53 protein-coding genes (1 of these 53 running past the window's edge) are annotated in these 55,556 nt (G+C 62.9%); 30 read left to right on the top strand and 23 right to left on the bottom strand.

The genetic code is table 11. The features are described from left to right. Positions 1-55: 55 nt before the first annotated feature. From HNQ71_RS16280 to HNQ71_RS16260, 5 genes are read left to right on the top strand one after another with little or no spacing between them, the layout of a single operon-like run. Positions 56-1,246, top strand: coding sequence for a beta-ketoacyl-ACP synthase (locus tag HNQ71_RS16280; RefSeq protein ID WP_184873581.1), 1,191 nt, complete (start codon positions 56-58; stop codon positions 1,244-1,246). Positions 1,247-1,300: 54 nt separating this feature from the next. Then, positions 1,301-2,572 (top strand): beta-ketoacyl-ACP synthase, encoded by a 1,272-nt coding sequence (locus HNQ71_RS16275; RefSeq protein ID WP_184873580.1) that lies wholly within the window; start codon positions 1,301-1,303, stop codon positions 2,570-2,572. A gap of 36 nt (positions 2,573-2,608) precedes the next feature. After that, complete coding sequence (locus HNQ71_RS16270; RefSeq protein ID WP_184873579.1) at positions 2,609-3,637, top strand: zinc-binding dehydrogenase; 1,029 nt, start codon at positions 2,609-2,611, stop codon at positions 3,635-3,637. A gap of 12 nt (positions 3,638-3,649) precedes the next feature. Next, positions 3,650-4,636 carry a lipid A biosynthesis lauroyl acyltransferase gene (locus HNQ71_RS16265; RefSeq protein ID WP_184874370.1) on the top strand — a complete coding sequence of 329 codons (987 nt, stop codon included), beginning with the start codon at positions 3,650-3,652 and terminating at the stop codon, positions 4,634-4,636. Positions 4,637-4,646: 10 nt separating this feature from the next. Then, entirely contained in the window at positions 4,647-5,579 is a 933-nt protein-coding gene (locus HNQ71_RS16260) for a class I SAM-dependent methyltransferase (RefSeq protein ID WP_246461596.1), read from the top strand. On the opposite strand, the gene HNQ71_RS16255 is transcribed toward HNQ71_RS16260, so the two are convergent. From HNQ71_RS16255 to HNQ71_RS16245, 3 genes are all read right to left on the bottom strand, one after another. Next, a complete protein-coding gene (locus HNQ71_RS16255) occupies positions 5,558-6,778 on the bottom strand; it encodes an NAD(P)-binding domain-containing protein (RefSeq protein ID WP_184873578.1) in 1,221 nt (406 codons plus the stop codon). The genes HNQ71_RS16260 and HNQ71_RS16255 overlap by 22 nt on opposite strands. A gap of 214 nt (positions 6,779-6,992) precedes the next feature. After that, entirely contained in the window at positions 6,993-7,952 is a 960-nt protein-coding gene (locus HNQ71_RS16250; RefSeq protein WP_246461594.1) for a carboxylate--amine ligase, read from the bottom strand. 596 nt (positions 7,953-8,548) lie between these two features. Beyond that, positions 8,549-8,977 (bottom strand): L,D-transpeptidase, encoded by a 429-nt coding sequence (locus HNQ71_RS16245; RefSeq protein ID WP_184873576.1) that lies wholly within the window; start codon positions 8,975-8,977, stop codon positions 8,549-8,551. Positions 8,978-9,197: 220 nt separating this feature from the next. Here HNQ71_RS16245 and HNQ71_RS16240 point away from each other — a divergent pair, with 220 nt between their 5' ends. From HNQ71_RS16240 to HNQ71_RS16220, 5 genes are all read left to right on the top strand, one after another. Continuing rightward, positions 9,198-10,478 (top strand): acetylornithine deacetylase/succinyl-diaminopimelate desuccinylase family protein, encoded by a 1,281-nt coding sequence (locus HNQ71_RS16240; RefSeq protein ID WP_184873575.1) that lies wholly within the window; start codon positions 9,198-9,200, stop codon positions 10,476-10,478. Between the two features lie 158 nt (positions 10,479-10,636). Next, on the top strand, positions 10,637-12,115 hold the full coding sequence (locus HNQ71_RS16235; protein WP_184873574.1) for an ABC transporter substrate-binding protein: 1,479 nt from the start codon (positions 10,637-10,639) through the stop codon (positions 12,113-12,115). Positions 12,116-12,362: 247 nt separating this feature from the next. Beyond that, positions 12,363-13,310, top strand: coding sequence for an ABC transporter permease (locus tag HNQ71_RS16230; RefSeq protein ID WP_184873573.1), 948 nt, complete (start codon positions 12,363-12,365; stop codon positions 13,308-13,310). Continuing rightward, positions 13,307-14,176: an ABC transporter permease gene (locus HNQ71_RS16225; RefSeq protein WP_184873572.1), complete on the top strand. Its 870-nt coding sequence runs from the start codon at positions 13,307-13,309 to the stop codon at positions 14,174-14,176. Before HNQ71_RS16230 ends, HNQ71_RS16225 begins: the two co-directional genes overlap by 4 nt. Next, positions 14,173-15,795 (top strand): ABC transporter ATP-binding protein, encoded by a 1,623-nt coding sequence (locus HNQ71_RS16220; protein WP_184873571.1) that lies wholly within the window; start codon positions 14,173-14,175, stop codon positions 15,793-15,795. Before HNQ71_RS16225 ends, HNQ71_RS16220 begins: the two co-directional genes overlap by 4 nt. Positions 15,796-15,811: 16 nt before the next feature. Here the strand turns inward: HNQ71_RS16220 and HNQ71_RS16215 are convergent, their stop codons facing one another. After that, positions 15,812-16,243, bottom strand: a complete 432-nt coding sequence (locus HNQ71_RS16215; protein ID WP_184873570.1) for a TerB family tellurite resistance protein — start codon at positions 16,241-16,243, stop codon at positions 15,812-15,814. A gap of 151 nt (positions 16,244-16,394) precedes the next feature. Between HNQ71_RS16215 and HNQ71_RS16210 the strand changes: the two genes are divergently transcribed. The 4 genes from HNQ71_RS16210 (at position 16,395) to HNQ71_RS16195 (ending at position 18,875) form a co-directional block, all read left to right on the top strand. Then, entirely contained in the window at positions 16,395-17,180 is a 786-nt protein-coding gene (locus HNQ71_RS16210; protein ID WP_184873569.1) for a TSUP family transporter, read from the top strand. Between the two features lie 53 nt (positions 17,181-17,233). Continuing rightward, on the top strand, positions 17,234-17,404 hold the full coding sequence (locus HNQ71_RS16205) for a hypothetical protein (protein WP_095088023.1): 171 nt from the start codon (positions 17,234-17,236) through the stop codon (positions 17,402-17,404). A 103-nt stretch (positions 17,405-17,507) separates the two neighbouring features. Beyond that, positions 17,508-18,335 (top strand): helix-turn-helix domain-containing protein, encoded by an 828-nt coding sequence (locus tag HNQ71_RS16200; RefSeq protein WP_184873568.1) that lies wholly within the window; start codon positions 17,508-17,510, stop codon positions 18,333-18,335. Between the two features lie 120 nt (positions 18,336-18,455). Continuing rightward, positions 18,456-18,875, top strand: a complete 420-nt coding sequence (locus HNQ71_RS16195) for a VOC family protein (RefSeq protein ID WP_184873567.1) — start codon at positions 18,456-18,458, stop codon at positions 18,873-18,875. A 7-nt stretch (positions 18,876-18,882) separates the two neighbouring features. Here the strand turns inward: HNQ71_RS16195 and HNQ71_RS16190 are convergent, their stop codons facing one another. Together HNQ71_RS16190 and HNQ71_RS16185 are read right to left on the bottom strand one after the other, a co-directional pair. Continuing rightward, positions 18,883-20,358, bottom strand: a complete 1,476-nt coding sequence (locus HNQ71_RS16190; protein ID WP_184873566.1) for a cobyric acid synthase — start codon at positions 20,356-20,358, stop codon at positions 18,883-18,885. Further along, complete coding sequence (locus HNQ71_RS16185) at positions 20,358-20,972, bottom strand: dimethylsulfonioproprionate lyase family protein (protein WP_184873565.1); 615 nt, start codon at positions 20,970-20,972, stop codon at positions 20,358-20,360. Before HNQ71_RS16185 ends, HNQ71_RS16190 begins: the two co-directional genes overlap by 1 nt. 144 nt (positions 20,973-21,116) lie before the next feature. On the opposite strand from HNQ71_RS16185, the gene HNQ71_RS16180 reads away from it, so the two are divergent. Both HNQ71_RS16180 and mmsB read left to right on the top strand, forming a co-directional pair. Further along, on the top strand, positions 21,117-22,283 hold the full coding sequence (locus HNQ71_RS16180) for an isobutyryl-CoA dehydrogenase (RefSeq protein WP_184873564.1): 1,167 nt from the start codon (positions 21,117-21,119) through the stop codon (positions 22,281-22,283). 26 nt (positions 22,284-22,309) lie between these two features. Further along, a complete protein-coding gene (gene mmsB, locus HNQ71_RS16175) occupies positions 22,310-23,194 on the top strand; it encodes a 3-hydroxyisobutyrate dehydrogenase (RefSeq protein WP_184873563.1) in 885 nt (294 codons plus the stop codon). 279 nt (positions 23,195-23,473) lie between these two features. On the opposite strand, the gene HNQ71_RS16170 is transcribed toward mmsB, so the two are convergent. From HNQ71_RS16170 to HNQ71_RS16155, 4 genes are all read right to left on the bottom strand, one after another. Next, positions 23,474-24,118, bottom strand: a complete 645-nt coding sequence (locus HNQ71_RS16170) for a cytochrome c oxidase assembly factor Coa1 family protein (protein ID WP_184873562.1) — start codon at positions 24,116-24,118, stop codon at positions 23,474-23,476. An 88-nt stretch (positions 24,119-24,206) separates the two neighbouring features. Continuing rightward, positions 24,207-24,572 carry a hypothetical protein gene (locus HNQ71_RS16165; RefSeq protein WP_184873561.1) on the bottom strand — a complete coding sequence of 122 codons (366 nt, stop codon included), beginning with the start codon at positions 24,570-24,572 and terminating at the stop codon, positions 24,207-24,209. A 136-nt stretch (positions 24,573-24,708) separates the two neighbouring features. Then, a complete protein-coding gene (locus HNQ71_RS16160) occupies positions 24,709-26,088 on the bottom strand; it encodes an aspartate aminotransferase family protein (protein ID WP_184873560.1) in 1,380 nt (459 codons plus the stop codon). 350 nt (positions 26,089-26,438) lie between these two features. Beyond that, complete coding sequence (locus HNQ71_RS16155) at positions 26,439-28,514, bottom strand: prolyl oligopeptidase family serine peptidase (RefSeq protein WP_184873559.1); 2,076 nt, start codon at positions 28,512-28,514, stop codon at positions 26,439-26,441. A gap of 150 nt (positions 28,515-28,664) precedes the next feature. Here HNQ71_RS16155 and HNQ71_RS16150 point away from each other — a divergent pair, with 150 nt between their 5' ends. After that, positions 28,665-29,234: a hypothetical protein gene (locus tag HNQ71_RS16150; protein ID WP_184873558.1), complete on the top strand. Its 570-nt coding sequence runs from the start codon at positions 28,665-28,667 to the stop codon at positions 29,232-29,234. On the opposite strand, the gene HNQ71_RS16145 is transcribed toward HNQ71_RS16150, so the two are convergent. The 3 genes from HNQ71_RS16145 to HNQ71_RS16135 form a co-directional block, all read right to left on the bottom strand. Then, the gene (locus HNQ71_RS16145; protein WP_184873557.1) at positions 29,226-30,389 is read right to left on the bottom strand and encodes an MFS transporter; all 1,164 of its coding nucleotides are present in this window, start codon (positions 30,387-30,389) and stop codon (positions 29,226-29,228) included. The genes HNQ71_RS16150 and HNQ71_RS16145 overlap by 9 nt on opposite strands. Then, complete coding sequence (locus HNQ71_RS16140; RefSeq protein WP_184873556.1) at positions 30,386-31,567, bottom strand: MFS transporter; 1,182 nt, start codon at positions 31,565-31,567, stop codon at positions 30,386-30,388. The genes HNQ71_RS16145 and HNQ71_RS16140 overlap by 4 nt, the downstream gene beginning before the upstream one ends. 169 nt (positions 31,568-31,736) lie before the next feature. Further along, complete coding sequence (locus HNQ71_RS16135; RefSeq protein ID WP_184873555.1) at positions 31,737-33,644, bottom strand: phospholipase D-like domain-containing protein; 1,908 nt, start codon at positions 33,642-33,644, stop codon at positions 31,737-31,739. A gap of 252 nt (positions 33,645-33,896) precedes the next feature. Between HNQ71_RS16135 and HNQ71_RS16130 the strand changes: the two genes are divergently transcribed. From HNQ71_RS16130 to HNQ71_RS16120, 3 genes are all read left to right on the top strand, one after another. Then, entirely contained in the window at positions 33,897-35,474 is a 1,578-nt protein-coding gene (locus HNQ71_RS16130) for a trimethylamine methyltransferase family protein (RefSeq protein WP_184873554.1), read from the top strand. A gap of 93 nt (positions 35,475-35,567) precedes the next feature. Then, positions 35,568-38,138, top strand: a complete 2,571-nt coding sequence (locus tag HNQ71_RS16125) for a GcvT family protein (protein WP_184873553.1) — start codon at positions 35,568-35,570, stop codon at positions 38,136-38,138. Between the two features lie 4 nt (positions 38,139-38,142). After that, positions 38,143-39,498, top strand: coding sequence for a M24 family metallopeptidase (locus HNQ71_RS16120; RefSeq protein ID WP_184873552.1), 1,356 nt, complete (start codon positions 38,143-38,145; stop codon positions 39,496-39,498). Here the strand turns inward: HNQ71_RS16120 and HNQ71_RS16115 are convergent. Both HNQ71_RS16115 and HNQ71_RS16110 read right to left on the bottom strand, forming a co-directional pair. Beyond that, on the bottom strand, positions 39,463-40,290 hold the full coding sequence (locus HNQ71_RS16115; RefSeq protein ID WP_184873551.1) for a phosphate/phosphite/phosphonate ABC transporter substrate-binding protein: 828 nt from the start codon (positions 40,288-40,290) through the stop codon (positions 39,463-39,465). The two genes, HNQ71_RS16120 and HNQ71_RS16115, sit on opposite strands and share 36 nt — an antisense overlap. Before the next feature lie 82 nt (positions 40,291-40,372). Next, complete coding sequence (locus HNQ71_RS16110; RefSeq protein WP_184873550.1) at positions 40,373-41,383, bottom strand: fatty acid desaturase; 1,011 nt, start codon at positions 41,381-41,383, stop codon at positions 40,373-40,375. Between the two features lie 229 nt (positions 41,384-41,612). Between HNQ71_RS16110 and HNQ71_RS16105 the strand changes: the two genes are divergently transcribed. Next, positions 41,613-42,458 (top strand): helix-turn-helix domain-containing protein, encoded by an 846-nt coding sequence (locus tag HNQ71_RS16105; RefSeq protein WP_184873549.1) that lies wholly within the window; start codon positions 41,613-41,615, stop codon positions 42,456-42,458. 145 nt (positions 42,459-42,603) lie between these two features. Continuing rightward, on the top strand, positions 42,604-43,626 hold the full coding sequence (bmt, locus tag HNQ71_RS16100) for a betaine--homocysteine S-methyltransferase (protein WP_184874368.1): 1,023 nt from the start codon (positions 42,604-42,606) through the stop codon (positions 43,624-43,626). Between the two features lie 15 nt (positions 43,627-43,641). Here the strand turns inward: bmt and HNQ71_RS16095 are convergent, their stop codons facing one another. From HNQ71_RS16095 to HNQ71_RS16085, 3 genes are all read right to left on the bottom strand, one after another. Next, positions 43,642-43,923: a hypothetical protein gene (locus HNQ71_RS16095; protein WP_246461592.1), complete on the bottom strand. Its 282-nt coding sequence runs from the start codon at positions 43,921-43,923 to the stop codon at positions 43,642-43,644. A gap of 206 nt (positions 43,924-44,129) precedes the next feature. Continuing rightward, complete coding sequence (locus HNQ71_RS16090) at positions 44,130-46,280, bottom strand: VWA domain-containing protein (protein ID WP_184873548.1); 2,151 nt, start codon at positions 46,278-46,280, stop codon at positions 44,130-44,132. A 2-nt stretch (positions 46,281-46,282) separates the two neighbouring features. Further along, entirely contained in the window at positions 46,283-46,843 is a 561-nt protein-coding gene (locus HNQ71_RS16085) for an RNA polymerase sigma factor (RefSeq protein ID WP_184873547.1), read from the bottom strand. 154 nt (positions 46,844-46,997) lie between these two features. Between HNQ71_RS16085 and HNQ71_RS16080 the strand changes: the two genes are divergently transcribed. The 6 genes from HNQ71_RS16080 to HNQ71_RS16055 all read left to right on the top strand — a co-directional run bounded on the left by HNQ71_RS16080 (position 46,998) and on the right by HNQ71_RS16055 (position 49,347). Beyond that, complete coding sequence (locus HNQ71_RS16080; protein ID WP_184873546.1) at positions 46,998-47,321, top strand: ArsR/SmtB family transcription factor; 324 nt, start codon at positions 46,998-47,000, stop codon at positions 47,319-47,321. Then, complete coding sequence (locus HNQ71_RS16075) at positions 47,318-47,728, top strand: SRPBCC family protein (protein ID WP_184873545.1); 411 nt, start codon at positions 47,318-47,320, stop codon at positions 47,726-47,728. Before HNQ71_RS16080 ends, HNQ71_RS16075 begins: the two co-directional genes overlap by 4 nt. Positions 47,729-47,780: 52 nt before the next feature. After that, positions 47,781-47,996 (top strand): hypothetical protein, encoded by a 216-nt coding sequence (locus tag HNQ71_RS16070; protein WP_184873544.1) that lies wholly within the window; start codon positions 47,781-47,783, stop codon positions 47,994-47,996. 2 nt (positions 47,997-47,998) lie between these two features. Beyond that, positions 47,999-48,436 carry a DUF1801 domain-containing protein gene (locus tag HNQ71_RS16065; protein WP_184873543.1) on the top strand — a complete coding sequence of 146 codons (438 nt, stop codon included), beginning with the start codon at positions 47,999-48,001 and terminating at the stop codon, positions 48,434-48,436. A gap of 81 nt (positions 48,437-48,517) precedes the next feature. Further along, positions 48,518-48,910 (top strand): VOC family protein, encoded by a 393-nt coding sequence (locus HNQ71_RS16060; RefSeq protein WP_184873542.1) that lies wholly within the window; start codon positions 48,518-48,520, stop codon positions 48,908-48,910. Between the two features lie 41 nt (positions 48,911-48,951). Further along, positions 48,952-49,347, top strand: a complete 396-nt coding sequence (locus HNQ71_RS16055) for a DUF1801 domain-containing protein (RefSeq protein ID WP_184873541.1) — start codon at positions 48,952-48,954, stop codon at positions 49,345-49,347. Between the two features lie 91 nt (positions 49,348-49,438). Here the strand turns inward: HNQ71_RS16055 and HNQ71_RS16050 are convergent, their stop codons facing one another. From HNQ71_RS16050 to HNQ71_RS16035, 4 genes are all read right to left on the bottom strand, one after another. Continuing rightward, positions 49,439-50,617 carry a BaiN/RdsA family NAD(P)/FAD-dependent oxidoreductase gene (locus tag HNQ71_RS16050; RefSeq protein ID WP_184873540.1) on the bottom strand — a complete coding sequence of 393 codons (1,179 nt, stop codon included), beginning with the start codon at positions 50,615-50,617 and terminating at the stop codon, positions 49,439-49,441. Between the two features lie 101 nt (positions 50,618-50,718). Then, a complete protein-coding gene (locus HNQ71_RS16045) occupies positions 50,719-51,456 on the bottom strand; it encodes a dienelactone hydrolase family protein (protein WP_184873539.1) in 738 nt (245 codons plus the stop codon). A gap of 105 nt (positions 51,457-51,561) precedes the next feature. Then, entirely contained in the window at positions 51,562-52,251 is a 690-nt protein-coding gene (locus HNQ71_RS16040) for a 4Fe-4S dicluster domain-containing protein (RefSeq protein ID WP_184873538.1), read from the bottom strand. A gap of 89 nt (positions 52,252-52,340) precedes the next feature. Continuing rightward, the gene (locus HNQ71_RS16035; protein ID WP_184873537.1) at positions 52,341-53,915 is read right to left on the bottom strand and encodes a trimethylamine methyltransferase family protein; all 1,575 of its coding nucleotides are present in this window, start codon (positions 53,913-53,915) and stop codon (positions 52,341-52,343) included. A 275-nt stretch (positions 53,916-54,190) separates the two neighbouring features. Between HNQ71_RS16035 and HNQ71_RS16030 the strand changes: the two genes are divergently transcribed. Further along, positions 54,191-54,889 (top strand): corrinoid protein, encoded by a 699-nt coding sequence (locus tag HNQ71_RS16030; RefSeq protein ID WP_184873536.1) that lies wholly within the window; start codon positions 54,191-54,193, stop codon positions 54,887-54,889. A gap of 61 nt (positions 54,890-54,950) precedes the next feature. Here the strand turns inward: HNQ71_RS16030 and HNQ71_RS16025 are convergent, their stop codons facing one another. Next, complete coding sequence (locus HNQ71_RS16025) at positions 54,951-55,106, bottom strand: entericidin domain-containing protein (protein ID WP_111547486.1); 156 nt, start codon at positions 55,104-55,106, stop codon at positions 54,951-54,953. Positions 55,107-55,170: 64 nt separating this feature from the next. Here HNQ71_RS16025 and HNQ71_RS16020 point away from each other — a divergent pair, with 64 nt between their 5' ends. Then, positions 55,171-55,556: the 5' portion of a DUF1638 domain-containing protein gene (locus tag HNQ71_RS16020; RefSeq protein WP_184873535.1), read on the top strand. It continues 247 nt past the right edge of the window; 386 of the gene's 633 nt are visible here — the first part of the coding sequence; the start codon lies at positions 55,171-55,173; its stop codon lies beyond the right edge, outside the window.

Genomic DNA, 55,556 nt, shown 5'->3' with positions numbered 1-55,556 from the left:
GTCAGTTGAGCGCGCGATCTTGACGCGCTCTCCCGCCTGACCCACAAAGCCGCCCATGAGCAGCCCCCGCGACGTCGTCATCACTGGTATCGGCCTTGTCTCCTCGCTGGGAGAGGGTCCGGACGCCCACTGGCAAAAGCTCGCCCAGCCGGGCCTGCAGCCGGTGCTCGAGGCCGCGCGCTTCGCCCCCTACACCGTCCATCCGCTTCCGGAGATCGACTGGAACCTGCAGATCGCCAAACGCGGCGACCAGCGTCAGATGGAGACCTGGCAAAGGCTCGGCACCTATGCTGCCGGCCTGGCGCTGGACGACGCCGGCATCAAGGGCAATGACGAACTCTGCACGACCATGGACATGGTTGTGGCCGCCGGTGGCGGCGAGCGCGACGAGGCGGTCGATGCCGCCATTCTCGCCGCCTCGGAAAGCCGCAACGACCGCGACGTGCTGCTTAACGAGAAGCTCACCACCGAACTGCGGCCGACCCTGTTCCTGGCCCAGCTTTCCAATCTGCTTGCCGGCAACATCTCCATTGTTCACAAGGTGACCGGCTCCTCCAGAACCTTCATGGGCGAGGAAGGTGCGGGCGTTGCCGCCGTCGAGACGGCTGCCGCGCGCATCCGCTCCGGCCAGTCGACGCACATCCTGGTCGGCGGTGCCTTCCAGACTGAACATTCCGACATGCTGCTCGGCTACGAGCTTGCCGGCTACCTGCATCGCGGGCCGTGGAAGCCCGTGTGGCAAAGACAGGGCGCTGAGGGTGGCGGCGTGGTGTCAGGCTCCGGTGGTGCCTTCCTGGTGCTGGAGCAGCGCGAACACGCGACAAGCCGCGGGCGTAAAATCTATGCCGAGCTCGGGCCGGTCGTCTCCGGCCGCGCCAGGCGGCGGCGCGGAGAACTCGACGCCGAGATCGCCGCGCTGCTCGGCAAGGCGGCGCTGCCGAACGGCAAGCTGCTTGCCTTGTCGGGCGCGTCGGGCGCTCATGCGGCAACCACGGCTGAAAAGGCAGCGCTCGATGCCAATCCGGCGATCGCTTCGCGCGGCTTCTCGACGCTGACCGGACACATGAAGGAAGCGCAGTTTCCGTTCGCAGTGGCGCTGGCCGCACTCGCCGTCGACCGCAAGGCCGCCTACCCTGTTTTTGATGCCGCTGCCGAGAAGCCATTCGAAGGCGTTCCCGCAACCGTCCTTGCAACGGCGATCGGCTATCACCAATTCGAGGGCATGGCGCTGGTCAACGCCGCCTGAGGCGGTGACCTGCAATCCATGCTGCAACGATACTAAAAGGTCGAGGGCTCCCGGATGGCCAATCTGAACGATCACATGGGCAGGCCAATCGTCGCCGTCACCGGCATTGGCGTGGTGACCTCGCTTGGCGTCGGCAAGGCCGACAATTGGGCGGCGCTGACCTCCGGCAAGTCGGGCATCCACCCGATCACCCGCTTTCCGGTCGACCATCTGAACACCCGCATCTCCGGCACCGTCGACTTCCTGGCGTCGAGCTCTAAGGGCGCCAGCCCCCTCACCTACGAACTGGCCGAAACCGCCGCGCACGAGGCCGTGGCCGAAGCCGGTCTCAATTCCAGTGATTTCGGTGGTCCTCTGTTTCTGGCATCGCCACCGGTCGAACTCGACTGGCACGAACGCTTCTCGCTCTACAATTCCGACAAACAGGATGCCGGCGCTGAGAGGCTGCTGCGGGTGGCCCGCGGGCTGAAGGAAACAGACATTTTCGAGACCACTCAGTTCGGTTCGATCGCCGACCGTCTCGCCGACCGTTTCGGCACACGCGGCCTGCCAATCACGCTGTCGACCGCTTGTGCCTCCGGCGCCACCGCCATCCAGCTCGGTGTCGAGGCGATCCGCCGCGGCGAATGCCACCGCGCGCTGTCGATCGGCGCCGATGGTTCAGCGACAGCCGAGGCGCTGATCCGCTTCTCGCTGCTGTCGGCGCTTTCGACCCACAACGACATTCCGGAAAAGGCCTCAAAACCCTTCTCCAAGGACCGCGACGGCTTCGTGCTGGCCGAGGGCTCCGGCGCGCTCGTGCTGGAATCGCTGGAGGCCGCCCTCGCGCGCGGCGCCACCGTTCTCGGCATCCTGCGCGGCTGCGGCGAGAAGGCCGACGATTTCCATCGCACCCGCTCGAAGCCCGACGGTTCGCCGGCAATCGCTGCGGTTCGTGCCGCCCTTGCCGATGCCGGTCTGAGCAAAGACGAGATCGACTACGTCAACGCCCATGGCACCTCGACGCCGGAAAACGACAAGATGGAGCACCTGTCGCTGTCGACGGTGTTCGGCGAGCGGATCGGCTCGATGCCGGTCTCATCGAACAAATCGATGATCGGCCACACGCTGTCGGCGGCCGGGGCGGTCGAGGCGGCGTTCTCGCTGATGACGATGCGCGAAAGCGTCATTCCGCCGACCATCAACTACGACAATCCCGACCCCGCGATCGTGCTCGACGTGGTGCCGAACAAGAAGCGCAACGCCGAGGTTCGCACCGTTCTGTCGAACTCATTCGGTTTCGGCGGCCAGAACACTTGCCTTGTCATGGCGCGGGAACCGGTCTAAGCGACCTGTTTCCGCCAATCAGAACCGACAGGCTCCATGCGCGCACTGCAACTTATCGAGGACCGCCGTCTTGAAACAGTGGACCTGCCGCCTCCCCCGCCGCCGGCACTCGGCGAAGTCACGCTGCGCATCAAGGCGGTGGCGCTGAACCACATCGACGTCTGGGGCTGGCGCGGGATGGCCTTCGCCAAGCGCAAGCTGCCGCTGGTCGTCGGTGCGGAAGCCTCCGGCGAGATCGAGGCGGTCGGTCCCGGCGTTTCCAGTCTCTTGCCCGGACAGTTGGTTTCGATCTACGGCGCACGCACCTGCGGCCTTTGCCGTGCCTGCCGCGAAGGCCGCGACAATCTCTGCGAACATGTTTCGGGGGTTCACGGCTTCCATCTCGACGGCTTCGCGCAAGAGAAGATCAACCTGCCGGCACGCCTGCTGGTCCCCGCCCCGCCCGGCGTGACCGATATCGGTGCCGCGGTGGCGCCCGTAACCTTCGGCACCGTCGAGCACATGCTGTTCGACAATGCCCGGCTGCAGCCAGGCGAGACCATCCTTGTCCATGCCGGTGGCTCCGGCATCGGCTCGGCGGCCATCCAACTGGCGAAGCGGATGGGCTGCACGATCATCACCACGGTCGGCTCGAACGACAAGATCGACAGGGCCAGGGCGCTCGGCGCCGACCATGTCATCAACTATCGCGACGACCGTTTCGAAGGTGTCGTGCGCAAGCTGACCAAGAAGAAGGGCGTCGATGTCGTCTTCGAACATGTCGGCGCCGACACCTTTGCCGGCTCGATGCTGTGCCTGAAGCGCGGCGGTCGCCTGGTGACCTGCGGCTCGACCTCGGGCGTCTCGACGCAGATCAACCTGATGCAGCTGTTCCAGCAGCAGTTGAAACTGCTTGGCTCGTTCGGCTGCCGCATGGAGAACATGGCCAACGCCATGCAGAAAATGGCGGCGGGACAGGTCGCACCGGTCATCGACACCGAAGTCGGCTTCGACGATATCGATGCCGCGTTGAAGCGCATGGAAGGCCGCGACGTGTTCGGCAAGATCATCCTGCGCGTCGACTAGAGCTTGACCTCAGTGCTCAAGAAGTTTCGCCGCGATCTCAAATTTCGCTATGGCAGGCAGTTGCGCCAGTTGAACTACTGGTTGGTGGCGCGTGCGGCGATGATGATCATCTCGGTCCTGCGCCTGCTGCCGGCCGACAGCGCACTGAATTTCGCCGACCGCGTCGCGCGCCGTGTCGGCCCCCGGGTGGGACGCCATCAGGTCGCCGTCGACAATCTGCGCAAGGCCTATCCGGAAAAGAGCGAAGCCGAGATCCAGGCCATCGCCTCCGACATGTGGGGCAACATGGCCCGCCTGGCCGCCGAATACATCTTTCTCGACGCCCTGTTCGACTACGATCCCGCCGCTACCAGCCCGGGACGCGTCGAGGTCAAGGGGATAGAACACTTCGTCGAGATCGCCGCCGAAAAGCAGCCGCACATCGTCTTCACCGGCCACCTCGGCAATTTCGAATTGCTGCCGGTGGCCGCCGCCACCTTCGGCATGAACATCACGGCGCTGTTTCGCCCGCCAAACAACCCCTACCTTGCCGACTACATCCTCTCGACGCGCCGCTCGACCATGGGGTCGCTGCTGCCATCGATGGCCGGCGCCTCGTTCGCGTTGGCCGGGGTCCTGGAGAATGGCGGCAACATCGGCGTCTTGGTCGACCAGAAATTCTCCAACGGCCTGGAGACGACATTCTTCGGCCGTCCCTGCCAGAGCAATCGCGTGCTGGGCACGCTTGCCCGTCACTACGACTGCGACGTCTATCCGGCGCGCTGCGTCAGGCTTCCGGGCAACCGCTTCCGGCTCGAGATCGAGGACAAGCTGACCTTGCCGCGGACCGCTGACGGCATCGTCGATGTCCGCGCCACCACCCAGCTTCTCAACGACGTTGTCGAGCGCTGGGTACGCGAAGACCCCGGCCAGTGGATGTGGTTCCACAAAAGGTGGGAGATCGGCGGCCGGCGCAGAAAGCGGCCCCCGCAGGCGGAAGCGCCAGTCGCTGGCGCCTGAGACTTGTCGATTGGCTACCGGTCCTGACATTCGTAGCTTTGTTGGTCAGGGAATCTTAAACGGCCGGGGCGCAGATATCCCAGGGATGTTCATCGGCTGGGCCCGTTGCATGGTTAGTCTCGAAACGCGTCGTGCCGACCGGGATAGGCTCGAAGACCGCTCGTTTGGCCGTTTTGGCAGGGCCTGGTCCTTTATCCGCCACCGAGGCTTGCTGGAGCCGGTCAGGCTCGTTCGTCGACACGGGATCGGTGCGAGCGTTGGCTTTGTCCTGCGAAACGTCCGCTATATCATCGCCGATGGCCTCGCGCGAAAATGGGATCGCCGGCACGATGTCGATACGGCCGGTTCGATCCAGCTCGCGGCGCTCGATGTCGTCGGCCCGCATCGCAGCAAGGGCAACGAAGCCGTATGCACCTCGCCGAAAACCTTTGACTTCATCATGAAGTCGCTGCCCCGGGATATTGAGGGCCACACATTCATCGATATCGGCTCTGGAAAATCGCGCACGCTGTTGCTGGCGTCGCGCTATCCGTTTGCAGAGATCATCGGGGTGGAGTTCGCACGCGAGCTGGTCGAAATCGCCAGGAGCAACATAGAACGCTTCAGCGATCCGTCGCAGAAATGCCGGGCGCTCAGTGTCGTCGAGGCGGACGCGGCAGCCTACGAATTTCCCGATGCGCCGCTGGTGGTTTATTTCTACAATCCTTTTTCCAAGGACGTTTTCGACATCGTTCTGAAGAATCTCGTGTCGTCGCTTGAACGGCACAGGCGGGACTGCTTCATCGTCTACGGAAGCTCAAGCCACCGCGCCATCGATTGGGCAAGGCCGGCAATCCGCGAGGCCGGCGTTTTCATCGAACTTCCCGTGCCGCCGATGCCCGGCTTTCTCGATGCGATCCGAACCATCGACTACGCGGTCTTTCAGTTTCGCGCCGCGGCGTAGCCCTTGCCTCTGGCCTTGACGAAACGGGTGACGTTGCGCGCGGCGTAAGGCGTGCCGGCGGTGAAACGCATCAGCGGACCAAAGCTGCCGACGGCGCTCGCACCGACGAAATGCAGGCCCGGGATGCTCGACTCGAACCCCGCGGAGAGCACCGGCCCCCCTTGCCGGCGCGCAATTGCGGCTAGCACGTCGGGCGCGAACAGCCCGAGCCTGGCGATATCGATCTGGTAGCCCGTTCCCAGCAGCACATGATCGAAGGTGGCGGCATCCTTCTCGAACCGCAGTTCGATGGCGTGGTCCTTGGCGGCAGCACCGACAATCCTGCTGCCGGCATTGACCTTTATCCCGTCGAAGTCGGGCTTCAACCAGCCTGACGCGCCGGCCCCAAGACTGCGCGTGTTGAGCCCGTCTCTGGCTGCCGCCGGAAACCGGTGCACAAAGCCTGGAACGTCGACCAGCCAGGACAGTGGGAAGGGCCCGACCCTGGAGGGAGACGCAAGGCGCTCCGAAGCGAAGTCGCGCAAACTCCAGCTTTTGTTTCCCGACAGCGTTCGATACCCAAGCCAATGGATGTCGCCACGGCAGACAAGTTCGACATCCGCACCGCTACGCTTCAGCAGCACCGCGGATTCGCAAGCACTCTGCCCACGCCCGACAACCGCGACCCGCTTGCCGCGGAAGGCCTCGTAGCCGGCATGTTCGCTGGCATGGCTGACCAGTTCGACGGGCATTCCATCGAAGACGCTTGGGATCATCTGCTGGTTCATCAGCCCGGTGGCAACGACGACTCGCCGCGCTTGGACGGCATCGCCATCGGCAAGGGCGAGGCGAAACCCTCCCCTCGCCGTCTCGACGCGGACAACCATTCGTGTATCCAGATCGGGAACCGTCTGGGCCTGTATCCACAGTCCATAGTCGACGAAGTTCTCCAGCAGCAGCGGTTCGCGCGGCGAGATTCCAAGGACCGCTGCGTAAGAATCGAGCGAGAGCGGACCTTTGGTATGGCCGATATAGGTCGCATGCCAGGGTGAGCGCAGCCTCATGCCTCTTGGCATATGATCGCGCCAGAAGGACATTGCGCCGCCGAGGGCAAGCGTTTCAATGCCCGCCGCCTTGAGGGCGCAAGCAACGGCCAGCCCAAACGGCCCGGCACCGATCACAGCCACCTCGCAATCGGTCCTGGGCATGGGAGCGGTCATGTCACTGGTTCCGTTTTCTCGACGCCTGACCGCGACTGAAACTCGGTCCGACACCCCGTCGTCCTAAACATTCCCAGGTTAAGAATGCGGAAATGAACCGCATCCTACTGCCTGTCCGGAAGATGACTTGACGTTGTCGGTTAATGGTTTCACCGCCTACGAAGTCATCCTACTGCCTGTCCGGAAGATGACTTGACGTTGTCGGTTAATGGTTTCACCGCCTACGAAGTATTCGCCTCGTCAGCACTCTCCACATGGTCAAGGGTACGTCGATCACGCCCGGCATCGGGTCGCTTGCCGTGAATGTCGCCCATGCCCGTACCGAACCGAACGAGCGCAAATAGGCCTGCCTTGTCAGCTGGCCGCTTGAGATCAACTTGCTGACGGCCACCATGTCCCGAACCAGATACATCCAGGATGTATTCGGCCGCGCCGAGACCGCCTCGACCTCGTGGCCCGACCTGATCGCCCAAAGCATGGCGCCGAGATCGACGCCCGCGGCAGCGGCAAGCCCAAACCATGTCCAGGGCCGCGGATTGACATCGAGTATCTTCAACGAGCCATCGCGGGGGTCGCGCTTGAATTCGACCTCCACCAGTCCGTGGTGGTCGATCGATCCAAGCAGCCGGCGCGCGGCGTCGATCAGTTGCGGCTCGTCGACGACCTCGACGAACGTGCTGGTGTAGCCGAAATCAACCGGATACTGCCGGCTGCGGCGGGCGGTAAACTCGGCCACCGGTGCGCCCCGGTTCCACAGCGCCGCGTAGGAGAACTGGCCTTCTCCTCCCCCCGGTATCATTTCCTGAACGACGACATTCTCGAAACCGATCTCTTCGGCGGCCCATTTGTAGGCTGTCAGGAACGACGCCTGGTCGTTGGCCAGAATGGCCTTTGCGCGAGCAAAACGGCTGCGCCCGCCCATGTTCGGCTTCAGGATGACTGGAAAGCGAAGCTCCGCCGCCCTTGCCTGCTCCAGCGAAGTAAACTCGTAGGTCAGCGGAATGGCGAGCGCCAGTTCGCGGGCACGGCGATAGAGAAGCGGCTTCTCACAAACCCATTTCAGTTGCTGCCACGGCGGCAGCACCACGTCGAATACGTCGGACAGCTGCTCGATGGCTTGCGACACCAGCCGAACTTCAGGGTCGCCGCCGGGGACCAGTAGAAATCCGTCCAATCCCTGGGTCTCAGCCAGCTTCCTCAGGAAGGCAACGGCGCCGTCATCCTCTGGGCCGGGCCACGTCATCTGCCGATGAGCATAACGCGAAAAGCGGGGCAAAGGCGTGTCGGCGCTTACCAACCAGACCGGCACTTTCTGCGCGCCAAGGCTCCTGGCTAGCGCCAGTGTCCCGTGCGCCCCACCAAGAATAACCACTCCGGCGGGCCGACTGGAAACACGATCGTCCATCTTTGGCTGGGAGAGCATCTGTCAATTCCGACAATCGGTGCGCAGTGGCGAGACTTCTGGTTACCGATTGACCGGCCTGCAATAAGTAAGAGACATCCAATATAGAAAACTGGTCGCCCAGGGGCCGCCACCACCGGCGGAACGTCTCATACCAATGCTTTCTAGATGGTAATGAAAAATTTGGCGCCGCTTTGGAAAGAGGCACCGGCAGTCGGCCAAGAATGAACGCGTTCCAACTTGCCACTGGCTTCGACGGCCATAGCAATCAGGAAAAGTGCCAACAAACAGTTGACCGGTTCAGCGACCGCCGACGTTGAACCGGCTAACAAAGACAACCCCGCGCTCCGGACGGGCGCCCGACGGCCCTAGTTCGTCACAACAATCCGCGTGTTGCCGAAACCCACTTCCCGCACCATCGAATAGAAGGTCGCGGCGTTGGCCGTGTGCAGCCGCACGCAGCCATGCGATGCCGGCCTCCCGAGTTGCCTGACGGCGCCGGTTCCATGGATGGCATAGCCGCCATGGAAGAAAACGGAATAAGGCATTGGCGACATATGGTATTTGCGCGAGTACCACATCCGTGCCGTGCGTTGCGGCCGATAGGTGCCGCGCGGCGTGAAATAGCCGGATCGCGCGGTGGACACGCTCCACCGATAGACCGAAAAGCCATATCTGACGGTCATTGTCTGCGACGACACGTCTATGTTTGCAACGAGGCTGGCCGCCCAGCCTTGCCCCGCACCTCCGAACAACATCGCGACAAACACGGCTGCCATAAGAACAGTCTTTTTCATGCGATCAAACCCCTTTGATTGCCCCTTACTTGCCTGCCATCACGTTGTTTTTCATCTTTTTAATGGCAGCGAACGGATAGCACACACTCCTTGACCAATTCGCCAATCCAAAGCAGCGAATTTGAACGATTTCGCGCGATAGTTGCCGCAACGACACGCCGCACGGGTCTGTTCATCGGCGGGCTTGCAAAACCGCTGATATCGCTGCTCAACTCGTCGGATGAACGAGCGACTCCTCAAGGCAATCGATGACCGGCGCGACGATGTCGTCGCGCTGACCGCCGACCTGATCCGTTTTCCGACCATCAACCCACCCGGCGAGGCCTACCGGCCATGCGCCGAATATCTCAGTGCGCGACTGAAGAAGAGTGGCTTCGAGACTGAATTCATCCGTGCCGAAGGCACGCCCGGCGACACCGATCGCTACCCGCGTGTCAATGTCGTTGCACGATTCGACGGGCGTTCGCCCGGTGCCTGCGTCCATTTCAACTCGCATATCGACGTTGTCGAAGCCGGCGACGGCTGGACCGTCGATGCCTTTGCCGGCATCGTCCGGGACGGCAAGGTCTACGGCCGCGGTGCCTGCGACATGAAGGGCGGCCTAGCCGCCTCGGTCATTGCAGCCGAAGCCTTCATGGAGGTGTTTCCCGACTTTCCAGGCGCCATCGAAATATCAGGCACCGTCGACGAGGAATCCGGCGGCTTCGGCGGTGTCGCCCATCTGGCCAAGCTCGGCTATTTCTCGAAACCCAGGGTCGACCACGTCATCATTCCCGAGCCGCTGAACAAGGACCGCATCTGCCTTGGTCATCGCGGCGTCTGGTGGGCCGAGATCGAGACCAAGGGCGAGATCGCTCACGGCTCGATGCCGTTTCTCGGCGACAATGCGGTACGCCATATGGGCGCCGTGCTGCAGGCCTTCGAGGATGAACTGTTCCCCGCGCTCGACCGCAAGATGACGCGCATGCCTGTCGTGCCCGAAGGCGCCAAGCGCTCGACCATGAACATCAACTCCATCCACGGTGGCCAGACCGAGGATTTCCGGCCCGGCCTGCCTTCGCCCAACGTGCCCGATTCCTGCCGGCTGACCATCGACCGCCGCTTCCTGCTCGAGGAGGACCTCGACACGGTCAAAGGTGAAGTGACCGGCATTCTCGACCGGCTGAAGCGCGAGCGGAAAAAATTCGACTATGAGATCCGCGACCTGATGGAAGTGCTGCCGCTGATGACGGAGCGCGACGCGCCTGTGGTCAAGGCGGTGGCGCAAGGCATCATGGCGATCTTCGACCGCGAACCGGACTATGTCATCTCGCCCGGCACCTACGACCAGAAGCACATTGCCCGCATCGGCCATATCTATGATTGCATCGCCTATGGCCCGGGCATACTCGACCTCGCCCACCGGCCGGACGAATGGGTCGGGATATCGGACATGGTCGAAGCGGCCAAGGTGATGGCGATCGGGATCAACGTGCTGCTGCGCGGCACAGCCACCGGATAGTCGCATCGCAATAAGCTTCGACCTGCCGACAGGGCTGTCACGGCAAAAACATTCCCAGCCATCCTGCCGGGCAGAACGAAACGCAATTTACTCTGTGGCCAAATCACGCTTCTATCGCCCGGGTTTGAGCACGTCTGAAACGCATGGGGAGTCGCACGATGAGATTGTGGAAAACCATTCTGGCCGCCGCGGTTCTGTCGCTGGCCACTGGCACCTCGGCGTTCGCCGCGCGAACCGACCTCGTCATCGGCATTCCACTCGAACCGCCGCATCTCGATCCGACCGCCGGTGCTGCCGCGGCCATCGACGAGGTTCTCTACGCCAATGTGTTCGAGGGCCTGACCCGCATCGGGCCGAAAGGCGAGGTGCTGCCGGATCTGGCCGAAAGCTGGACCATTTCCGATGACGGCAAGGTCTACACCTTCAAGCTGCACAGCGGCGTCAAATTCCACGACGGCACCGATTTCGACGCCAGCGACGTGAAGTTCTCGCTCGACCGCGCCCGCGCCGACAATTCGGTCAATGCGCAGAAAGGCTTGTTCGCCGCGATCGACAAGGTCGACGTGGTCGATCCGGCAACGGTAAAGGTGACGCTGAAGAACCCTCAAGGGTCCTTCCTCTACAATATGGGCTGGGGCGACGCGGTGATCGTGGCGCCTGAATCGGCCGACACCAACAAGGAGAAGCCGATCGGCACCGGCCCATTCAAATTCCAGAGCTGGGCCAAGGGATCGTCGATCACGCTGGTCAAATCGGACAATTACTGGGGCACGCCAGCGTTCCTCGACAAGGCCGAGTTCCGCATCGTGCCGGATGCCGCCGCCTATGTGCCGGCGCTGCTGTCGGGCGACATCCAGGCTTTCCCGTTCTTCGATGCCGACAGCGTCGCGCAGGTCAAGGACGACCCGCGTTTCAAGGTGGTGATCGGCGCGACCGAGGGCGAAACCCTCCTGTCGATCAACAACAAGAAGCCGCCTTTCGACAAATTGCAGGTGAGACAAGCGATCTCCTATGCGCTCGACCGCAAGGCGATCATCGACGGCGCCTCGGCCGGCCTCGGCCAGCCGATCGGCTCGCACATGTCACCGGCCAACAAGGACTATGTCGACCTCACCGGCCGCTATCCGCACGATGTCGCCAAGGCCAAGGAACTGCTGAAGGAAGCAGGACTGGAGAACGGCTTCAAGGCGACGCTGAAATTGCCACCGCCCTCTTACGCGCGGCTCGGCGGCGAGATCATCGCCTCGGAACTTCGCGACGTCGGCATCGATCTCGAGATCGTCCCGGTCGAATGGGCGCAGTGGCTGGATCAGGTGTTCACCAAGAAGGACTACGACCTGACCATCGTCTCGCACACCGAGCCCAACGACATCGATATCTATTCGCGCAAGGACTATTACTTCAACTACGACAATCCGGCCTTCGACAAGGTGATTGCCGATCTGAACCTCACTTCCGACGAGGCCAAGCGCAAGGAACTGCTGGGACAGGCGCAGAAGATCCTGGCCGATGATGCCGTGGTCGGCTTCCTCTTCGAACTGCCCAAGGTCGGCGTCTGGGATGCCAAGCTGCAAGGCCTGTGGGAAAACGCGCCGATCCAGGCCAATGACCTGACCAAGGTGAAGTGGAGCGAGTGAGGGTGTTGGCCAAAAGGCGACCCTTGCGCCCCTTCGCGCCCCCCTCTGCCCTGCCGGGCATCTCCCCCTCAAGGGGGGAGATTTCGCTCTTGTCACCGCTTTCGCCATTCATCAATGAAGCCTTTGTAGCGCCTGCGCTGAAATTGCCGATCTCCCCCCTTGAGGGGGAGATGTCCGGCAGGACAGAGGGGGGCGTCGCAGAACGCTATCGTCACCTGTTGTCTGCCCTCGGCAACGCAGCGGTCCCATGACCGCCTATCTCCTCAAACGCCTCACCATCGCCATCGCCACGCTGGTGCTGGCCTCCATGGTGGTGTTCGCCGTGCTGGAGATCCTGCCCGGCGACCCGGCGCGGTTGATGCTGGGCATGAACGCCAGCGCCGACCAGGTCGACCTGTTGCGCAACCAGATGGGCCTCAACGCACCGCTGCCTTGGCGCTACCTGCATTGGGCCGGCGGCCTGCTCAGCCTCGATTTCGGCCGCTCCTACACCTATTCGGTGCCGGTCATCGATCTCGTGCGCGAGCGGCTGGCTGTCTCCTTGCCGCTGGCGCTGATTGCGCTTGCACTCTCCACCATCATCGCCATTCCGGTCGGCCTGTTTTCGGCCAGCAGGCGCGGACGGGCCGGCGACACGGTGGCGATGGGCGCTGCCCAGCTTGGCGTCGCCGTCCCCAATTTCTGGTTCGCGCTGATGCTGATCTATGTCTTCGCCGTCTGGCTGCGGCTGGTCCCGGCCGGCGGCTTTCCCGGCTGGGGCGCCGGCCCCTGGCCGGCGTTGAAATCGCTTCTGCTGCCGGCAGTGGCGCTTGCCTTGCCGCAGGCGGCCATCCTGGCGCGCGTCACCCGCTCGGCGCTGATCGAGGTGCTGAACGAGGACTATATCCGCACCGCCCGCGCCAAGGGCCTGCCCTATCGCGCAGTGCTGTGGCGGCACGCGCTGCGCAACGCCATGATCCCGGTGCTGACCATTCTTGGCCTGCAGTTCGCCTTCCTGCTTGCCGGCACCATCATCATCGAGAATGTCTTTTATCTGCCCGGGCTCGGCCGGTTGGTCTTCCAGGCGATCACCCAGCGCGACCTGATCGTCGTCGAAAGCGTCGTCATGCTGCTGGTCGCCGCCGTCATTGCCGTCAACCTCCTCGTCGATCTTTCTTATGCAGTCGTCGATCCGCGCCTGAGGAGCCGGCAATGACGCTGCACATCGACATCCCCGAGGAGACGTTCGCCAGCATCCTGGCCAAGGCGTTCAGGAACACCGCTTTCGTTGCCGGCTTCGTCATTACCTTGCTGGTCCTGGCGATGGCCATCATTTCCTACGTCTGGACACCCTACGACGTGACGAAACTGGTGATATCAGACAAGACGCAAGCCCCCTCGATGGCGCACTGGTTCGGCACCGATCATTTCGGCCGCGACATCCTGTCGATGGTCATGGTCGGCGCTCGCAATTCGATTGCCGTGGCGTTGGTCGCGGTCGGCATCGGCATGGGGGCCGGCGTGCCGCTCGGCGCCTTTGCCGCGGCGCGCGGTGGCCTCGTCGACGAGGCACTGATGCGGCTGAACGACCTCGTCTTCGCCTTCCCTGCCCTGCTGTCGGCCATCATGATCACCGCCATCTTCGGACCGGGCGCCGTCAACGCCATCATCGCCATCGGCATCTTCAACATTCCGGTGTTTGCCCGCGTCGCCCGCGCCGGCGCGCTGGCGATCTGGCCGCGCGAGTTCATTCTTGCCGCGCGCGCCGCCGGCAAGAGCAGCACCCAGATCAGCATCGAACATGTGCTGCCCAACATTGCGACGCTGCTTCTGGTGCAAGGCACCATCCAGTTCGCGCTGGGCATCCTGGCCGAAGCCGGGCTTTCCTATCTGGGCCTGGGCGCACAGCCGCCAATGCCGAGCTGGGGCCGCATGCTGTTCGACGCGCAGACCCGCATGGTGGTGGCGTCGTGGATGGCGATCTTTCCCGGCATGGCCATCGTCGTCACCGTGCTTGGGCTCAACCTCCTGGGCGATGGCATCGCCGACATCCTCGACCCTAAATCGCGGCGGCAGCGATGAGCCTGCTCGACATCGAGAACCTGTCGCTGACCATCGGCGACACGCCGATCCTCAGAGGCATGGAGCTTTCCGTTGCGCCCGGCGAGGTGATGGGGCTGGTCGGTGAATCCGGTTCGGGCAAGTCCATGACCGCGCTGACGGTGATGCAGCTTCTGCCTCATGCCGCGCGCGCCACCGGGCGCGTCTCGTTCGACGGCATCGACATCCTCGCGGCAACCGAGGACCAGATGTGCGCGCTGCGCGGTGACGACATCGGCATGGTGTTCCAAGAGCCGATGACCGCGCTCAATCCGGTCAAGACCATCGGCGAACAGGTCGCCGAAGGCATACGCTGGCACACCAGGGCAAGCCGCGCCGCGGCCGAGGAGCGTGCGCGAAAAATGCTCGACCGCGTTGGCTTGCCCTCAGCAAAATTCCCACTGTCGCGCTATCCACACGAACTGTCCGGCGGCCAACGACAGCGGGTCGTCATCGCCATCGCCTGTGCGTTGAAGCCTAAGCTGCTGATTGCTGATGAGCCGACGACGGCGCTCGACGTTGTCTTGCAAGCCCAGATCCTCGACCTCTTGCGCGACCTCGTCGCGGAGAGCCGCATGGGCCTGCTGTTGATCTCGCACGATCTCGCGGTGGTGACCGAGATGGCCGACCGCATCACCATCCTGCGCCACGGCGAGGTGATGGAAGCCGGCGACACGGCGCGCACGCTGTCGCAACAGCTCCATCCCTACACGCGCCAGCTGGCGCAGGCCTCGATGCATGTGCCGGCGCGGGCAAGACCGCATGGCGCCGGATCGGGCCAACCCCTGCTTCAGGTCGAGGGCGTGACCCGCGACTATCCCGGCCGACGCAGCTCGCTGTTCAAGCGCGCGCCTGATATCCGTGCCGTCAATGACGTATCCCTGTCGATGGCGCCGGGCCAATCGGTGGCGCTGGTCGGCCGCTCCGGCTGCGGCAAGTCAACACTCGCCCGCATGATCCTGGCGCTCGACCGACCAAGCTCGGGCACGATCCGGTTTCGCGGCGAGACCGTCACCGGCAAGAACGAAGCGGAACTGAAGCCTGCCCGGCGTGACATGCAGGTTGTCTTCCAGGATCCGTATGGCTCCTTCGACCCGCGCCAGAAGGTCGAAAAACTGGTCGCCGAACCCCTGCATGTGCTGGACAAGAAGCCGACGCGCGCCGAACGTCGCGAGATGGTGGCGCATGCGCTGCACGAGGTCGGCCTCGACCAGCGCGACATGGACAAATATCCGCATGAGTTTTCCGGCGGCCAGCGCCAGCGCCTGTCGATCGCCCGCGCCATCATCACCCGCCCCAAGCTGGTCGTCGCCGACGAGCCGGTCTCGGCGCTCGATGTCTCGATCCGCGCCCAGATCCTGGATTTGTTCGCTGAGCTCAACCAAAAACTCGGCATCGCCTATCTCTTCATCACCCACGACCTGACCGTTGCCCGCGCCATCACGGACGAGGTGCTGGTCATGCATGACGGCAAGATCGTCGAGCGCGGCAAGACGAACGAGGTGCTGGATCACCCGCAATCCGAGGCGGCCAAGGTGCTGGTCACCGCCGCTCCCGATTTGCACCGGGCGATCGCTCGACGGATGCAGGAGCAGGGCTGAGCGGGTAGTTCGCGCCCTACTCTTCCGGCTTGACCACGTCGACTGGACTGATGTCGAGCAGGTCGAGCGTGCGCCGGAGCAGCCGCACCTCGCTTTCGGCCAGTTGCGAATCCGCCTTGGCGATCTCGGCCATGTGGCGGGCCAATTGCTTGCGCCGCTCGATGTCGAGATCGCGGAACAGCGCAATCGCCTGCGAGCCGTTGGTCTCGTAGCCGAACTCGTTGAGATATTCGATGACGCTGTCGATGCTGGTTTCGGCAATGCCGAAAGCGTCCTTGCAGATGCGCCGGAAGGCAACCATCTCGCTTTCGCTGACCGACCCGTCGGCCAGGATCATGCGGAACAGCATCAAGAGTTCCGCCGACAAGACCGGATCGTCCGCCACCTTGCGCACGCCCGGGTCGCCGTCGAAGATCGAGCGTATCTGGTCCAGCAATGCGAATGCCATCAGGAGCCCCTTTCCGATTCAGATGCGTCGTATGATTCCACCCAAGCGCGACGCGCTGGGATAGAGGTAGCGCGGAATCGGCCTTGCGCAAACAGGGTCGTCGTGGTCGAACGCCCGATATCTCAGCCCACCGGACATTTCCATACATCAGATGATCGACCTCACCACCCAGACCGTCGCCATGCTGGCGTTCGCCGGCTTTGCCGCGGGCTTTGTCGACTCGATCGCCGGCGGCGGCGGATTGATCACCATTCCCGCACTGCTTCTCGCCGGTTTCTCACCGATCGAAACCCTTGGAACCAACAAACTGCAAGGGATGTTCGGCTCTGGCTCGGCCACAATCCATTATGCCGCGAATGGCCATGTCGACCTGCGACGACAGCTGCCGTCAGCCTTGCTGGCGCTTGCCGGCGGCACTGCCGGTGCCTTGCTGGCAACGATCGTGCCGGGCGATATTCTACGCGCCTCGCTGCCGCTTCTGCTGATCGCCATCGCATTTTATTTCGCCATAAAACCCAACATGGGTGATGTCGACCGTGCCGAGCGGCTGTCACCGTTCCTGTTCGGGTTGACTGTCGCGCCCGCAATCGGCTTCTACGACGGCCTGTTTGGACCCGGCGCCGGCTCCTTCTACATGCTGGCCTTCGTCGCACTCGCCGGTTTCGGCGTGCTCAAGGCGACCGCGCATACCAAGCTGCTCAATTTCGCCTCCAACATCGGCGGCTTCATCGTCTTCGCCGCGGTCGGCGTCGTCTACTGGAAAATCGGTTTGATGATGGGCGTTGCCCAATTTCTCGGCGCCCGCGTCGGCGCCAGTCTGGCCATGCGCATCGGTGCAAGACTGATCAAGCCATTGCTGGTGGTCGTCTGCCTTGCGCTGGCCGTGAAGCTACTGGCCGACCCGGCGAACCCGCTGCGTGTCATGATTGGTGTGTGATCACCCGCCCTGATAGAATGCCGCTGTTCGAATCATGTTGCGAGGAGCCAGACATGAATCTTAGCGCACCCACCCAGATTGTTTTCATCATTGCAGTTGTTATCGCCATCATCGGCGTTCTCGCCGCTCTTGGCGTTCTTGCGTTCATTCCACTCGCATCGGTGTGGATAGTTCTTATTGCCTTCATCGTGCTTGCCGGCGGCTGCTTGATGCGCGGCGCCTGACCAGTTTCCCTTGAAGTGGGGACCAGGAGCGCCCGGCCAAAAGCCGGGCGCTTTTGATTCTGGTCTGGGGTCTGCTAGATTTCCCTCCGCGGAAGGATGGCAAATGCCTGTTGAGATGCATCGCCGGAAGGAACAGGACCACTCCGTCGCCGGGCGGTTCGAGATGCGCCGGCGCCTGCCCAATGCTGCACTCGATGGCATCGTCACCGACATCTGCGGCTATCGCGAAACGACTCCTGGCCATTTCCACAATGTCGAATATGCATCGCTGACCGTGCCGCTGGTGATCAGCTTCGCCGAACCCTTCGCCATCGGCCTCGGCAAGGCGCCGGGCGACAATGACCGTTTCGCCAGTTTCGCCGCCGGCCTTTTTGCCGGACCGGTGGTGATTGAATCCTTCGGTGGCGCCTGCTGCGTCCAGGTCAACTTCACGCCGCTTGGCGCACGCCGGTTTTTCAAGCAGCCTATGAGCGAACTCACCGACAGCATGGTCGTCCTCGACGACGTGCTTGGCGCCCAAGGCATGGCTCTGCGCGAACGGCTTGGCAACGCGCCGGACTGGGCGGCGCGTTTCGACATCGCCGAAGCCTTCGTCGCGGCCCGTCTCGAGAATGCCGCCGAAACGCCGCTCGAAATCGCCTGGGCCTATGACCGCATCATCACCTCTGGTGGCCGGACCCGCATTTCGGCGCTTGCCGAAAGGCTGGGCCGGAGCCGCAAGCATCTCGCCAGCGGCTTTTCCGACGCGATCGGTATCGGCCCCAAGACGCTGTCGCGCATCGTGCGCTTCAACCGGGCGCTTGGCCTGTCGAGGCGGCAGACCGTCGACTGGGCGGATATCGCCGCCGATTGCGGCTACGCCGACCAGGCGCATCTGGTACGCGAATTCCGCGACCTTGCCGGCGAGACGCCGACCGCACTTGCCAGGTAACATTTCTTCAAGACGCTGGAACGGCCTTCGACCAGAGTGATGCATGTCGCCCAAAAGTGCGCAGCGGTTTTGGGCATGCACAAACCAGGTTCATCGACCAACCCAACTGAAGGAGTTCCCATGCCCACCACCACGGAAGCGCCGCGCCTGTACCCCGCCCTGCGCTACAAGGACGCGGCAAAAATGATCGACTGGCTGTGCGAAGCCTTCGGCTTCAGCGTCCGTGCCCGCTATGGCGAAGGCGATGTCGTGCACCATGCCGAACTGGTTTTCGGCTCGTCTATGATCATGCTGGGCACGGTGCGCGACGACGACTACGGCAAGATGGTCGGCGAGCCCGGCTCGGGCAGCGGCAAGTCGATCTACATCGCCGTCGACAATGCCGATGCCGCCTATGCCAAAGCCAGGAAGGCCGGTGCCACGATCATCCAGGAATTGACCGACCGCGATTATGGCAGCCGCGAGTTCATCTGCCGCGATCCGGAAGGCAATGTCTGGTCGTTCGGCACCTACTGGCCGAAGGCCGGCGAAAAGGCATAGGCAAGGTCTAGCGCGCCAGCGCGAAAATCGCATCGCAGTCGAGATGGGTTTCCAGCTCGGCTGCGACCTCGTCCAGCGCCCGCTCGACTTCAGCCCGATAATCGATGCCACCGCCCTTGATGCCGAGGCTCTCGAGGAATTTCCCGCGAAAGCCGTCGGCGCCGAACAGGCCATGCATATAGGTGCCGATCACCTTGCCGTCGGCGGAGACAGCGCCATCCTCGACACCATTGATGATCGCCGACGGTCGCATGGTGTCCGGACCCGTGGTGTGGCCAAGGTGGATTTCGTAGCCCTCAAGCGGCAGGTCGAATTGTACCGAGCGCGCGCTGACATTGCGCACCGTCTTCTTCGGTTCCATCACCGTTTCGACGTCGAGCAGGCCGAGCCCTTCGGCCTCGGTGACGCTGCCTTCGATCCCGCCAGGGTCGCGCACCGTCCGGCCAAGCATTTGGAAGCCGCCACAAATGCCGACGACGTGACCGCCCCGCTTGCGGTGGGCAAGAAGGTCGCGATCCCAGCCATTCTCGCGGAATTTCAGGAGATCGCCGATTGTCGACTTGGAGCCGGGAATGACCACCAGCCCGGCATCGGCCGGCATCGGCTTGCCGGGCGGCACGAACACCACCTCGACCTGTGGCTCGGCCTTGAGCGGATCGAGATCGTCGAAATTGGCGATGCGGCCAAGCATCGGCACCGCCACCTTCAGCGCGCGCCTCTCGCCGGACGCCAGCCGTTCCAGCACCACCGAATCCTCTGAGGGCAAGCGTGCCGCCGCCTTCAGCCACGGCACGACACCAAAACAGCGCCAGCCGGTAAATTTCTCGATCGATTTTATGCCATCATCGAACAGCGAGACGTCGCCGCGAAACTTGTTGATGAGGTAGCCGACTATCATGCGCCGGTCCTCTTCCGGCAGGATCAGGTGCGTGCCGGCCACCGAGGCGATGACGCCGCCGCGATCGATATCGCCGACCAGCACCACCGGCACGTCGGTGCGGGTTGCAAAGCCCATATTGGCAATATCGCGGCTGCGCAGGTTGATCTCGGCTGGCGAACCGGCGCCCTCGACGATGACCAGGTCGGCGCCCTCGCCGACCTTGTTCCAGGAGTCCAGCACGGCGTCCATCAGATGGCCCTTGAGCGCCTGATAGTCGCGCGCCCGCGCTTCGCCAAACACCTTGCCCTGCACGATGACCTGTGCGCCGACATCGGTCTGCGGCTTGAGCAGCACCGGGTTCATATGGACCGACGGCGCCACGCCGCAGGCGATCGCCTGCAGCCATTGCGCGCGGCCGATCTCGCCGCCACCGGCCTTGTTGTCGCCGGGAATGTCGGCGACCGCAGCGTTGTTCGACATGTTCTGCGGCTTGAACGGCCGCACCTTCAGCCCGCGTTTTTTTGCTGCGCGGCAGAGGCCCGCGACCAGCACCGTCTTGCCGACATCCGAACCCGTGCCTTGCAGCATGATCGCCTTGGCCATCAGCCCCTGCCCTGCGCCACGGTTCCGGTGATCGTGGATTTCGCCGCCAGTGGCCCGCCGCGCCAGATGTAAAGCGCCAGCAATGGCTCTATGCCGGTGCGCATGGCATGGTTGACGTTGGAAGCGTGGTGGACGACCTCGCCGGCCGCGCGTCGGCGAAAGCCGCTCTCACCCATCCGCCACTCGGTGCCGCTGGTCAGCGGGATGTAGATCTCCTCGGCAACATGATGATGGTCGGGATAGACGATATCGGGGCCAAGAATCAGCAGGCCGGCGGCAACCTCGTCATTGGTGAAGTGGCCACGTGTGCCGAACACTTCGAGCCAGGCGTAATTGTCGATGAATGCCTCACCGAGATCCGCCTTGCTATAGGTCTGCCCCCAGCGGAGATCATTCCGACGTTCCGCAAGCAATAGCACCAGCGGCTTGGCATCGGGCCGCGCCAGTTCGGTGGCGCGATCGAGGTGGCGCAGGCAACCAAGCGGATGCGGCTCCAGCTCGCGGGCTGGCATGTCCCAGGCGATCCCCGCCACGGCGTCGCGCACCAGGGCGTCGTCCACGGAAGCGAGATAGGCGTGGAACTGTTCCAGCAGTTCATCGAATTTCGTCGTCACATCTCGCTCCGGACATGCATTGGTGCACAGCCGCTCCGCAGGAGGTCGGGTTGCGCGGCGGCATCATTGGTCTAGATTGGTGCGCGCGCAAAGCCAAAAACGACAGGCCAGCGAGCTAGCCGGCCAGCACATAGGGAGCACGCCATGGACGCCGCGGTCGATGCGAGCACCAGCCAGTTCGAACTCAACGAGGAACAGCGCGCCATCCAGGAGATGGCGCAGGCCTTCGCCGCCGACCGCGTCGCGCCGAACGCACTCGATTGGGACCGCAGGAAACACTTCCCCGCCGACGTGATCCGCGAGACCGGGCCGCTGGGCCTCGGCGGCATCTATGTCAGGGACGATGTCGGCGGTTCCGCACTCGGCCGGCTCGACGCAGTGCTGATTTTCGAGGCGCTCTCGCATGCCGATCCGGCCTTTTCGTCCTTCATCTCGATCCACAACATGGTCGCCTCGATGATTGACCGTTTCGGCAATGAGGAGCAACGCCAGCGCTTCCTGCCGAAGCTCACTTCGATGGAATGGCTGGCGAGCTACTGCCTGACCGAACCGAGCTCCGGATCGGATGCCGCCGCGCTGAAGACGCGCGCGGTGAAGAGCGGTGGTGATTACGTCCTCAACGGCACCAAGCAGTTCATCTCGGGCGCCGGCGACAGTGATGTCTACGCCGTCATGGTGCGCACCGGTGCCGACGGGCCGAAAGGCATTTCCACCATTGTCGTGCCCAAGGACGCGCCCGGCCTTTCCTTCGGCGCGAACGAGCACAAGATGGGCTGGCATATGCAGTCGACCCGCCAGGTCATCTTCGAGGACTGCAAGGTACCGGCGGAGAACCTGCTGTCGGGCGAAGGCGCCGGCTTCGGCATCGCCATGGCCGGGCTCGACGGTGGCCGGCTGAACATCGCTGCCTGCTCGCTGGGCGGCGCGCAATCGGCCCTCGACAAGGCGCTCACCTATGCCGCCGAGCGCAAGGCTTTCGGCTCCAAAATCAACCAGTTCCAGGCGTTGCAGTTCAGGCTGGCCGACATGGAGACCGAGCTGCAGGCGGCGCGCATCTTCCTCTATGCCGCCGCCTCGAAGCTCGACCGCAAGGCGCCGGATGCCGGCAAATGGTCGGCGATGGCCAAGCGCTTCGTCACCGACACCGGTTTCAATGTCGCCAACGACGCGCTGCAGCTGCTCGGCGGCTACGGCTACCTGCACGATTACGGCATCGAGAAGCTGGTGCGGGACCTGCGCGTCCACCAGATCCTCGAAGGCACCAACGAGATCATGCGCGTCATCATCGCGCGGGCCCTGATCGGCCGCTGACGCCAGAAGAACCTGGGAGACAGACAATGACGACGATCGCCTTCATCGGCCTCGGCAACATGGGCAATCCAATGGCCGCCAACCTGGTCAAGGCCGGGCATGCCGTGCATGGCTTCGACCTGATGCCGGAGAATCTGACGGTTGCCCGCGAACACGGCGTCGTCATCATGGCCAATGCGCCGGCCGCTGTGAAGGACGCCGATGTGGTGATCACCATGCTGCCGGCCGGCAAGCATGTGCTGTCGGTCTATGAGGATATCGCACCCAAGGCCAGAAAAGGCGCGGTGTTCATCGATTCGTCGACCATCGATGTCGAATCGGCCCGCAAGGCGCATGTCATTGCCGCCAAGCACGGCCTGCCGTCCATCGACGCACCGGTCTCGGGCGGCACCGGCGGCGCGGCGGCCGGCACCCTGACCTTCATGGCCGGGGGCTCCGACGATGCCTTCGCCGCCGCCGAGCCGATCCTGAAGCCGATGGCCGGGCGCATCGTCCATTGCGGCGGCGACGGGGCCGGACAGGCAGCCAAGATCTGCAACAACATGATCCTCGGCATCTCGATGATCGGCGTCGCCGAAGCCTTTGTGCTGGCGGAAAAGCTTGGCCTGTCGCACCAGGCGCTGTTCGATGTCGCCTCGACCTCGTCCGGCCAGTGCTGGTCGTTGACCACCTACTGCCCGGTGCCCGGCCCTGTGCCGACCTCGCCCGCCAACCGCGACTACAAGCCAGGCTTTGCTGCCGCTCTGATGCTGAAGGACCTGAAACTGGCGCAGGAGGCGGCACAGGGGGCTGGCGCTGTGACCCCGCTTGGCGCCGAGGCCGCTCAGCTCTATGCGCTGTTCAACGCCCAAGGGCATGCCGGCGCCGATTTTTCCGGAATCATTAATTTTCTACGCGGAGCCAATCCATAAGCTCCTAACATAACTGGGTTTTGCGTATCTTGGAAGAAACCCGGTCAAATTTAGGTTTGATTAAGCTCTCGATAACCCCCCGGTAACGATGTTTCTGTAAAACGGAATGCGAGGCGGACATATCGCATCCGCCCGGCGCTCCGGATCAGGTCTCGCGTACCGGAGCCCGTAAGTTTCGCCTAGTGTTTGCGTAGCGAAACGCCATGCGTATCTGGCAAAGCCGCGTTCCCGATGGAGCGCGGTTTTTGCATTTCTGCCGGTTGATCAGCGCGGCCTGTTTTATATTCCGATTGCCGCATTCGGGATCGGGACATGATCTTCATTGATCAGCACGATCGGTGCATCGGCTCCCTCGATCCTGACAACCAGTAGGCGCAGGCTCCAGGTGCCTGCTGTCCGAACAGCGGTCGAGAAGGCGGTGCCCTTGCCCTTGGCACCATGGACCGGAATGCTGAACTGGGCATCGCCCGCCCCATTCGCATTGACATTGAGATGGCCACCGACCCAGAAACCTTCGGACAGGTCATCACCGAGAGCGGCCTTGACGCGGTCGTCGGCGCGAAGCTTGTCCATGGTCATGTGAAAGGCATCGCTGCCTTTCAGGACGTAAGAAATGCCGCCGACCATCGCCGCGCAACCGCCGATGCTGACCACCCAGATGACAAGGCCGGCGATCGCCCAGTTGCGTTGCGTCTTGCGGAACTGTTCCGCGTCGCGCCAGGCGCGGTTCTGCCAGGCCCAGCGACTGCCGCGCGCACCCAGCACGATAATCATGACGATGTTGACGACAGGGATCAGTGCCAGCAGCGCGATGAAGGTGCTGTTGCCGATACCCCAGATCCAGTTGAGGAAGAAGGCGCCCCAGTTCCAGCGGTCAAGTTCGGCCGGAATTTCGGCGGGCTGGTTGAGCGGCTGTCCGGCCATGATGTTCCCCCATCGGCAGATGTGCTTGATGGGTTCTAACGTATGACCTCGAAAAACGGGAATCGGTTTTTCGGGAACGGCCTTCTTGTCAGGCCTTGTTGGAAAGCCGTCGAAAATTCGCCTTCACCGCAAGGCTTGCCGGCTTCAGAGCCGCGCTGATCGACTTTTCCGCCGCGACGCCGTTGAACAGCGACGGCGTGCGGCCGGCAAAGATTTCCGGCCAGAACCGCGATGCCGACCGCAGGAAGGACATTTGCGCCGCAAACGCACCTTCGGCCATCGCCGCGGTCTTCTCGTTCACCGCGCGCGCTGTCTCCGTGCCCCATGGCTCGTTGCTCCCGGCCTCCAGCGCCATCAACGGCAGCCGCATCAGCGCCACCATCGGCGCCAGCATCAGGTCACCGCCGATGCTGGCCGCTTCTTGCAACCGTCGGCTCTTGCCGGTCTTTTTCATGAAAACAGTCCCTTTGTCGCAGCCACGCCGGCTGCTGACCCGCACACTAAGCGCTGAGGGCAAAATTCGTTCCACAACGACATGTTTCTCGAAGCCGGGCGTTCCTGTCGAGGAACGCCCGGTCGAGGTTGCGATCCTACCGCTTGCGCAGATCCGCCTGCGCCAGATCCAGCGCCTTGGAGATGCGCTCGCAAGCCATGTCGATCGTGTCACGGGTCCAGATCAGCGGCGGCGACAGGATCATCGTGTCGCCGGTGGCGCGCAGCATCATGCCCTGCGCGATCGCATGGTCGCGCAGGGTCACCGCCGCGCTTCCCGACGGCAGGAACCGCTCCTTGGTCGCCTTGTCCTTGACGATCTCTATCGCGCCCATCAGCCCGATCGAACGCACCTCGCCGACCAGATCATGCCCGGCAATGCGCTCCTGCAATGCCTTGGCGAAATACGGGCCAGTATCGTTCCTGACGCGATCGACCAGCCCTTCCCGCTCGATGATCTCGAGGTTCTTCAACGCCACGGCACAGGCCACCGGATGACCGGAATAGGTGTAGCCATGATTGAACTCGCCGCCCTTCCCGACCAGTGTCGCGGCGATGCGGTCGCCGACCAGCAATGCCGAGAGCGGCTGGTAGCCCGAGGTCAGTGCCTTGGCCGTGGTGATGGTGTCCGGCTCGATGCCGAGCGTTTGTGATGCGAACCATTCGCCGGTGCGGCCGTAGCCGGTGATGACCTCGTCCAGCATCAGCAGGACATCGTATTTGCGGCAGATGCGCTGCACTTCCGGCCAGTAGCTTACCGGCGGTATCTTCACGCCGCCTGCCCCCATCACAGGCTCGCCGATGAAGGCCGCAACCTTGTCGGCACCGGCTTCGAGGATCGCATCCTCGACGGCCTTGGCCGCCCGCAGGCCGAAATCATGGTCGCTCTCGCCCGGCAGTGCCAGTTCATAGGCATAAGGCATCATCACATGGACGATGTTGGGTACCGCGCCGCCGAGTTGCTTGTGCATGGCATCCATGCCGCCGAGCGAGGTCGCGGCAACGGTCGAGCCGTGATAGGCCATCTTGCGTGAGATGATGCGGTTCTTCTCCGGCTTGCCTTCCAGCACCCAGTAGTGGCGGACAAGGCGAAGCGCCGTGTCGTTGGCTTCCGAGCCGGACGAGCCGTAGAACACCTGATTGATGTGCTTCGGCGCGATTTCCGCCAGTTTCTTGGACAAGAGCACCGGCGTCGGCGTCGAGCATTTGAAGAAGGAGTTGTAGTAGGGCAGCTCCTTCATCTGCGCGTAGGCGGCCTCGGCCAGCTCGTCGCGGCCATAGCCGATGTTGACGCACCACAGCCCGGCCATGCCGTCGAGGATCTCAGTCCCCTCGGAATCGTAGATGAACGGCCCGTTGGCACGGGTGATGATGCGCGAGCCGGCCTCGCGCAATTCCTTGTGGTCGGTGAAGGGATGGAGATGGTGCGCGGCGTCGATCTGCTGAAGCTGCTTCAGCGAATAATTCTGATAGGTCATTGATCTGATCTTTCCTCTGGATTCTATCCGGCTCGTGCCGGGAGCGAATGCATCAGAGGCAAGCAGGTGGTGAATAACCGATGCGGGCGCACAGCCGCAAGAGCTCGGCGCGCAGCGTGCGCGGTGACGGTGTCACCGCGACCCGGAATGCGCGAGCCCCAAATACGGGAGCCAATGTCCTGACGAGAGCCATGGACGGCACCTTAGAGCAATTCCGGGAAAAGTGTGAAGCGGTTTTCCCGGGAAAAGCGCATAGCGCTTTCCCTTAGGGAATCGCATCAAAACAGAAGGGCGAGCAAAGGACGGTCGAGGTGAACCATCCTTTGCGTTTGCAGCGCCGAGACTTCGGCTCATGCGTTGCCGCTCAGCGCCCTTTGTAGGAACACATATTTCATCGCCGTCTGCGCCGCCTGCGGCCGGCGGTCGCCGCGGCCGCCATGTCCGCCCTCGGTCTCCTCGAAGAACAGCGTTCGGGCATGGCCGGCTTCCTGCAGGCGGGCCGCCATCTTGCGCGCATGACCGGGATGAACGCGGTCATCCGCGGTCGAGGTAGTGAGCAGCACCGGCGGATAGGCAGCATCGGCCTCGACATGCTGGTAGGGCGAATAGGCCGAAAGCCACTTCGCATCTTCCGGTTTCGACGGATCGCCATATTCGGCCATCCAGGAGGCACCGGGCGGCAATTCGGTGTAGCGCAGCATGTCGAGCAGCGGCACCTCGATGATGACGGCACCGAAAAGCTCTGGATGCTGCGTCAAGGAAACGCCGGTCAGCAAGCCGCCATTTGAGCCGCCCTGGATGCCGAGCGAAGCGGCCGTGGCAATGCCGCGCTTGACGACGTCCTGCGCGACCGCGGCGAAATCGTCGAAGGCGTTCTGGCGGTTGCCCTTGAGCGCCGCCTGATGCCAGGCCGGGCCGAACTCGCCGCCGCCGCGAATACACGCTTGGACATAGGCATTGCCCTTTTCCAGCCACAGCCTGCCGCGCACGCCAGCATAACCTGGCAGCAGCGGGACTTCGAAACCACCATAGCCATAAAGCAGCGTCGGCACCGGACCCTTCTGGTCGCGCCGCCGGACGACGAAGTACGGGATCATCGTGCCGTCCTTCGAGCGCGCCTCGAACTGCTCCGAGATCAGCGGCGACGCATCGAAGCGGCCCGGCTGCGACTTTACGGTGGCGAGCGTCTCGCCATTGTCGTCCGACCAGATGATCGAACTCGGGGTCAGGAAATCGGTGAACGAGAAGGAAACGCTGGAGCCGAAATGCTCAGCATGGCTGATGCCGACATTGCCGTTTTCGGGCAGTGCCACAGGCTTCAGCGACCAGCCGCCATTCCTGCGCTCGCAGACGACGACCTTGCCACGCACATTGTCCATCAGATTGATGAACAGGCGGTCCTGCGTGCGGGCAATGCCGGCAATCGACACGCGATATGCCGGCTCCAGCAAGGTCGCCACCGGGCCGAGCGTGCCGGTTTCTACCCAGTGCGCCAGATCCAGCGAATAGAGGCCATCAGGCTTGCACGAGGTGCCATCCGGCGCCGTCCACGGGCTACGCACGCCGAAGACGAGTTGATCCTTGAAGATCGCCGTATCGGTCACGTCGTCAGGCAGCGGCAGGCGTTTGTTCTCGCCGGAAGGCAGCCGCAGGAAGATATGCGAGGCGAAGAAATCGAGCGTCCGGGCCAGGATCAGATAGCGTCTGTCGCCGTCGAACTCGACGGCAGCGCCAACGGCGAGATCCTCCTTCTGCCCCTCGAAGATCGGTGTCGCGTCTTCCAGTTTGGTGCCGCGCTTCCACAGCTTGACCACGCGTGGATAACCGGATTGAGTCTTGTCCGCCTCCTCGAAAGCCGCAGAGACGATGACGGTGTCCTTGTCGAGCCAGCCGAAGCCCGACTTGGACGCGGGTGCACGAAATCCGCCATCGACAAAGGATTTGGTCGCGATGTCGAATTCGCGCATCTCGCTGGCGTCACCGCCATCCGGCGACATCGAGACAAGGCAGAGGTTGAAGTCTGGATAGAGCCGGCTGGCACCGCTGAACACCCACTTAACCCCGTCCTTCGCCGCAAGCTGGTCGAAGTCGACGATCGTTTCCCAGTCGGGCTTCTCGGTTTTGTAGGAAGCGACCGTCGTGCGACGCCACAGGCCGAGCACATTGGTCTTGTCCTGCCAGAAATTGTAGACATGGCCGGCAATGGCGGCACCGACCGCGATATTGTCCTCGGCCGTCATCAGGTCGAGCGCGGTCTGGAACGACGCCTGGTACAACGGATCGCCCTGCAATTCACCAACCGTTACCTCGTTCTGGCCATGCACCCAATCGAGCGACTGCCTGGCTGTCCTGTCCTCCAGCCAGAGAAAGGAATCTTCGGTCGAAGGGGTGGAATTTGGCAGGCTCTGTGTGGTCGACTTGGTCATAGTGTCTCCGGTAAACTCATCAAGGCTCGGTGTCGCAAACATCGTCATGCCACCACCGATATTCAATTGGAACGCGCGAAAGAAGCGACCCCGCCATACCGCATCAACTGCGAAGCCTTATCCGGCCATGTGTCGCTACGAGGAAGCTCCATGCAATTTCTCTACATTGCCAAAGGGAGATTTGATCCGTCCAGCGGCACGGAATGGACGAAATACGTCGAGTGGTCGGGCCTCACCCAATTGACCGAAGTCGTCACACTCGATGGAATGCTCGGCCCGATCGCGCTTGGCGAGACAAAGGACAGCTACTGGTCCCACATTGTGAACGAGGACTGGATGCTCGATTTCTTTGTGGACCTGGAGTTTCTGCTTTCTCAACTGGCGGACACCAACGAACTGAATATTTTAAGCGCAATTCGAAAGCCGTCGACGGACGTGCGTTCGATTGATTGGGGCGGTTTCATCTTCCTGGGCTACGACTTGTTGGATCAAGAAGTTTCCATAAGCGCGTTGACCAACTGCGGCGGATTTCCAGACGTGTTTGCGAATTCGGAGTTGTCTCAAGTTGGCCTGATACCTGACTTTGATCGTGCCGTTGAAATTAAGGACATGCTGCGCCGGATGTACCCTGAGGAACGTCACGCCCATTGTGACATATGGGCAATTTCGAGATGGCAAGGCGATGTCGAGCTGCGGCATCCCACAATCGCATCAGGCTGATTTTCGACCAACGATGCTCGCAACCGCCAGCGCCAGACACATCAGGCCAAGCGCAATCGGCAGACCTCTTGCACCCAGAATATCCATCGCTGTGCCAGCCAGCGGCGGCACGGCGATGCCGCCGACGCCCCACATCAACGAGAAGGCGGCGTTGCCGGCCACCAGCGTCGAGCCGGTGAAGCGCTCGCCGAGCTCGATGATCGACATGGTGTAGATGCCGTAGGATACCGCACCCCAGACAAAGATCATCGGCCAGATCAGCGGCGACTCGATCAAGAGCGGCAGGAGCAGGCAGCCGAGCACCGTGATCGCGACACAGGCAAGCCGCACCAGACGCGCGGAGAGCCTTTCGGCCAGCAGGCCAAGCGGCACCTGCATGGCGATGTTGCCGGCGATCATCACCGACAACAGCGCCGACATGCGGGTCTCGGTGATGCCGTGATGGGTGCCGTAGACCGGCAGCAGAGCCAGCGCGCCCTGCTCGAAGCCGGCGGCAACGATGACGGCAAACAAAAGCAGCCAGGCCAGCGGCACGAAGCCCAGGACGGAGACCTGACGCCCGGCCTCGTCGACCTTGGGCAGGCGCGGCAGTACCGAGGCCAGGCAGATGCCGCACAGCACGAAGGCGAAAATGCCGACCAGGAAGGGCGGCCAGCCCTCCGTGCCGACGGCAAGCAGGCAAAGCGGCCCGGCCGCGAAACCCGCCGAGATAATCGTCGAATAGACGCCCATGACGCGGCCGCGCCGGGCCCGCGGCGCCAGCGCGATGACCCAGATCTCGCTCAGCACGTAAAGCGGGTTGGTGACGACGCCGATCAGGAAGCGCAACGGAAACCACAGATAGACATCCTGCGTCCAGCCGATCAGCGCCAGCACGATCGCCGAGAGCGCCGCGCAGGAGAGCGCGGTGCGCCCTGCCCCGAACCGACGCGCCAGCGCCGGGATCAGCGGTGACGAGACGATGAAGCCGATCGGTGTCATTGCCGCCGACAGGCCGATCATCGACGGTGATATGCCCTGGCGCTGCAGGATGAAGCTCAGCAGTGGATAGGACAGGCCTTGGGCGATGGCGAACACCGAGACGGTGGCGATCACGCCGGTGATTGCCGCCCACTGCATCTCCATCTCACTGCTGCTCGACCCATTCGCGATCATGACTTACCGCTCCGGCGCACGGACGAGCGATACAGCGCGAACATCACCAGCAATGCGTTGAGACCGGCGATCACGACGGGCAGGCCGAGCGGGCCGATGCCTTGCATGAGCAGCCCGGCACCCGGCGGGCCGACAATACCGCCGGCGCCCCACATCAGCGCGAAGGCAGCGTTGCCGGCGACCAGCACCGAGCCCTTGAAGCGGCTGCCCAGTTCGACCAGCGCCATCGTGTAGACGCCGTAGCCGACGGCGCCCATCACCAGCAGCACGACCCAGATCAGCGGCGTCATGATCAGCAGCGGCAGCAAAAGCGCGCAGGCCGCGGTTGCCAGCGCACAGGCGATGATCATGGCACGGCCACCAAAACGCTCCGCCAGCAGGCCGAGTGGGATCTGCAGCAGGATGTTGCCCAGCGAAAGCGCCATCACCAGCGAGGCAAGCACGGCCTCCGCCAGGTCGTAGCTGGCGCCGAACACCGGCACCAGCGCGTAGGTGCTTTGCTGGACCGCTGCCGAAACCAGGACGGCAAGCAGCAGTGCAGGCGCCACGTTGGCAAAGCCGACAAGGCCGCTGGCAGGCTGGCCGTCATCCTCGAAGCCGGTGAGCTTCGAAGAGACGGCGTGCAGGATCACCGCGCAGAGCGTGAAGCCGGCGACACCCACCAGGAAGGGAGCCCAGCCCGACGTGCCCAGCAGGGTCAGTGCGAACGGGCCGGCCGCATAACCGGCGCCCAGCAGCGTGTTGAACACGCCCATGACCCGGCCCCGCCGCGATGGCGGCGCCAGCGACAGCGCCCACACCTCGCCAAGGATGTAGAGCGGATTGATGACCACGCCGATGACGAAGCGGATGACGAACCAGGCCACCCAGTCCTGCAGATAGCCGATGCCCAGGAAGCAGAGCGCGCCGATCAGCGAGCAGCCGACCGCCAGCGTGCGTGCTCCGACCATCCGCACCGCCGCCGGCACGAAGGAAGCCGAAAGGATCAGGCCGAGCGGCATCATCGCCGCCGACAGGCCGATCAGCGCCGGCGACATCCCCTGCTTTTGCATCAGCAGCGTGAACAGCGGCGAGCTCAGCCCTTGCGCGGCTCCGAACATGGCAAGTGCTGCGGTGACGCCCGCAAGCGCTGCCCACTGCGTTCCCGCTTCGCCTTCGCTCGAGCTGGTCGCGACCATGCTGATACTGTCATCCATATGAAGTGCTGGCTATCCGCCGGCAAGCCCGACTAGCTACTGGTTCGATTTGGGGAAAGGAAGGGCCGGACGGCGAAATCCGCTTGCGCCACCGGACCCGTCCTGTCGGCTGAAGCCGAACGGTTCCTCATCGAATGGAGACAGATGCTGGCTACGGAAAATACCGGGCGATCGCCCCCTTCTTGCCGTCGGCGTAGGGCTTCAGCCACTTGTCGTCGATGGAAATCCCGTCATCGTCGGAAGGTCCCTTGCCGATCGTCCTGCGCCAGGCGCGGAACTTGTAGTGGTCGAACACGTCCAGCATATGCACCGCATAGGCCGCGGCGAAAGTCTTGTCGCCTTCCACGATCACCATGTTCTCGTCATTCTCGTAGGAAGCCTTGTAACCGAGATTGTGGCTGCCGGTGATGACCGTGGCGTTGTCCTCCATCGGGTCGATGATGACGATCTTGTCGTGCACGATCGCATGGCCGACGGTCAGCACCTCCGCCTGGAAGTCGCGGGCGATCGTGGCGCCGGTCAGGTTTGCCGCCCGCACGATGGAGACGTTCGGCATCTCCCAGACCTTCTCCGGAAAGACGAAGGGCGACTTGCCGTCCTTGTTCGACTTGTGGGTGACGGGATCCTTGGTCGGCGCCACATAGTTGGGCATCGCGGTTTCATCGCTGATCGCGCCCTGCACGATCAGATTCCGATCGGCCTTGGCTGCCGCAACGGCCTGGTCGACGATCGAGTTTTCGCCGAGCAGCGACGGATTGAACACCAGGAAGAGCACCGCGCGCTTCGCCGCCCTAATGCGGGCGAAGACATCCTCGAGGTCGACCGGCAGCACCGAGATGTCCTTCTTGTTGCGGTCAGGATCGTTGGGCGAGAACCAGACCGTCATGCCGTCCAGCCTCGCCGTGACGCCGTTCAGCGGATTGCGCAGGTGGTTTTCCCTGCGAAACGGCACGCCTTGCGTCTGCACGACGTGGCCGGCAGCGCTTTCCGAGGCCGGCGGCGGGAACACGTCGGCCTTCATGCGCTGCCAATAGACGTCGAAGATCTCGGCCATCGCCGGATCGTCGCGGATGAAGGCGTTGTTGGACTGTCCGCAAATGCCCGTCGACGTCCAGTTGGTGCTGCCGGTCATCACCGCTTGCGGCTTGCCCTGGGCGTCGCGGTAGACCGCAAACTTGTTGTGGCCGATATGGTTGTTGTTGAACAGGCGGTCGCTCACCACGACGCCCGCGTCGTGCAAACGCTTCCTGTAAGGCGCGTTGCCTGCGTCCCAGGCCTTGGTCTGGTCGTCCCTGCCCGAATTGGCAAGAATGACCTCGACGACATCCTTGGCAGCGACGATGGCGTCGCAAAGCTCGTCGTCGCCAAGCTCGTAGAGCGCCAGCCTGACGGTGCCGCCTTCGGCCTTGGCCCGTTTCAGCAGGCTGGTCAGCACATCAGGCACATCGCCATGCAGATAGGCGCGTATCTTGCTGGTCGGATCCCGCAGCACCGCCCTGATCTTGTCGCGCTGCCCGACCTTGATGCCGGCCTCTTGCAGCGCATGCGACATCCATTGCGTCGACAGCACGCCGTTGGTGAAGGCAACCCGCGCCTTGCCGAACATCTGGCCGAGAAAGATCGGCGGGCTGACCGCACCCTGGCCGAGATAACCGAGCGGACGCGCTGGCCCGGTGTAGGCGGGTTTGCCATCGACGACCTGATCGGGGCGCACCGGCACCGGGTCGAGGCCCGGCTTCATGTCGCCGACCGGCCGCACCCGGTAGGCGATCATTTCACCCTCCGGCCTGACGTCGATGCTGTCGCGCCGACGCCGCACGGTGAGATCGCGCCAGAATGTCTTCTGCACCGGCCAGACGCCGGTATCCTGGGGAATCCATCGTGGATTGCGTTGACCCTTGAAAGGCACCCAGGAGGCCAGGCAACGTTCCTCGCCAGTGTCGGGATAGATGCGCACGATCTCGAAGCCGAGGCAGCCAGGGATCATGCCGTCTACATCCCAGGAAAGGAACGCGACTTCGTTGTTTGTCGCGGCGCGCACTTTAACGACATCGGGCATGGCTTTCCCTCCAAATTCGTTCGGCACGCCAATATAGCAGAAGTAAAAGACGGATGTGTAACGCGTTTCACTTGGCGTCCATCCGGCCGCAGCTCTCAGACCAGCGCCCCGCCGCGATCGGGGCGATATTCTGGTCGTGCAACTGCCGTTCCGGCATGTCGCTTCCCTCGCCCTAGTGGTCGCCGCCTCCGCAACGACCGGCGGGTCGCCGGTCCATTATGCCGCCCGCTGCCGCATCGTACGAGGACCATCATGACCGCCGCCCTACAACCTGCAGAACCGGCATTGGCCACGGACCGCGCCCGTCGTGGCGGCCGCGCCGGAAAGCGCGCCGGCGGTTCGGCCGCGTTCGAACAGCCGGCTTTCCGCCAGTTGAAGAACCCGCTCGCGCCGACCAGGCTGGTTTCGGACGACGAGTTGGAATCGATCCATCTCGCCTCCTTGCGCGTATTGAGGGAAATCGGCGTCGACGTTCTGCATGACGAGGCCCGGCGTATCATGAAGGCACATGGAGCCGACGTGCGCGACGGCAGCGAGCGGGTGCGCTTCGACAGCGACATGATCCTCGAACTGGTGTCGCACTGCCCGTCGGAGTTCACCATCCACTCCCGCAACCCGGCGCACAATGTGCGCTTCGGCGGCAACAATCTGATTATCTCGATGATGGCGTCGGCGCCCAACTGCTCCGACATCGACCGCGGCCGCCGGCCCGGCAACCAGCAGGATTACCGCAACTTCCTCAAGCTCGCCCAGATGCACAACATCTTGAACTGCACCGGCGGCTATCCGGTCGAGCCGACCGATATCCATCCGTCGGTCCGGCACCTTGAGTGCGTCCGCGACCTCGCCACGCTGACCGACAAGGTGTTCCACATCTACTCGCTCGGCAAGGAGCGCAACGTCGACGGCATCGAGATCGCCAGGATCGCGCGCGGCATCAGCCATGAGCAGCTGCTCGAGGAGCCGTCGGTCTTCACCATCATCAACACCAATTCGCCGCTCAAGCTCGATGTGCCGATGATGGAAGGCATCATCCAGATGTCGAGCAAGGGCCAGGTCGTCGTCGTCACGCCGTTCACCCTGTCGGGGGCCATGGCGCCGGTGACGATCGCCGGTGCGCTGGTGCAGCAGAACGCCGAGGCGCTGTCCGGCATCGCCTTTGCCCAGATGGTGCGCAAGGGCGCGCCCGTCGGCTATGGCGGCTTCACCTCCAATGTCGACATGAAGTCCGGTTCACCGGCCTTCGGCACGCCCGAATACATGAAGGCGCAGTTGGTCGGCGGCCAGCTTGCCCGCCGCTACAACATCCCCTACCGCACCTCCAACACCTGCGCCGCCAACACGGTCGATGCGCAGGCGGCTTACGAGAGCGTGTTTTCGCTTTGGGGCGCCATCCAGGGCGGCGGCAATCTGATGATGCATGCGGCCGGCTGGCTCGAGGGCGGCCTGCGCTGCTCCTACGAGAAGACCATTTTGGACATCGACCTGCTGCAGATGGTGGCGGAGTTCCTGACCCCACTCGACCTGTCCGAAGAAGCGCTCGGCTTCGACGCCATCCAGTCGGTCGGCCCCGGCGGCCATTTCTTCGGCACCCAGCACACGCAGGACCGCTACAAGACCGCCTTCTACTCGCCGATCCTCTCCGACTGGCGCAATTTCGAGACCTGGGCGGAAGCCGGCTCGCCGACAGCCCTGGAAAAGGCCAACAAGGTGTGGAAGGAACGGCTGGCGTCCTACGAAGAGCCCTATATGGACCCGGCCATCCGCGAGGAGCTCAACGCCTTCGTCGAAAAGCGCCGCTCCGAGGGCGGTGCGCCGACCGACTTCTAAATGGCACGCGGCGACCGCTGACCTCGGCGTCGAGGCGTTCCGCCGCAGACCCAGAAAACTTGATTCAGTTTACGCAAAAACGGACCTATCTTGATGAAATCTCATGTAAAAGCGGTTGTCATCGGCGGCGGCGTCGTCGGCTGCTCGGTTCTCTACCATCTGGCCAAGGCCGGCTGGAGCGACATCATGCTGATCGAGCGCTCGGAGCTTACCTCCGGCTCGTCCTGGCATGCGGCGGGCGGCTTCCACACGCTGAACGGCGACCCCAACGTTGCCAAGCTGCAGGCCTATACGGTGCAGCTCTACAAGGAAATCGAGGAGATTTCCGGCCAGTCCTGCTCGCTGCACCTGACCGGCGGCGTGATGATGGCGGATACGCCGGAGCGCATGGACTTCCTGCGGCTCGCCCACGCCAAGGGCCGCTATCTCGGCATGGACACCGAGCTGATCACTCCGTCCGAAGCCAAGGCGATGTTCCCGCTGATGGACGAGACCAACTTCGTCGGCGCCATGTGGGATCCGGTCGAGGGCCATCTTGATCCTTCCGGCACCACGATTGCCTATTCCAAGGCCGCCAAGAAACTCGGCGCCGAGATCGTGCTGCGCAACCGCGTCGTCGAGCTGACGCAAGAGGTCGACGGCACCTGGAACGTCGTCACCGAACAGGGCACGGTTCACGCCGAGCACGTCGTGAACTGTGGCGGCCTGTGGGCACGCGAGATCGGCCGTATGGTCGGCGTCGAATTGCCGGTGTTGGCGATGGAGCACATGTATCTTCTGACCGAGCCGATGCCGGAGGTCGAGGAATTCAACAAGTCGACCGGCCGCGAGATGATCGGCGTGCTCGACTTCAAGGGCGAGATCTACACCCGCCAGGAGCGCAACGGCATCCTGCTCGGCACCTATGAAAAGGCCTGCAAGCCGTGGTCGCCGGTCAACACGCCGTGGGATTTCGGCCACGAATTGCTGCAGCCGGACCTTGACCGCATAGCGCCGTCGCTGGAGATCGGCTTCAAGCATTTCCCCGGCATCGAGAAGGCCGGCATCAAGCAGATCATCAACGGCCCCTTCACCTTCGCGCTCGACGGCAACCCGCTGGTCGGCCCGGTGCAGGGCCTAACCAATTTCTGGTGCGCCTGCGCCGTCATGGCCGGCTTCAGCCAGGGTGGCGGCGTCGGTCTGGCGCTGTCGAACTGGATGGTCCATGGCGATCCCGGCTTCGACGTCTGGGGTATGGACGTTGCCCGCTTCGGCGAATGGGCCGGCCTGCGCTACACCAACGCCAAGGTGCGCGAGAATTATTCTCGCCGCTTCTCAATCCGTTTTCCCAATGAGGAACTGCCGGCCGCACGGCCGGCGCAGACGACGCCGCTCTACGACACGATGCTGGCCAACAACGCCGTCATGGGCGACAGCTGGGGTCTCGAAACCCCGCTTTGGTTCGCGCCGAAGGGCAAGGAGCCGAAAGACATCGTCTCCTTCCACCGCTCCAACGACTTTGGGCCGATCGGCGAGGAAGTGCGCGCCACCCGCGAGCGCGTCGGCGTCACCGAGATCGCCAACTTCGCCAAATACGAAGTGTCGGGACCAGCGGCCGAGGATTTCCTCAACCGGCTGATGACCAACCGCATGCCGAAGACCGGCCGCATCGTGCTGACGCCGATGATCAACGAATTCGGCAAGCTGATCGGCGACTTCACCATCGCCAAGGCCGGCGAAGACCGCTTCATGATCTGGGGCTCGTCGGCGGCGCAAAAATATCACATGCGCTGGTTCGAGAAGCACCTGCCCAAGGATGGTTCGGTGCGCATCCACCGTTTCGACCAGACGCTGGTCGGTCTGTCGATCGCCGGGCCTAAGTCCCGCGACCTCTTGCAGAAGCTCGTCGATGTCGACATCTCGACAAAAGCCTTCCGCTTCATGGATTTCCGCGAGATGGCCGTCGCCGGCGCGCCTTGCATGGTCAACCGCATCACCTACACCGGCGATCTCGGCTACGAGATCTGGATGGCGCCGGCATACCAGCGCTTGGTTTATCAGCAGATCAAGGATGCCGGCGAGGAATTCGGCCTCGTCGATTTCGGCATGCGCGCTCTACTGTCGATGCGCCTGGAAAAAAACTTCCCGACCTGGTTCCGCGAGTTGCGGCCGATCTATGGGCCGTTCGAAGGTGCGATGGACCGCTTCATCAAGCTCGAGAAGAACGACTTCATCGGCCGCGAGGCTGCCGCCAAGGAACAGGCCGAGGGGCCAAAACTGCGCCGCGTCTCCTTCATCGTCGATGCCGCCGACGCCGATGTTATGGGCGACGAGCCGATCTGGGCCAAGGCCAGCAAGGATTACGGCACGGTGGAAAAGCCGCATGGCTACGGCGCGCCGCGCTTCGACGATAGCGGCGAGGAAATACGCGGCTCCAAGGCCGCTGAAGGCGCTTCGGCCGTGCGCGGCATTGTCGACGGCGACTGGCGCGTGGTCGGCTGGGTGACATCAGGCGGTTATGCGCACTATGTGCAGAAGTCGATGGCACAGGGCTACGTTCCGGCAGCACTCGCCGAGGACGAAAGTGCCGGGCTGTTCGAGATCGAGATCCTTGGACACCGGCGCCCGGCGCGCATCAACGTCGAAGCACCGTTCGACCCGAGCGGCGAGAAGATGCGGACCTGAGCCCATGGACAGCGCGGCGCCAAAGGGCAGTTTTGGCCGCCATCGCAAGATCATGCCGTTCGAGCCTGGCTCGATAGAGGCATTGCGCGACGCCTCCCGCCAGAAGGCGGCGTCGCTCAACCAGCATGTGCTGGGCTATGGCGCGCAGGCGGAAGCTGAATGGGCGGCGGCAGGCATTGCCGCTCCCGATTTGCCGGCGATGCGCCAATACCGGCTCGACCGCATCCGCGCCGAGTTGAAGCGCCGCGACTATGCCGGCGCCCTGCTCTACGACCCTGTCAACATCCGCTACGCCACCGATTCCACCAACATGCAGCTGTGGGTGGCGCACAACCCGACGCGGCATTGTTTCGTCGCCATCGACGGGCCGGTGGTGCTGTTCGACTATTTTTCCTGCGAGCACCTGTCCGACCATTCCGGCGTCGTCGACGAGGTTCGCCCCGCGGTGTCATGGATGTACCTCTATGGCGGCGAGCTGACCGAACAAAAAGTCCGCCGCTGGGCCGCCGGCATTGCCGATCTGGTCAGGGAACATGGCGGCGGCAACAGCCGCATCGCGGTCGATCACATCAATCCGGAAGGCGTCGAGGAACTCGCCCGTCTGGGTGTGACGATCGGCAATGGCGAAGCGGTGATGGAAAATGCGCGGCTGATCAAATCATCGGACGAAATTCTCGCCATGCGCCGCGCCATCGTCGCTTGCGAGGCGGCGATGGGCGAGATGGAGCAGGCTCTTCGGCCTGGCATTTCCGAGAACGAGTTGTGGGCCGAACTGCATCGCGGCAACATTGCGCGTGGTGGCGAATGGATCGAGACGCGGCTGCTGACATCAGGCCCGCGCACCAACCCGTGGTTCCAGGAATGCTCGTCGCGCAGCATCGACGCCGGCGACCTGGTCGCCTTCGACACCGACCTGATCGGCCCCTATGGCTTCTGCGCCGACCTGTCGCGCACCTGGCTGTGCGGCGATGCAAAGCCGACCAACGAACAACGCGACCTGTTCCGCATCGCCGCCGATCAGATCGGGCACAACACGCAATTGATGCAGCCGGGCACCTCATTCCGCGACCTTGTCGAACGCTCGGCGGTACCGCCCGGAGATTGTTTTCCGACGCGTTACGGCGTGCTCTATCACGGCGTCGGCCTGGCCGACGAATACCCGACCTTGCCGCATGCCAGCGACTGGACCCCCGACACGCCGGACGGCGCACTCGAACCAGGCATGGTGCTGTGCGTGGAAAGCTATATCGGCCGGCTGGGCGGGCGCGAGGGCGTCAAGATCGAAGAGCAGATCCTCATCACCGAGACCGGCAACGAAAAACTTTCAACCTACCCGTTGGATGCGAGGCTGCTCGGCTAATCCGGCAAGTGCCTCGCGCATCACCCTGACCGTCTTTTCCGGTGTCGTTGCGGCGGTGATGAACGGCAGGCCTTTGCGCCGTCCGGTCCAGCCGACGACCTTCACCGCTTGCGCCGCCGGCTCGAAACGCTTCGCCAGCGCCCAGCTTCCGCAGTCGATGGCCGCGATGTCCGCCTTACCCTCGGCCACCGCGACGATCGAGTCGCGATGGCCGCCGCTTTCGCTGCGCGTCGAGAAAATGTCCAGGCTTTCGCCGGTTGTTTGCAGGTCGCGCGTCAGCGCAATGATGCCCGACATGGAATCAAGGCTGTTGAAGGTGAAGCGTTTGCCGCGGATCAGATCGACCGGGATGAGAGCGCGGCCGTCCGCAGGCGATCGAACCTCCGGCCCCTCGCCCGCTCGCATCACCAACGCGCTCGAATAAAATTCGCCCTGCCCGCCTTCGCAGGCGTCGTAGCTCGGCTGGCCGACCACCTGAACGTGTCTTGACAGGCCGAGTTCCATCGGTCCCCAGCAGGTCTGCGCGAACAGCAACGCCGGATGCAGCCAAAGCTTGTGAAAATCAAGTTCGTCCGGCGGCAAAGTCGCAGGGTCTGGCGCAATCAGTTTTCCCTTGGCGTCATGAATACCACCCGGCACCGGCGGCAGGTCGCCATTGCGGCGCACGATGGCTTGCGGCGCGTCGATACCTCTCTGCCGGAAGGCGTCGCGCAAGCGCGCCCATTGGGCGTCGACCTCGGCGCGCGCTTCAGGCCAGTCATACATCGGCAACGCCGCAACCAATTCGCTCATTCCGGGATCTGACCGTTATGTCTGGGATTGAAGGGGACCGACCGCAGCCAGACTAGCAGGCAGCGCCCACTCGCCGCAAAGCTCATTCCTTGGGCGGCTCGGCTGGAACCGGCGCGGTGCCGAGTCCATTGATGTTGCGTGCCCTGATGCGTGGCTTGAAAGCCCTGCCCGGCTCCGGCGCGCGCCGCAGCACCGGGTGCACGATCGGCTCCTTCGCCTTGAAGGCATAGGCTTTGATCAGCGCGAAGTAATTTGGATAGGCATAGCCATTGTTCATCCGCAGCCATTCGTCGCGACGGTCGCGAAACAGTTTCGGCAGCCGGTACCACGCCACGGTCGGGCTCTTGTGGTGGACGAAATGCAGATTGTTGTTGAGGAACAGGAACGACAACGGCGAGCGCTCGACGATCACCGTGCGGCCCTCCGGGTGTTCGGACCATTGATGCTCGGCGAAGGTGCGGATCGAGATCAGCGACTGGCCGAGCCAGACCGGCACCAGGATGTAGAGCCACAGCGGGATGCCGAAGCCGAACTGGACGATGGGCATCACGATGGCGAGGCCGATCGCATGCAGCAGCCACGCCTTGCGGATCGCCTTGTCGCCGGCGATCATGTGCTTGGCGTCGTCGATGAAGAAGCCGACGCAGGACAGCCAGGGGCCGAGCACGAAACGGCCAGCCATGGTGTTGTTGATCTTGAGCAGGAATTTCATCGTCGGCGGCAGGTCGTCATGCTGCCAGAGCGCCTGGTAGTAGCTCTCGGGATCGTCCAGCGGATCGGTCAGTCGCTCGTCGGCATGGTGGCGCAAATGAATGGTCTTGAAGCGGCGGAACGGCCAGACCAGACCGATCGGCAGGAAGACGAAGGCTTCGTTGATCCGCGCGTTGCGCGTCGGATGACCGTGCAGCACTTCGTGCATGATCGAGGATTGCAATGCAGCGGTGAAGGCCAGGACGGCGAGCGCGGAGATCGGGTAGGATGGCCAGAGCAAGAAACCGGTGGCGAACCATGTTGTGTAGCAGAAGAATGCGAGAACCACAGTCGGCCATTCGATGGCTGGTACGCTACGCTGTCTGATGCTCTTGCTCGTCATGCTATCGACCACTGTCCTTCAGTCGCCGGAACCCCAACTGGTTCCTGACATCATTGTGTCAGGAGAAGTGATTCCACTCAACGAGACAAAGTGTACAAAATGTTGCGATTGCGCATTTTTGACCGCACATGTTACACATTGTAAACAACCTTAGGGATTCATTTACGCCTGAGCCGCCCATTCGGGAGCTTTGGCGCAAATTTTTCCTCCTGATTCGCGGAGCCAGGTGATGGACAAACGAGACCTATCAGCGATCTTTCGCGAGCGTCTGAAGCTGCTCCTGACAAGGTCTGATCTCAACCAGTCGGCATTCGCGACTGCGGTCGGCATCGATCGGTCGGCCCTGTCGCAGCTGCTGTCGGGTGCCTCGACACGCCTGCCCCGAGCGGAAACGCTGCTCAACATCGCCGCCGAGTTCAAGGTGTCGCTCGACTGGCTGCTTGGTCTCAGCCAGGACGAGGGTGTCACCGGCGAAATCCGCGAAAGCCTGGAGATCGAGGAAGCGCGCGACGGCTTCGATCGCACGCTGCTGGCCAAATGGTTCGCCGAGGCGGCCGGTACCAAGATCCGCTATGTGCCGGCCGGCATCCCCGATCTTCTGCGAACACACGCGCTCGTTGACTACGAAGCCAACATCACCAACAGGAGCCGCCTGACGCAGGCGAACGAAACCCAATACCGCATTGACTACAACCGGCGGCCGGAAACCGACATGGAAGTCTGCATGCCGCGCCATACGCTGGAGATCTTCGCCCGCGGCCTGGGCGTGTGGGACCGTTTTCCGGAGGCCGACCGCCGCCAACAACTCGCCCATATGGCTACGCTGCTTGACGATCTCTACCCAACCTTCCGCCTGTTTCTCTACGATGGCCGCATGCGCTATTCCATTCCCCTCACCATCTTCGGCCCCTATCGGGCGGCTATCTATGTCGGAGACATGTATGTGGTGCTGAATGCCACCCAGCCGATCCAGGCCCTGACCCAGCATTTCGACAATCTGATCCGTGCCGCCGATGTCAACCCGCACGAGGCCTCCGCCTTCGCACGCAATCTGTCAGATTATTCCTTCGCATAAGGCCCTGCCTGATTGTCGGCAATCTGGGGCATTCAACCCGACGCCCCGGCCGTCGACGTCGCCAGTCAATCGCGGCAAAATCATTGACTACACATAAAGACTTCTTTATATCCTTATTCGAATTCGAAACATGAAAGCCAATCCGATGACGACGACCAACCCGATCGATGCGCTGCTGGCTGAAAAGGGCGTGCTGTTGGCCGATGGCGCCACCGGCACCAACCTGTTCGCCATGGGGCTGGAGGCTGGCGAAGCGCCGGAGCTCTTGAACGAGACGGCCCCCGACACCATCACCAGCCTGCACCAGAATTTCGTCGATGCCGGCGCCGACATCATCCTCACCAATTCCTTCGGTGGCACACGTCACCGGCTGAAGCTGCACCACGCGCAGGACCGCGCGCATGCGCTGAACAAGCGCGCCGCCGAGATTGCCCGTGCCGTGGCCGACAAGGCCGGCCGCAAGGTGATCGTCGCCGGCTCGGTCGGCCCGACCGGTGAATTGCTGGTGCCGCTTGGCGCCATGACCTATGACGAGGCCGTCGATGCCTTCGCCGAACAGATCGAGGGTCTCAAGGCCGGGGGTGCCGAAGTCGCCTGGATCGAGACGATGTCGGCTCCCGACGAGATCCGCGCCGCTGCCGAAGCCGCCATCCGCGTCGGCCTGCCCTATACCTATACCGGTTCCTTCGACACCGCCGGCCGCACCATGATGGGCCTGCTGCCGAAGGACATCCACGGCGTTGTCGACGGCTTGTCGCAGGCGCCGCTCGGCGTCGGTGCGAATTGCGGTGTCGGCGCGTCCGACATCCTTGCATCGCTGCTCGATATGACCGAGGCAAAGCCGGAGGCAACCGTGATCGTCAAGGGCAATTGCGGCATTCCCGAATTCCGCGGCACCGAAATCCATTATTCCGGCACGCCGGACCTGATGGCCGACTATGTGCGTCTCGCCGTCGATGCCGGTGCGAAAATCGTCGGCGGCTGCTGCGGCACCTCGTTCCAGCACCTTGCCGCCATGCGCAAGGCACTCGACGCGCACACAAAGGCGGATCGTCCGACTGTTGGCGCGATTGTCGAGCGCATCGGTCCGATGCGCAACAAGGTGGCGACGGAAAACGCCGCCGAGACCAGCGAAGCCCGCCGCGAGCGTCGCCGCAGCCGGGCCTGACCTTATCGTTTCCGGTTATTCGCTGTTGTCGGCGTAGCTCGACTGCGCCGACTTGAAATCGGTGCCGGCGCCGGCTGCCGTATCGCCGCGCATCGTCGTCAGCGCCCCCGATGCGATGGGGTCGGTGATCTGCTCCAGCATGACGCGAAAGCGGTCATTGTTCAGCGCGGAGATGGCGGTGTGACGCGCTTGGGCTACATCGTCGCTGATGCGCCTGGATTCCGCCGACGGCGTGGACGACGCCGATCCCAGTGCCGGCATATCTCGGGTTATCGAGTTCGCAAGAGTCTTGATCAACAATTCCGGCTCCCTCAAGCCCAAACATCAGCCTGTTCGTAGCGAGAGGAAATTGCGATCATCTACCGGAAATCCAACGCAATTTAACAATCCGCAAAAAAAGGCCGGCAAGGGAATAAATCCCTCGCCGGCCTGCCTCACCCGCCCGTGGGTCGGTTTCCCGTATCAGAACGATCCCATCTGAAAGAAACCGGCCGTCATCACCACTACCGATTTCCGCCCAGCGCCGAGGCAAGGCGCACAAGCGAGAGGAACTCGGACCTGTAGCCAAACGGGTCGGCTCCTCGAGCGGCAGTGGCAATCTCCATGATCTTGTCGTAACCGAACTTCGCGGTCGCATCCTCGTCGCGCAGCTTCTGGCCGAAGGCCGCGACTGCCACGGAGAAGCGCTGGTCGGTGCCGGCCTGGTCGAAGGACGAGACCTCGTTGGCCGAAGTCACCGGCGTGGTGATCAGCTTCGAGACGTCCTCGTTGGGCAGCTTGTAGCGGATCTTGACGAAGGCATATTCGCCCGCATTCGCGACGCCGCCATTGTCCACCGACGCCTGGCCGTAGCGCAGCGGATCGATCTGCTCGCCACCGCTGCCTTTCGGCGTGATCTCGTAGATTGCGGTGACCGAATGACCCGAACCGATATCGCCGGCATCGACGCGGTCATTGTTGAAATCCTCGCGGTTGAGCGCCCGGGTCTCGTAGCCGATCAGCCGATATTCCGAGACCTTGTTCGGGTTGAACTCGACCTGGATCTTCACATCCTTGGCGATGGTGAACAGCGTCGAGGAGGCATCCTCGACCAGCACCTTCTCGGCCTCGGCGAGCGTGTCGATATAGGCGGCGGTGCCGTTGCCGTTCTGGGCGATGGTCTGCATCATCTGGTCGTTCAGATTGCCGCGGCCAAAGCCGAACACCGACAGGAAGACACCGGTCTTGCGCTCGCTCTCGATCAACCGCTTCAGGTCGTCGTCATCGGTCTGGCCAACATTGAAGTCGCCATCGGTGGCGAGCATCACCCGGTTGACGCCGTCCTTGACGAAGGATTGCTGGGCAAGCCTGTAGGCTTCCTTGATGCCCGCCTCGCCGGCCGTCGAGCCGCCAGGCTGCAGATTGTCGATGGCATTGAGTATCTTGTCCTTCTCGGCAACTTTTGTCGGCATCAGCACGGTGCCGGCCTCGCCCGCATAGGTGACGATCGAGATCGTGTCGTCGGCCTTCAGCTTGCCGACCAGCAGCCGGAAAGCCGACTTGAGCAGCGGCAGCTTGTCCGGCTCGTCCATCGAGCCCGACACGTCGATCAGGAAGACCAGATTGGCCTTCGGCTGCTCGATCGGCTTGACGTCAAAACCCTTGATGGCGACATGCATCAGCTTGGTGTGCGTGTTCCACGGCGTCGGCATGACGCTGACCGTCGAGTTGAACGGCGTCGTGGCGGAGTCCGGCCCCTTCCAGTCATAGGGGAAGTAGTTGATCATCTCCTCGACGCGAACCGTGTCGGCCTGCGGCACGAACCCTTCCTTCAGCGAACGCCGTACGAAGGAATAGGAAGCGGTATCGACGTCGATCGAGAAGGTCGAGACCGGGTCTTCGAGCGCGGCATGCACCGGATTGGTCTTGAAATCCTCGATGCGATCGCGGTTTTCCTCTTGCGGCTGAACCTGGTCGGCCGGAGCCATGGCTGGCTGCGGCGCCATCAGCTTGGACTCGGCCGGCTTGAGACCCCCTGACATCCTGGGCGCGCTCACCGTGCCATCCAGCGCAAATTCACCTGTCGGGGCCGATGCCGGGGGTGCACTATTCATTGCCACACTTCCGGCGCCAGTAGCATCCTGTCGAGGAGCGCCCGTCGCCGCCTCCTTCTGTGCGCCGCCGATGGTGGCAACAGTCGATTCGGATTTCGGCGGCGAGGCCGGCGCGACAAGCGCATCGGTGGCGTCGCGGCTTTCCACATCCGCGTCGGCCTTCTTGTCTTTCTCCAGTTCGGTGCGGACCGGCTTGGGCTCGTTGGTCGTCTGCTTCACCGCCGCGGGCTTGTCGGCGAGCGTTTCGGTGATCTTCTCGTCGCCGCCGAATTTCGGCGGCTGTTCCCTCAGCATGTGGAAGGTGGCGTATCCGGCGATCGGCAGGGCGACGAGCCCGGCAAGAGCCGGCGCGGCAATGAGTTTCTTTTGCATGATCTCGCTCCAGAGCTTTTGTGCTCGCTCTGTGAGACGAAGCCCGCCAACCGATCCTTGGGTCACGGTCGAAATATTTTCCTGGTCATAGGCGCGCATGGCGGCTTCGAAGGCACGAGCCTTCGCGCTCTCGCCCGGCGCCGGCGCCGCGATGTCGCGCAGTCTGTTGAGTTCGTTGTCGTCGACCATGGTCACACTTCCCCGGCCGAACGCATCAGCGTCTTCAGCCGTTTCTTCGCTTCATGGACGTGCCAGGAAACCGTCGTCTCCGAGATCGCCATCGCCTCGGCGGCGGCCGCATGGCTCAAGCCCTCGCCATAGACCAGCAGCACGGCGTCGCGCTGCTTGTCCGGCAGTTGCCGCACCGCCGCCCACAAGGCCTCGGCCGGGTCTTCCGGCTCTGCCGAAGCCTCACCCGAGATCAGCGCGTGAACGCCGTAGGCCTCCGTCTTTGCCATATCGCGGGCGGACTTGCGCATCATGTCGCGCGCGGCGTTCAGGGTCACGGAATAAAGCCATGTCGTGAAGGCGCCGCCGCCGCGATAGTCGCGGATCGCCCGGCCGAGCCGGACGCAGACTTCCTGGGCGATGTCTTCGGCGTCGGCCTTCTTGCCGCACCAGCGATAGGCGGCGCGATAGACGAAGTCGTAGTGCCTTTCCAGCAATTTGCTGAAGGCCCCCCTGTCTCCGCCCTTCGCCCGCCCGATCAGTTCGGCGTCGGAGGCTTCGCTCTCATCCAGCATCGTCGCCATCATTTGCCTGTTGGACGAAGGCTAATGGCGATTCCTTGGGTCAATGGAAAGATTTTTTTGGAAACGGCCAGATCGTGGCCATCGCTGCCCGGCTTGACACATACATATCCCCGCGGTTATACGTCAATCAATAGCCGCCGAGTTATCGATCCCAATGACGAATGCTCACGATGTCCTGTTCAGAACGCTCTCCGATCCGACGCGTCGGGCGATCTTCGAGCGCCTGTGCCGGGAAGGCGAGCAGACGGTCGGCGCCCTGACGGCTCAGTCCGGGGTCTCGCAACCGGCCGTGTCAAAGCACCTCGGCGTGCTGAGGCATGCCGGGCTGGTGCGCGACCGCCATGAAGGGCGACAGACCCACTACAGCGCGCAGCTCGCCGCGCTTTCCCCACTGATCGACTGGACCAACCAGATGAACGCATTCTGGCAAAGCCGGTTCGACGACCTCGAAAATCTGCTCAAAAGAATGGACCAATGACCAACATTGCGACCGAAACACGCTCCGTCGTTGTCGAACGAGAGGTACCTTATCCGCCCGAAAAAATCTGGCGCGCGCTCACCCAACCGCATCTGATCGAGGAGTGGCTGATGAAGAATGATTTCAAGCCGGTCGTGGACCACCGTTTCAATCTCAGCGCGGACTGGGGCGGCGTCGACTGTCAGGTCCAGACAGTCGAGCCTAACAAAACACTGTCCTATACCTGGGACACCAAGGATCTCGAGAGCGTGGTCACCTGGACCCTCACCCCTACTGGCACGGGGACCCATCTGCGCATGGAGCAGACGGGCTTCCGGTCGGATCAGCAGCCCTACTTCCGCGGTGCCACGGTCGGCTGGCAGAGGTTCCTTACAGCCCTGGAACAGGTTCTGGAGCGGATCGATTAAACGGGCCAGGCGGATGCCGGGGCCGCTACGGCTCGTTTGACAGGAGGTGCAATTGGACTGGAACAAGTGGGTTCGGCAAATTCATCGCTGGCTGTCGATCATCTTTACGCTGACCGTCATCGCCAACTTCGTTGCCATGGCATTGGGGCAGCCGCCTGCCTGGATCGTCTACTCGCCGCTGTTGCCGCTCTTCTTGCTGCTGTTCAGTGGCTTGTACATGTTCGTGCTGCCATATGCCGCCAAGAGCGGGCAGTGTGCGGGCGGATAGGAATGGCCAAGACGCGGGAGCAGTCGACCAAGGCCGCGCCGGTGCAGCTCTCGGGCGGCAACCCGCAAATCGCGAAGGGGGACCGTAACGCGCCGGTGCAGGCCTATATCGCTGCAATGCCGGGCTGGAAACGCGGCCTCGGCGAGCGCCTCGACGCACTCATCGTGCGCAATGTGCCTGACGTGCGCAAGGCCGTAAGATGGAACTCACCGTTTTACGGCATCGAGGGACAAGGCTGGTTCGTGACGTTCCATGTCCTGACCCACTACGTGAAGGTGACCTTCTTCAGCGGCATGTCGTTGCGGCCGGTCCCGCCCGGCGGCACAGTGAAAAGCAAGAACGCACGCTGGATCGACATCCGCGAAGGCGACGCGTTCGACGAGGCGCAGATGGCGGACTGGGTAAAGCAGGCCGCCGCCCTGCCCGGCTGGATCCCGTAGCCGCGCGAGCGGATTGATTGAAGCCTGCCAGCACAATTCAAACCACGCCCTTCCGACAGGGCGGACAGAGGAGAAATAGCGATGAAGATCAAGCTGACCAGCGTCTATGTGGACAATCAGGAAAACGCCCTGCGCTTCTATATCGACGTGCTGGGCCTCACCAAGAAAGCCGACTTCAGCAATGGGCCCTATCGCTGGCTGACCGTGACCTCGGCCGAAGAGCCGGATGGAACCGAGCTGCAACTCGCGCTCAACGACAACCCGGCCGCCAAGGCCTATCAGCAAGCCATCTTCAAGCAGGGTCAGCCCGCGGTCATGTTCTTCACCGACGACGTCAAGGGCGACTACGAACGCATCAAGGCGAGCGGCGGCGAGTTCACCATGCCGCCGACCGAGGTGACCGGCTCGACCATCGCCCAGTTGAACGACACCTGCGGCAACCTCGTTCAGATCACCCAGCTGGCGCGCTGGTAAAGCGCGGAAATAGAACGCGTCGTGGCACAGGAAGGCACCCAATGACTCCATCGCAACAGATCGACCAGCTGATCGCGGGCCTCACGGACTGGCGTGGCAAGACGCTCGCCAGCGTCCGCAAGACCATTCTTGAAGTTGATGCCGAGATCATCGAGGAGTGGAAGTGGATGGGAAGCCCAGTGTGGTCCCGCGACGGAATGATCGCCGTCGGCAACGCCCACAAGGACAAGGTGAAGCTTACCTTTTCCCACGGCGCCAGCCTGCCGGATCCCGACAAGCTCTTCAACGCGGGTTTTGGCGGCAAGGTGTGGCGTGCGATCGATCTTTTTGAGGGCGATGAGCTCGACGGGCGCACGTTGAAAGACCTCGTCCGGGCGGCCATCGATTACAACCAGGCCAAAAAGAAGGAGAAAGCGCTGGCGAAGGCACAGAAGTAACATCCCCGCCATTTTTCGAATTGGTGCTTTTAGGTCTTGTTTTTACGCATGTAGTCCTCCCAAAACTGGGACCACTTTTGGGCGACACGCATTAGGCAGCTTGTCCCGCGACCCAACCCGACGACCACGCCCACTGGAAATTATAGCCGCCCAGCCAGCCGGTGACATCGACGACTTCGCCGATGAAGAACAGGCCCGGCACGGATTTCGCCTGCATCGTCTTCTGGTCGAGTCCGTTGGTGTTCACCCCGCCCAACGTTACTTCGGCGGTACGATAGCCCTCCGAGCCGGCCGGCTTGATGCGCCAGTCATTGACCGCCGCGGCGATTGTTTTGATCTGGGCGTCCGAAAGATCGGCGAGGTTGCCGTCGATCGCGGTGCGCTCGGCGATCGACTGTGCAAGCCGTTTCGGCAGATGGTTTGCCAGCACCGTCTGCGCGGCTTGCCGCCCGTTGCCGCGCTTGGCGGTGCGAATGAGGTCCGGCACGTCGACCCCCGGCAGCATGGCGATGCGGATCTCATCGCCCTCGCGCCAATAGGACGATATCTGCAGGATGGACGGTCCGCTGACGCCGCGATGCGTGAACAGCATCGCTTCGGAAAACCGTGTCTTGCCACAGGCGACTTCTGCTTCGACGGCATTGCCGGCCAGGGGCGCTAGCCGCTCGAGCGTCTTTGCGTCGAAGGTCAGCGGCACCAGCGCCGGCCGCGTTTCGACAATGGCAAGGCCAAACTGTTCGGCAAGCTCATAGCCGAAGCCGGTCGCTCCCATCTTGGGGATCGACTTGCCGCCGCACGCCACGACCAGGGACTGGCAAGTGACTTTGCCGGTGGAGAGGGTGAGCACAAATCCTTCCGGGGTTTTGCGGACATCCGCGACCTCAGTTGACAGTACCAGTTCCACGCCCCTGCCACGCATTTCCGCGACCAGCATGTCGATGATCTGGCGTGCGGAGCCGTCGCAGAACAACTGCCCCAGTGTCTTTTCGTGATAGGCGATGCGGTGGCGTTCGACGAGCGCGATGAAATCGCTCTGCGTGTAGCGGCTGAGCGCCGAGATACAGAAATGCGGATTGCCCGAGAGAAAATTCTTCGGGCTGGCATGGATATTGGTAAAATTGCACCGCCCGCCGCCGGAGATGCGGATCTTTTCGCCAGGCATCGCCGCGTGATCGAGGATCAGCACCGAACGGCCGCGCTTGGCCGTCTCCACGGCGCACATCATTCCGGCGGCACCGGCGCCGATGATCACGACATCATAGGTTTGCATCAGGCTAAATCGTTCCCGCTGACGGCGCCGTTGTAGCGGGCGGCGCCAATCGTGCAGTCTCTACCCGTTCGGTGCGACCGCAGGCAACGTCCCGATCAGTTTTAGATCAGCGTCTCGGCAAAGAGCGTCGTCAATCGCTTCCAGTGACGTTGGGCACCCGCGGCATCGAAGACGCTATGGTCGGGCACGCACCAGCCATGCGCCATGCCGACATAGTTCTCGATGACATGGTCGACTTCCGCAACCCGCAGCGCCTCGGCAAGCCGTGCCGACTGCTCCGGCGGGAAACTTCTGTCGACACCGGACGTGCCGACATAGACCCGCGCCTTGATCGAGGCAGCCTTGCGATGCGGGCTGTCGGCGGCATCGCTGGCCAGATTGCCGCCATGGAAACTGGCCGCCGCCTTTATATGCTCGGGATAGGTTGCAGCGGCGTTCAATGCCCGTGCGCCGCCCATGCAATAGCCCACCGTCCCGATCGGTCCGGTAACACCCTGGGGAGCCAGCGCGTCGAGGAATGCGCCGCTGTCGCTGATGGTCATCTCCTGCGTGGTGCCGGTGACCAGCGCCATCAGCGCTGTCTTGGTCTTTTCCTCGGTAAAGGCGGTCTTGGCGTCGAACGGCCCGTAGGGCGCATTGCGGTAGAACAGGTCCGGCACCAACACCGCATAGCCTTCGCCCGCCAACCGTTCCGCCATGCCATCGAGCGCAGCGCGCGGCCCGAACGCATCCATATACAGGATGACGCCGGCCCTGGCCGGGGACGCGTTTGCGGCGCGGAAAAGTCCTGCCCTGGCAACGCCATCCCTGGTCTTGATCTGAAGGTCTTGTTTCGTCATCGCCTGCTCCGTTCGTCAGATGCGCGATACATATCCGCACGAGCCGCCAGAACAAGGCATTCCCTGAACCTGGCAGTCAACATTTCGTGCAAGATCGCGTGACGACTACAGACCGGCGAATGCCGCCATATGAAAGGCCTGGACCTCCGGTGGATAGCGATAGGCCGTGCCATAGGGACAGGCGTTGCGGTCGAGGCAGCCGCCGCTTCGGCACGGTCCGCCATTCGCTCCCCGCACATGCGCCAGGCAGGACTGGTAGGCGAAACCTTGCGCGGAATAAGCGTCGACCGGACAAGATTTCAGGCAAGGTTTTTCCACACATGCATCGCAAAGGTGGAGCGGCGTCTCAAGGGCTTGAAGCGGCAGTTCTTGCTCGAACAGCAGCGCACCGCGATAGGCGTGCCACAGCCCATAGTGCGGATGCATGAGGATGCCGAGTGGTGATGGCTTCAGCCCCTCCGCCCGCATCGCCCATTGCTGGAAGGGCAGATAGGGCTTGTCGGACGGCGAGACGGCCCTCGCCGAAAATGTCTCCGCCACCGCCCCGATCACTTCACGCGACCAGGTGTCGAGCGGATTGGCGATGGTCCGCGATTGCTTTTCCCGCCAGCGCAGGAAATGCGGCCAGGACGCAGCGCCCACCTGCCCCACCAGCAGCATGGATTTGGCGGGAGCGCCTGACTGGCCCGGCGGCGGCGCATCGCCCAGCGTAAAATTGAAGCCGCCACGAAGAACAAGGCCGTTGGCGAAAAGCGCCGCAGCGATACCGTCAACGCCGCCGGCAGGCGCAATCATTCCTTCTTGACCGGATCGGAGAATGCGCTCCGCCAGACTTCCTTGTGAATGATGTTGGCGACTTTAGCCCCGCCTGACTCGGGCTCCTTTCAAGTGAAGGCGTCGGGCATCGATCCCTTCTTCTTGGCGATGAAGTCCTTCAAGGCTTCGTCGGTGCTCGGATCGAGGTACGGCGCCTCGTAGGTTTCCAGCCAGCGGCGGGCAAGTTCGTTGGCGCGCTGCGGCGCGGTCTTCTCGCCCTCGGCCAGCCACTGTTCGTAGGAATTGTTGTCGGCGATGTTGGAGCGATAGAAGGCGGTCTGGAAATTGGCCTGGGTGTGGTCGCAGCCGAGATAATGGCTGCCCGGTCCGACCTGGCGGATGGCATCCATCGCCTGGCCGTTTTCAGACAGATCGACGCCCTCGGAGAACTTCTGCGTCATGCCGAGCTGGTCGATGTCCATCATGAATTTTTCGTAGCAGGAGGCGAGCCCGCCCTCGAGCCAGCCGGCCGAATGCAGCACGAAGTTGGTGCCGGCCAGGATGGTCGAGTTCAGCGTGTTGGCGCTTTCATAGGCCGCCTGGGCATCCGGAACCTTGGATGCGCAGAGCGAGCCGCCGGTGCGGAACGGCAGGCCGAGGCGGCGTGCGAGCTGTGCGGCGCCATAGGATACCAGCGACGGCTCCGGCGTGCCGAAGGTCGGCGCGCCCGATTGCATCGAGATCGACGAGGCGAAGGTGCCGAACAGCACCGGCGCGCCCGGCCGGATCAGCTGGGTGAACGAGGCGCCGGCCAGCACCTCGGCCAGAACCTGCGTCAGCGTGCCGGCGACCGTCACCGGGCTCATCGCGCCGGCGAGGATGAACGGCGTGACGATGCAGGCCTGGTTATGGCGCGAATAGACTTTCAACGCCCCGAGCATGGTCTCGTCGAACACCATCGGCGAGTTGGCGTTGATCAGGCTGGTCAGCACCGTGTTGTTTTCGACGAAGTCGTCACCGAATACGATTTTGGCCATGGCGACGGTGTCTTCGGCGCGCTCCGGCGCGGTCACCGAGCCCATGAACGGCTTGTCCGAATATTTGATGTGGCTGTAGATCATGTCGAGATGGCGCTTGTTGACCGGCACATCGACCGGCTCGCACACGGTGCCGCCCGAATGGTGGATCGACGGCGCCATATAGGCGAGCTTCACGAAATTCTGGAAATCCTCGATCGTCGCATAGCGCCTGACGCCGTCGAGATCGCGCACGAAGGGCGGGCCATAGACCGGCGCAAAGACGGTGGCGTTGCCGCCGATCTGCACCGAGCGCTCGGAATTGCGGGCATGCTGGGTGTAGACGGAAGGCGCGGTCTTCAGCAGCGAACGGCAGAGCCCTTTGGGAAAATGCACACGCTCGCCCTTGACGTCGGCGCCGGCTTCTTTCCACAGCTGCAGCGCTTCCGCGTCGTCGCGGAAGATGATGCCGATCTCCTCGAGCACCGTGTCGGTGTTCTTCTCGATCAGCGCCAGGCCTTCCTCGTCCAGCACCTCATAGACGTTGATCTTGCGCTTGATATAAGTGAGCTGGGTGCCGGGGCCGCCGCCCGAACGTGCCGCACGCCGGGCAGCCGCTCCGCCGCTGGCGCCGCGCCCGCGTCGCGCGTTTGACGCTTCCTGATCAACTGCCGCGTGTTCGCTCATGATCGCTCTTCCCTGAATTTGTTCTTGTCCGGAATCCATTGCGGCCACGTATCGCCGCTTCTTGCCGGATCGTAGCCATGCACCCTATTCGAAACGGCCCGCCAGCGCCAACGCCTGTCGCAAAATCGACAAGAATTCCAAGAGAGTTACGGTCGCTTTCCTTTTGCGGGAAGTCGCAAATCAGCTATGGATACATGCCCTCAGCGGGTTAGGTATGAACGCGAATATTGTGTGCCTTGCGACGCAGTCGCGATGCCGGCAGGAGCTCGATACAAATGTCCGACGACGAGATCATCCTTTCCGAACTTTCCGACGACGAGTTGGTGCAACAGATGCACGACGATCTCTACGACGGGCTGAAGGAAGAGATCGAGGAAGGCACGCAGATCCTGCTCGAGCGCGGCTGGGTACCTTACAAGGTGCTGACCGAAGCGCTGGTCGAAGGCATGCGCATCGTCGGCGAGGATTTTCGCGACGGCATCCTGTTCGTTCCCGAGGTGCTGTTGTCGGCCAATGCGATGAAGGCCGGCATGTTCATCCTGCGTCCGCTGCTTGCCGCCACCGGCGCGCCGAAGCAGGGCAAGATGGTCATCGGCACCGTCAAGGGTGACATCCACGACATCGGCAAGAACCTCGTCGGCATGATGATGGAAGGTGCCGGCTTCGACGTCATCGACCTCGGCATCAACAATGCGGTCGAGAAGTATCTCGATGCGATCGAGCAGCACCAGCCCGACATCATCGGCATGTCGGCACTGCTGACCACGACCATGCCCTACATGAAGGTCGTCATCGACACGATGAAGGAAAAGGGCATCCGCGACGACTATGTCGTGCTGGTCGGCGGTGCGCCGCTGAACGAGGAATTCGGCAAGGCCGTCGGCGCCGACGCCTATTGCCGCGACGCCGCGGTGGCGGTCGAGACCGCCAAGGACTTCATGAAGCGCAAGCACAACGTGCGCGCTTCGGCCTGAAAAGAAAAGGCCGCCCAATCATGGCGGCCGTTTTACTTGGGCAGAGCTGGCTCCCGCGACGCTAGTTCGCGGCGGTGGCAACTCTCTTGCCGGCGTTCTGGGTAGCGTTGACGGTGTTGGCAGCATCCTTGCCGACGCCACGGATCGTGTTTGCGCAGGCCGAAACCAAAAGCGCACTGGCGAGCAGCGCGATGACTGCATATGTGGATGTTTTCATGGACGGTTTATCCCTCTCTCGGTAGACTCGCCCCACAGCAACGAAAGCCGGCTCAGCTGGTTCCATGGCCAAGACAAAAAAGAGGAAACCAGACCAAGCGGACAGGCTGCTCGTCATCGCCTGCGGAATGATTGCGCGCGAGGTGTTGGTCGTCAAGGAACAGCTCGGACTCAATCACCTCGACCTGACCTGCCTGCCGGCAGAATTCCATTTCTATCCCGACCGCATCGCGCCGGCCATGGACAAGGCCATCGAAAAGGCCAAGGCGGACGGCTACGAACACATCTTCGTCGGCTATGCCGATTGCGGCACCGGTGGCCTGCTCGACCGGATCTGCGAAAAGCACGGCGTCGAGCGCATGGCCGGCCCGCATTGCTTCGCCTTCTATCAAGGCATGGAGGCCTATGCGAAAATCGCCGATGACGACATGATGTCCTTCTACATGACCGA

Origin of the sequence: Mesorhizobium sangaii (assembly GCF_014207355.1) — a bacterium.
Lineage (GTDB): Bacteria > Pseudomonadota > Alphaproteobacteria > Rhizobiales > Rhizobiaceae > Mesorhizobium > Mesorhizobium sangaii.
This window is presented reverse-complemented; position numbering and strand designations above follow the sequence as displayed.

What these genes read in the sequence shown, in the direction of transcription:
- HNQ71_RS16065 (WP_184873543.1), top strand. Translation starts at nt 47,999, where the DNA reads ATGGCCAAGACGCGGGAGCAGTCGACCAAGGCCGCGCCGGTGCAGCTC.
- HNQ71_RS16030 (WP_184873536.1), top strand. Translation starts at nt 54,191, where the DNA reads ATGTCCGACGACGAGATCATCCTTTCCGAACTTTCCGACGACGAGTTG.
- HNQ71_RS16190 (WP_184873566.1), bottom strand. Translation starts at nt 20,358, where the DNA reads ATGGCCAAGGCGATCATGCTGCAAGGCACGGGTTCGGATGTCGGCAAG.
- HNQ71_RS16120 (WP_184873552.1), top strand. Translation starts at nt 38,143, where the DNA reads ATGGACAGCGCGGCGCCAAAGGGCAGTTTTGGCCGCCATCGCAAGATC.
- HNQ71_RS16280 (WP_184873581.1), top strand. Translation starts at nt 56, where the DNA reads ATGAGCAGCCCCCGCGACGTCGTCATCACTGGTATCGGCCTTGTCTCC.
- HNQ71_RS16075 (WP_184873545.1), top strand. Translation starts at nt 47,318, where the DNA reads ATGACCAACATTGCGACCGAAACACGCTCCGTCGTTGTCGAACGAGAG.
- HNQ71_RS16105 (WP_184873549.1), top strand. Translation starts at nt 41,613, where the DNA reads ATGGACAAACGAGACCTATCAGCGATCTTTCGCGAGCGTCTGAAGCTG.
- HNQ71_RS16200 (WP_184873568.1), top strand. Translation starts at nt 17,508, where the DNA reads ATGCCTGTTGAGATGCATCGCCGGAAGGAACAGGACCACTCCGTCGCC.
- HNQ71_RS16135 (WP_184873555.1), bottom strand. Translation starts at nt 33,644, where the DNA reads ATGCCCGATGTCGTTAAAGTGCGCGCCGCGACAAACAACGAAGTCGCG.
- HNQ71_RS16215 (WP_184873570.1), bottom strand. Translation starts at nt 16,243, where the DNA reads ATGGCATTCGCATTGCTGGACCAGATACGCTCGATCTTCGACGGCGAC.
- HNQ71_RS16125 (WP_184873553.1), top strand. Translation starts at nt 35,568, where the DNA reads ATGAAATCTCATGTAAAAGCGGTTGTCATCGGCGGCGGCGTCGTCGGC.
- HNQ71_RS16230 (WP_184873573.1), top strand. Translation starts at nt 12,363, where the DNA reads ATGACCGCCTATCTCCTCAAACGCCTCACCATCGCCATCGCCACGCTG.
- HNQ71_RS16130 (WP_184873554.1), top strand. Translation starts at nt 33,897, where the DNA reads ATGACCGCCGCCCTACAACCTGCAGAACCGGCATTGGCCACGGACCGC.
- HNQ71_RS16055 (WP_184873541.1), top strand. Translation starts at nt 48,952, where the DNA reads ATGACTCCATCGCAACAGATCGACCAGCTGATCGCGGGCCTCACGGAC.
- HNQ71_RS16255 (WP_184873578.1), bottom strand. Translation starts at nt 6,778, where the DNA reads ATGACCGCTCCCATGCCCAGGACCGATTGCGAGGTGGCTGTGATCGGT.
- HNQ71_RS16240 (WP_184873575.1), top strand. Translation starts at nt 9,198, where the DNA reads ATGAACGAGCGACTCCTCAAGGCAATCGATGACCGGCGCGACGATGTC.
- HNQ71_RS16035 (WP_184873537.1), bottom strand. Translation starts at nt 53,915, where the DNA reads ATGAGCGAACACGCGGCAGTTGATCAGGAAGCGTCAAACGCGCGACGC.
- bmt (WP_184874368.1), top strand. Translation starts at nt 42,604, where the DNA reads ATGACGACGACCAACCCGATCGATGCGCTGCTGGCTGAAAAGGGCGTG.
- HNQ71_RS16170 (WP_184873562.1), bottom strand. Translation starts at nt 24,118, where the DNA reads ATGGCCGGACAGCCGCTCAACCAGCCCGCCGAAATTCCGGCCGAACTT.
- HNQ71_RS16180 (WP_184873564.1), top strand. Translation starts at nt 21,117, where the DNA reads ATGGACGCCGCGGTCGATGCGAGCACCAGCCAGTTCGAACTCAACGAG.
- mmsB (WP_184873563.1), top strand. Translation starts at nt 22,310, where the DNA reads ATGACGACGATCGCCTTCATCGGCCTCGGCAACATGGGCAATCCAATG.
- HNQ71_RS16205 (WP_095088023.1), top strand. Translation starts at nt 17,234, where the DNA reads ATGAATCTTAGCGCACCCACCCAGATTGTTTTCATCATTGCAGTTGTT.
- HNQ71_RS16040 (WP_184873538.1), bottom strand. Translation starts at nt 52,251, where the DNA reads ATGATTGCGCCTGCCGGCGGCGTTGACGGTATCGCTGCGGCGCTTTTC.
- HNQ71_RS16140 (WP_184873556.1), bottom strand. Translation starts at nt 31,567, where the DNA reads ATGGTCGCGACCAGCTCGAGCGAAGGCGAAGCGGGAACGCAGTGGGCA.
- HNQ71_RS16275 (WP_184873580.1), top strand. Translation starts at nt 1,301, where the DNA reads ATGGCCAATCTGAACGATCACATGGGCAGGCCAATCGTCGCCGTCACC.
- HNQ71_RS16195 (WP_184873567.1), top strand. Translation starts at nt 18,456, where the DNA reads ATGCCCACCACCACGGAAGCGCCGCGCCTGTACCCCGCCCTGCGCTAC.
- HNQ71_RS16085 (WP_184873547.1), bottom strand. Translation starts at nt 46,843, where the DNA reads ATGGCGACGATGCTGGATGAGAGCGAAGCCTCCGACGCCGAACTGATC.
- HNQ71_RS16155 (WP_184873559.1), bottom strand. Translation starts at nt 28,514, where the DNA reads ATGACCAAGTCGACCACACAGAGCCTGCCAAATTCCACCCCTTCGACC.
- HNQ71_RS16115 (WP_184873551.1), bottom strand. Translation starts at nt 40,290, where the DNA reads ATGAGCGAATTGGTTGCGGCGTTGCCGATGTATGACTGGCCTGAAGCG.
- HNQ71_RS16145 (WP_184873557.1), bottom strand. Translation starts at nt 30,389, where the DNA reads ATGATCGCGAATGGGTCGAGCAGCAGTGAGATGGAGATGCAGTGGGCG.
- HNQ71_RS16220 (WP_184873571.1), top strand. Translation starts at nt 14,173, where the DNA reads ATGAGCCTGCTCGACATCGAGAACCTGTCGCTGACCATCGGCGACACG.
- HNQ71_RS16165 (WP_184873561.1), bottom strand. Translation starts at nt 24,572, where the DNA reads ATGAAAAAGACCGGCAAGAGCCGACGGTTGCAAGAAGCGGCCAGCATC.
- HNQ71_RS16045 (WP_184873539.1), bottom strand. Translation starts at nt 51,456, where the DNA reads ATGACGAAACAAGACCTTCAGATCAAGACCAGGGATGGCGTTGCCAGG.
- HNQ71_RS16235 (WP_184873574.1), top strand. Translation starts at nt 10,637, where the DNA reads ATGAGATTGTGGAAAACCATTCTGGCCGCCGCGGTTCTGTCGCTGGCC.
- HNQ71_RS16270 (WP_184873579.1), top strand. Translation starts at nt 2,609, where the DNA reads ATGCGCGCACTGCAACTTATCGAGGACCGCCGTCTTGAAACAGTGGAC.
- HNQ71_RS16245 (WP_184873576.1), bottom strand. Translation starts at nt 8,977, where the DNA reads ATGAAAAAGACTGTTCTTATGGCAGCCGTGTTTGTCGCGATGTTGTTC.
- HNQ71_RS16150 (WP_184873558.1), top strand. Translation starts at nt 28,665, where the DNA reads ATGCAATTTCTCTACATTGCCAAAGGGAGATTTGATCCGTCCAGCGGC.
- HNQ71_RS16060 (WP_184873542.1), top strand. Translation starts at nt 48,518, where the DNA reads ATGAAGATCAAGCTGACCAGCGTCTATGTGGACAATCAGGAAAACGCC.
- HNQ71_RS16225 (WP_184873572.1), top strand. Translation starts at nt 13,307, where the DNA reads ATGACGCTGCACATCGACATCCCCGAGGAGACGTTCGCCAGCATCCTG.
- HNQ71_RS16210 (WP_184873569.1), top strand. Translation starts at nt 16,395, where the DNA reads ATGATCGACCTCACCACCCAGACCGTCGCCATGCTGGCGTTCGCCGGC.
- HNQ71_RS16050 (WP_184873540.1), bottom strand. Translation starts at nt 50,617, where the DNA reads ATGCAAACCTATGATGTCGTGATCATCGGCGCCGGTGCCGCCGGAATG.
- HNQ71_RS16025 (WP_111547486.1), bottom strand. Translation starts at nt 55,106, where the DNA reads ATGAAAACATCCACATATGCAGTCATCGCGCTGCTCGCCAGTGCGCTT.
- HNQ71_RS16090 (WP_184873548.1), bottom strand. Translation starts at nt 46,280, where the DNA reads ATGGTCGACGACAACGAACTCAACAGACTGCGCGACATCGCGGCGCCG.
- HNQ71_RS16080 (WP_184873546.1), top strand. Translation starts at nt 46,998, where the DNA reads ATGACGAATGCTCACGATGTCCTGTTCAGAACGCTCTCCGATCCGACG.
- HNQ71_RS16110 (WP_184873550.1), bottom strand. Translation starts at nt 41,383, where the DNA reads ATGACGAGCAAGAGCATCAGACAGCGTAGCGTACCAGCCATCGAATGG.
- HNQ71_RS16160 (WP_184873560.1), bottom strand. Translation starts at nt 26,088, where the DNA reads ATGACCTATCAGAATTATTCGCTGAAGCAGCTTCAGCAGATCGACGCC.